The organism is Rhodococcus sp. Leaf225 (assembly GCF_001426145.1).
Classification (GTDB): Bacteria; Actinomycetota; Actinomycetes; order Mycobacteriales; family Mycobacteriaceae; genus Rhodococcoides.
Genome location: NZ_LMRN01000009.1, coordinates 273,538 through 330,950 on the forward strand (window position 1 = coordinate 273,538; position 57,413 = coordinate 330,950).

The window sequence follows — 57,413 nt, forward strand, 5'->3', positions numbered from 1 at the left end:
GGTGGGCCCGACAGCGAGCCGGCGAGGTAGCAGTACTGGCAGTGCGCCGGGCAGCCCTTCGCCAGGTCGATGCGCCAGTCGGCGCTGGGTGGGATGGGTTGCGGCTTCAGCGCACTGGGCGGAGCGACCACGACCGCGAGCGTCGACTTCGCCCGCGCGTAGGTCTCCCGCTCGGACTCGCCGCGCAGCCCCGTGAGGCGATCCGCCGGGAGGACGTCGATGTCCGACACACCCGCCGCCTCGCACCGCCGCACGATCTCGGCGGTGTGTGGCAGTTCGGCGGCCGACTTGGTGATCATCACCCGCCGGGGTGTCCACAGGCGGGTCGGAGTAAGCAGTGCATCCGTCATCACCTCAGGTCAACGCTCGGTGTCGCGCGATCCTTCCCGCTGGTGATCGCGATTGCGACGCAGCGCGTAGGTCCGTAGCTTGCTGAAACCGCGCACCCGCAGGGGGCGTAGCGACTTGAGGTAGAACTCGTCCTCGCCCGACAGCGCGTCGGCCGTCTCGCTGTCCACCAGCACCGTGCCGGGGTGCGCGTTGCTGGTCAGGCGGGCGGCCATGTTGACCACGGACCCGTACAGGTCGCCGAAGCGGGCGAGCACCGGACCCACGGCGATGCCGACGCGCAGCGCGGGAACGTCGTCCCGGTCGGCGAAGGCGTCGTGCAGCTCCAGGGCGATCCGTGCCGCGTCCCGGGGGTCGGTGGTCTGGAACATCACCTCGTCGCCGACGTTCTTCACCACCGATCCGTGGCCGCGGGCGATGATCGTCGTGGCCACCGACTCGAACTCCTCGAGCAGCGAGGTCAGCTCGGAGACATCGAGTCGACGGGTGAGCGAGGTGTAGCCGACCATGTCCGCGAAGCCGACCGCGAGCACCGTGTCGGTCTCCCCGCTCGACTCGACGGACAGTGCGCGCCCGGCCACCGCGGCGAGATGGCGCCGCCACACGTAGTTCTGCAGTTTCTCCATGGTGGGCACCGTGTCCGCGGCGGTGACCCGGGACTCCGATCGAATGGCGTCCGGATCGGCGGCGTCGGCAGCGATGCGCGAGCGGATGTAGGAGTTGACGACGCCCACCTGCCACTCGGCCAGCCGTGACATCGACTGCCCCAGCGTCCGCGCGACCGCCACCTCCATCGACTTCTCGACGACGTTCTCGTCGACGAGTGTCGTGAGCAGGCGCAGCGCCTCGATGTCGGCATCGGTGAACATGACGGCGTCCGGATCCGGGCTGACCGGGAAGCCCATGGCGATCCACAGTTGTTGCGCGCGTTCGAGATCCACGTTCGCCAGCTCGGCGACCTGATCGCGGGTGTACGTGGGTTCCTCTCCCAGCAGAGTCTGTTCGACCTCGTTCTGCCGGAAGGTGGGCCGGCCGGCGTCCGGTGGGCCCTGGTCAGGCATGGTCGAGAGTCCGCTCGTAGACCGCTCGGACCTCCGCGATGTGCTCGTCCAGTGTCTCCGCCGTCCAGTCCGTCGTCGGGATCGGTTCTCCCACAGTGACGGTGACGGTGCCGGAGTGCGCAGTGAACGAGGACTTCCACATCACGTCGCCCGCTCCCTGGAGGATCAGGGGAACCACCGGGACCCCGGCCGCCATGGCCAGATGGAACCCGCCCTTCTTGAAGCGCCCCAACCGCTCCGTCGGCATGCGGGTGCCCTCCGGGGCCACGGCCACCGACACGCCGCTGTGGAGCTTGTCGATGGCCGGTTTCATCGCTTCGCGCGCCGCGGCGTTGTTCGATCGGTCGACGTAGGCCACGTCGAAGAGAGCCCCGAGGGGGGCGAACCGGGGGTCGCGGCTCAGTTCCTTCTTCGCGACGGCCGTGATGTCCCGACGCAGGACGCGGGCGACGACGATCATGTCCATCGTGGACTGATGGTTGAACAGGAACACCGCCGGTCGGTGGCTCCAGGCGTTCTCCTCGTTCACCACGTTCACCGTGATGCCGGTGAGGGCCAGAGCGACCTCCGGTGCGACGGCGTTGGTGACGTTGGCGCCCACTCGGCGGCTGCCGCTGAGCACGCCCAGGGTCGCACCCAGTCCGGCACTCGCCAGGACCGAGCCGAGGGCGGCGACGCTGCGCACGGTGGACGTCAGATCGGCTCCGCGCGTGGGCCTGCGCAGCTGGACACGGGACCAGCCGCGGTCACGCGCGGTGCGGTCGAGTTCGGGGTCCGGGTTGAGCGCGACGGGACGACCGACGGTCTCGAGCATCGGGACGTCCTCGATGCCGTTGGAGTAGCCGAAACACACGGAGGTGTCGACGCCCTCGGCCGTCGCCCAGTCCTCGATTCCCTCGGCCTTGCGCGGACCCCACAGCGACCGGCCGTCGAGGAGGCCGGTGAGGACGCCGTCCGGCCCGATCTCGGGGTGGGTGCAGATCAGGTCGTCGAAGCGGAGGTCGTCGACCACGGGCTGAGCCTGGTACGGGGTCGCGGACGTCGACATCACGACGCGGTGACCGGCCCGGCGATGCGCGGCGACGAGGGTGCGGACCTGCGGGAAGATCTGCGAAGCGATCTCGGAGCGGAAGAGCCGCTGCGCCTGCTCCATCAACTCGTCGTGCGTCTTCCCGGCCAACGCGTGCACGGCCTTGTCCATCAGGTTGTCGACGGTGGTCCCGCGCACCCGCATCTCCACGACGGCGCTGCTGATCTCCCACAGCTCGAACAGGTCGACGTCGAAGCGGCGAAGACGTTCCTTGAACACGGCGGTCGCGGAGTAACCGTCGATCACGGTGCCGTCGAAATCGAAGAACGCCACCACGTCCGGACCCTTCGGAGCCTGTGCGACCTCGTCGAGTAGATCCTGGAACGTGTGTGCTGGGTGAGTGCTGGTCACCGGTGTCCTCCGGAAGCGTTGTCTGGTCGATCGGGTGCGTCCGCACCGTCGACGGAGTCGAGGGCCACGTGCACCATCGTGCGGATACGTCTGCTCACACGTCCCCACGCCGCGATGTCCGCAGCGAATTCCTGACGGCGGGAAGCGATGTCGTCGTCCTCGGTGGACAGGAGACCACGATTGTCGGCCAACTGCAGGGCGGTGTCGAAGAGCTCGTTCGAGATGGCCTCGCTGTGCTCGAGCTGCTGTCGGAGTCGCCGCGACTGCGCGACGCCCAGGCAGTCGTCGAGGAACGACACCTTGTCGAACTTCGCACCCGGTGTGAGGGTGAGCAGCTGGTCGGCCACCACCTGATACGCCTCGAAGATCGGCTGCAGTACCCGGTGCGCCAGATGAAAAGGCTGCGACTGCAACGACTTCAGCGCGTACCCGGGTCGATCGAGACCGGTGCGCCAGTGCGGATCGATGAGATCGACCTCAGCTTCGAGGCGCTCCCCGAACTCACGCTTCTCGCCGAAGAAGAACTCGAACTTCAGCATGTCCCGCAGTTCCAGCGCGGACTTCCACAGATCGTCGGCGGCCACCTCGCCCGTGGGGCAGTCCTCGGTGCGCAACACCACCAACTCGCCGATCGCCCGCATCACGAAGAAGTGAATGGCGTTGTTGCGGAAGAACGACGCGACGAGATGCTTGTCCTGCGCGAGCAGGAACAACGGCTCCGGGCCGTCGTCGAAGCGCCGCACCACACCGGCCGCGACCTGCGCGCGCACAGCGGCCGTCATGACGTCGATGTCGGTCAGATCCACCCCACCCGCCGTCGGGAGACCACGCTGCTGGATGTACGACGCCAACGGCTCGATGATCGACCACATCTCACGCTTGTTCAGCGCGCGGTCCTCGATACCGAGCATCGCCATCGCCACCAGCGCCGCCGGCGTCACCGGAGTGGACTCGTTGATGGCGTGCGACACCGCCAGCGCCGCACGCTGCACCGCGACCCGCTTGTCGTCGTACTCGTCGAGGAACTGCCGTGCCGACATCGGAGTCCCGAACCGCAGGTAGACGGTTCCGCGTAACTGGCCCTGGGCGCGGACGTACCCGATGGCCATCCGGATTCCCTCGGCCTGCTTCGTCGCACCGTGCGACTCCTTCGCCATCTCGCCGACCTCGTGCAACCGGTCGTAGGTGATGGACGTCGGGACGAGGTAGGCATCGGCCGCCGTGCTGTTCTCGAGCGCGTCGAAGAGGTAGGTGAGCAGGCCGAAGCGCGGAGGCCGGAGCTTGCCGGTGCGAGACCTGCCGCCCTCGATGTACCACTCGAGGTTGAACTTCTTGCTCAACAGGAAGCTCATGTACTGGCGCAGGGTCCACTTGTAGACCGCGTCGGAGAACTTGCGCTGGATCAACACCACACCGCTGCGCTTCGCGAGCGGGCCGATGGGCCAGAACCCGACGTTGATGCCGCCCATGACGTGATTGAGCGGGAAGCCCTGCTCGAGCAGGGCGGGGCGCAGAACCAGCGGGTCGAGGTAGGAGCGGTGGTTCGGCAGGAAGACCAGGGGGAACGACTTGTCCAGATCGCGCAGCTCGGCGAGCTTCTCGGTGTCCACCTCGACGCGGTAGGCCCGCGAGAAGAAGGCACCGAGCTGGCCCCAGAGTTCGACGGCACCCTTGTTCTCGGTGGCCACCATCTCGTCGAGGATCTCGTGAACCCGAGCATTGACCGCCGACACCGGGGTGTCCACCGAGGCCGCCAACTCCGCCAGATCGGCGCGGAACTGCGAGCGCTCCGTCATCTCCTCGACGACGAACCGCGGCACCTTGTACTCGCTGCCGATGACCTCACGCTCGGCCTTGTCCAGCGTGAGGCTGGCCTGCCGCGCGATGTAGGACGACAGGGAGCGGCCGGCCGTCGCCTCGAACCGCTCACGCAGCGCCGACAACGAGGCGGGCTCACCCTCGATGATGCGCGGCTCACCGCGGCGTGCCCGGCCCACCCGGAGACCGAATCCCTTACGCGGAGCCTTGGTCCAGCTCACCCGCAACGGAGTGATGAGTGGATCGGCGCCACCGGCCCGCTCGGTGAGTTCGTCGAGTGCCTTGCCCGTCATGACGACCGACTCCGGCCGGCCGTCACCGTGGTGACGGTCGATCCAGTCGTCGGCCGCGTGGACGTCGACGTCGGAGACCGCGTCGATGAGGAAGACCTGATCGTCGGAGGACGAGGATCTCCCCGTCAGCGGATGCTCGGTCGAATCCAGTTGAGACATGTCCGCTCGCCTTCCCCCTCCGATGCGCCACCGGTGGTGGGCCGTGCACGTGATGGTCCGCAACGCTACGCCCGGGACAGGTACCCCGGTGCCACTTTCACGAGCCGCCCCGGCCGCGGAACCGAAGTGGTGCATCCGTCACGACATGTCGACCTTCTCGTTGTCACCCACGTCCGGCTTGTCGCCCGTGATGCGCGACTTGGCGTACGCGATGAGCGTCGAGACCTTGGACCCCGGCGCCGACCAGAACTCGGCTCCCTCCGACTCCACCCGGATGAGGACGACCTCGTCGGACTCGGGACCGTTCTCGAACCACGCGGCGACGCCCTGGCTCCAGAGATCCTTCTTCTTCGCGTCGTCCAGCACCACGCTCGCGCGCCCCGACAGCGAGACCCACGACGTGCCCGACTGGAACGAGACGTTGACCGACGGATCGGAGCGGATGTCGGCCACCTTCCTCGAGTCGTTCGCCGCGAAGAACCACAGATCGCCGTCGAACTCGGTCTCCTGCAGGGCCATCGGCCTCGCCTTCAGGTGGCCGTCGGTGCCGTGGGTGGTGAACATGCAGAGCTTCGCGTCGGACAGCAGTTCGGCGACGCGGGCGGTGCCTTCGGTTCTCTCGTCAGTAGTCATGGGGCACGGCTACCCGCGGTGGTGGTGGCGCAACCGGAAGGCGGGTCAGGAGACGCCGTACTTGGCGACGAACCCGTCGAGATCCGCGCTCTGCAGGTCTGCGGCACGGGCGAGGACGTCGCTGTGCGGCCAGTCCCACCACGCGATCCCCTGCAGTGCGCGGGCCGTCTCCTCGCTCGCGCGTCGTCGGATCGGCTTCGCGGGGACACCGCCCACCACGGTGTAGGGCGGCACGTCCTTCACGACGACCGCCCGTGCGGCGATGACCGCCCCGTCCCCGATCGTCACTCCCGACATGATCATGGCGCCGAGGCCCACCCACACGTCGTGGCCGATGCTGACGTCCCCCTTGGTGCGCGGCTCCGCGCGCCGGGTGCGGTCCGCCGGTAAGAAGACCTCGGTGAACGGGTAGGTGCTCACCGCATCGGCATCGTGCTCTCCGCCGAGCAGTATCACGGACCCGTGTGCGAAGGAGCAGTATTTGCCGATGGTCAACCGGCCGCCGTCCGCCCAGCCGACCATGGGCTTGCCGTAGGTCCAGTCGCCGATCTGGTGCCTGCGGTAGCGCCGCAGCCGGTTGGTGAGCGGGATGCGCCGATTGCGTCGTACTCGATCTCGCGCCGGTGACGGAAAGGGCAGTCTCATCCGATCGAGGCTAGGTGGCAGGACTCGGTGCGTCGAACGGTGTCGGTGGGTCGTGCAAAACTTCTGTCGCGTCCGTTCTGCCCCACGCCCGGACTCGCCGATCCCCAGCCACGACCCGCTCCACTCACGACGAGAGGCACCCGATCATGAGCGCTCCCGCCCGGCGCCGCGCCCCCCGACCCGGCGAGGCGCTGTCCGCCGAGGACCTCGCGACTCTCGAGGCGGGGCTCGCGGCCGGTCGCCGCGTCACCGTCTACCTGCGGGAGGCGACGCCGTCCCTCGGCCTCGAGGCGGGCGCCTCGGCGCGGGTGATCTCGGTCGACGGCACCACGGTGACGGTGAGCCCCAAGGGCATCGACGACCAGCTGCCGTACGAGGCGGACGAGTTGCGTCTGAGCAAGGACGCGCCGGCGCCGGCGCGCAAAGCCACGAAGGTCGCTCCGCGCACGACGGCGGCGCGCCCGACAACCCGCCCCGCCGTGGTCACACCCCCCGTCGTCCCACATGCAGCGACGCCCCGATCGGAGACTCCCGTGCCTGTAAAAGCACCACCCGAGAAGTCGGTGGCCACGCCGGCTCTCGCGCCGGAGACGTCGGTGAAGCCCGCGGCTCGGCCGGCTCGGCGCACGAAGGCGCAGCCCGCGCCGGTGTCGGTGACCGTGACGTCGGGGCCCGACGATCAGTGGACCGTCACCGTGTCGCACGGTGCGAAGAAGCTGGCCAAGCCGTCGGACGTGACAGCAGACCGGGTCCTCCGCGCGATCCGCGAACTGGGCGACGATGTGGCTTCCGCTGCCGTCGAGGACAAGATCGAGGCGGCTCGGGCTGCCGCGCTCGAGCGGGTCGAGGCCCTGAGTCGGGAACTCGACGAGGCACGCCGCGCGCTCGATCGACTGAAGAACGAGTAGAAGCGTCGCGTTCCGGGTCCCGCGTATTGCTACGGTGTGCGTGACCTCGGAGGGGATACATGCTCAAGAAACTCGTGCTCGTTGCCACCACAGCGCTGGCGCTCGCCGGCGGGATCGGCGCCGGAACCGCGTCGGCCGCACCCGTCGCCGTGCTCGGTGGCGGATCCGGAGTGCTCGTCGCAGACAGCACCGGCAAGGGCAAGTTCGACTGCACACTGACCACCATCGGCAACGACGCCGCCGGTCGACTCGTCGGCATCACCGCAGGTCACTGCGGCGTTCCCGGTGATCTGATCGGCGCCGAGTACCTGCCCGACGCGGGCGCCGTCGGCCGCATCGTGAGCTCGGTCCCCGGCCTCGACTACGCCGTCATCGAGTTCGATCGGGGCCGCGTCGCACCGACCAACCGCGTCGGCAACGTGACCATCACGGGCGTGGGGGCGCCCGCGACCTTCCCCGGCATCATGTGCAAGGAGGGCCGCACCACCGGTAACACGTGCGGCATCACCTACGGGGAGCTCTTCCAGAACGACCGCACCTACACGCAGATCTGCGTCCAGCAGGGTGACTCGGGCGGCCCGGTCGTCGCCGGCACCACGTTGGTGGGCATGGTCAACGCGTACCTGGGCATCCCGTGCATCGGTCCCGAGGTGGGCACCAACATCCAGACGGTGCTCGACGACATCAACCGCGGCGGCGGCGTCGGTACCGGGTTCACCGTCACGGGCTGATCGCCGGACCCCAGCCACACGACGAAGGCCGTGACTCCCGAGAGGGGGTCACGGCCTTCGTCGTGTCGGCTGGGTGGAGCTGTGGATCAGTTGACGCGCAGGCACGCCTTCAGCGTGGTGAGGTCGCCGGCGAATCCGGGGCCGTCGCAGGTGACGCCGCCGAGGGAGTCGACCGTGACGGTCGAGCCCGGTGCCGCGATGGCGATGGACAGACCCGGGTTCAGGCCGAGTGCCTCGGCGACGGAACCCGGTCCGAACGCGATGGCGGCCGGTGCCGCGTAACCGACGGCCGAGCTGCTGGCGATGCCGCCGTTGAGGCCGAGCGCCAGGGCGAGGGCGTTGCGGCTGGCGTCGGCGGACGCGTCACCGTAGGCGGCAGCGGCGCTGGAGGCGTCACTGGTCGCCGAGCACAGGCCACCGGCGGGCACGGCGTCCGCACCGAACGGTGCCTGGCATGCCGTGACCGGTGCGGCCGAGGCGGTGGCGGGCAGGAATGCGGCGACACCGAGTGCGACGGTGAACGCTCCGGCGATGGTTCTCTTGACGACTGACATGACGTGGGTTGCCCTCTCCCGAAAACGATCGACGGCAACGATCGTTGCCGCGTCTTGTCCTCGAAGAATGCCCCCGCCGGGTATCAGCCAACTCTGCCAACGGTCACGGTCAGGTCACGGTCTTGTCACCGCGCGGTCTCAGCTGCAGACGGCGCCCTGCGACGCGGACCCCACGAGCTTGGAGTACTTGGCCAGCACGCCACGGGTGTAGCGAGGCGGAAGCGGTGCCCACTCCGCCTTGCGTGACTCGAGCTCGGCGTCCTCGACCAGCAGGTCGAGCGTGCCGTTCGCGACGTCCAGGCGGATGCGGTCGCCGTCGCGGACGAACGCGATCGGCCCGCCGTCGACGGCCTCGGGAGCGATGTGCCCGACACACAGGCCCGTCGTGCCACCCGAGAACCGACCGTCGGTCATCAGCAGGACGTCCTTGCCGAGGCCCGCGCCCTTGATGGCTCCGGTGATCGCCAGCATCTCGCGCATGCCCGGGCCGCCCTTGGGGCCCTCGTACCGGATGACGACGACGTCGCCGGACGTGATGGTGCCGTCCTCGAGAGCGTCCATCGCGGCGCGCTCACGCTCGAAGACGCGGGCGGTGCCCTCGAAGACGTCGGAGTCGAAGCCTGCCGACTTCACGACGGCGCCGCCGGGAGCCAGCGAGCCCTTCAGGATCGTGATGCCGCCGGTCGGGTGGATCGGCTCGCTCATCGCGCGCAGCACCAGACCGTCGGGATCCGGCGGGGCGATGTCGGCGAGGTTCTCCGCCACCGTCTTGCCGGTGACCGTGAGGCAGTCGCCGTGCAGCAGGCCGGCGTCGAGCAAGGCCTTCATGACGACGGGAACGCCGCCGATGCGATCGACGTCGGTCATGACGTGGCGGCCGAACGGCTTCACGTCGGCGAGGTGCGGCACCTTGGCGCCGACGCGGACGAAATCGTCGAGGGTGAGTTCGACACCTGCCTCGTACGCGATCGCGAGCAGATGCAGCACGGCGTTCGTGGAACCGCCGAAGGCCATGACGACGGCGATGGCGTTCTCGAACGCTTCCTTCGTCATGATGTCGCGCGTGGTGATGCCGCGACGCAGCAGTTCGACGACGGCCTCGCCGCTGGCACGAGCGAATCCGTCGCGACGCTTGTCGGGAGCGGGCGGGGCGGCGCTGCCGGGGAGCGACATGCCCATGGCCTCGGCCGCGCTGGCCATCGTGTTGGCGGTGTACATACCGCCACAGGCGCCCTCGCCGGGGCAGATCGCGCGCTCGATGGTGTCGACGTCCTCACGCGACATCAGGCCGCGCGAGCAGGCGCCGACGGCCTCGAACGCGTCGATGATGGTGACCTGGTGCTCGCTGCCGTCCGAGAGCGTCGCGAAACCGGGAAGAGTGGAGCCCGCGTAGAGGAAGACACTCGCGAGGTCGAGGCGCGCGGCCGCCATGAGCATTCCGGGCAGCGACTTGTCGCAGCCGGCCAGCAGCACGGAGCCGTCGAGGCGTTCGGCGCTGATCACGGTCTCGACCGAGTCGGCGATGACCTCACGGGAGACCAGCGAGAAGTGCATGCCCTCGTGGCCCATGGAGATGCCGTCGGACACGGAGATGGTGCCGAACTCGAGGGGATAGCCGCCGCCCGTGTGCACACCCTCCTTGACCGCCTTCGCCAGGCGATCGAGCGAGAGGTTGCACGGGGTGATCTCGTTCCACGACGACGCGACGCCGATCTGGGACTTGCCCCAGTCCGCGTCGCCCATGCCGACCGCGCGCAGCATGCCGCGCGCTGCGGTCTTCTCGAGACCGTCGGTGACGTCGCGGCTGCGGGGCTTGACGTCGGCCGTGTCGGCGCTGGTGGAGGTGGTGGCGTCTGCGGGGGTGCTGCTCATGGCAAAAACCCTAGACCGCACCGGAATCGCCGATCATCGGGCACCGGACTCGACATCAGCCACCGTGACCTTTCCGTTATCAACCAGTGACCCGATCGCGACACTCGCGATGCGCTACCGCGTGGTAGCGCTGGCATCGTCATGCCTATCGAGAGCACGTCCCGCGTTCGACGGATCGAGGTGAAGACCGTGAATACACTTGCTGCACAGCCGCTTACGGATGATTCGGCGGTGTCTCCCGCGCCTCGGCCCGCGGCTCGCTCGACGGCGGAACTGTCGGCTCTGCTCCAGGCCGTCGGCCGTGGTGACCGTGAGGCGTTCGCCCGGTTCTACGACGCGACGTCCTCCCGCGTCTACGGAGCCGTGCTCCGGGTGCTCCGCGATCGTGGATTCTCCGAGGAGTGCGTCCAGGACGTCTACCTCGAGGTGTGGCAGAAGGCCCCCACGTTCTCGCCCGAACAGGGGTCGCCGGCGGCGTGGTTGGTGACCATGGCGCACCGGCGAGCCATCGACCGCGTGCGGTCCGAGCAGTCGCGGACCGATCGCGAGTCGAAGTACGCGATGCTCGACGCCGCCATGGGGATCCACGACACGTCCGACCGCTTCCTCGACCGCCGTCCGGTGCTCGACGCGATGCAGGAACTGAGTGGCCGGCAGCGGGAATGCCTGTTCATGGCGTTCTTCGAAGGTCTCACGTACGCGGAGGCCGCCGATCGTATGGGCGTGCCGGTGTCGACGATGAAGTCGCGGATCCGCAGCGCACTCGCAAAGATGCGCGTCGATCCCCGCGTGGCCTGCCTGGCGGAGTGACCGTCAGCGGCCGTCCGTCACGGGCGGCCCGGACACGTCGCAGTGCGTCGGTGTGCGACCCGTCGGGCGAGGTGTGCGGATCGAGACGGCGGCGAGTGCACCGGCGAGAGCCAGCATGGCCGCACAGATGAGCATCGCGGCGCGGAATCCCGACGAGAACTGCGCGGGATCCAGCTGCCCGGAGATGCCGACGATGCCGGGAATCGCGGCGACCGAGAGCAGTTGAGCCGTGCGCGCGACCGCGTTGTTCACCGCGGACGCGGTACCCGCGTGCGATGCCGGTGCCGCACCGATGACGGCCGCGGTGAGTGGCGCCACGAGCAGGGAGAGCCCCACGCCGAACACGACGACGGCCGGCAGCACGGCACCGAGGTAGGTCGATCCCGGCTCGATGCGGATCATGAGTACCAGCCCGACCGCGGCCACCAGTGGTCCCACCGTCATGGGCAGACGAGGTCCGATGCGGCCGGCCAGCGCGCCGGCGCGCGCCGACAGCAGGAGGAGCGCCGCGGTGATCGGCAGTGTCGCCGTGCCGGCGGCGAGGGCCGAGTAGCCGAGCGCGACCTGCAGTTGCAGCAGCAGCAGGAAGAACACGCCGCCGAGCGCGGCGTAGGCCGCGAAGGTCACGGTGTTCGCCGCGACGAAGACCCTGGACGAGAAGAGCGACGGCGGCACCAGAGGGTGGGCCGTTCGGCGCTCGACGACCACGAACACGGCCATGCCGACCAAGCCGATCGCGATGATCGGCCACCGTCCGTCGATCGCCCCGTAGGTCAGTGCAGCGAGAGCGAGGGCGACGACGGCAGCCCCGGGGAGGTCGAGTCGGCCCGAGGTCTCGGGGTCTCGCGTCTCGGGCACGTGGCGCAACGCGACGACGACGACCGCGACGGCGAGCGGCACGTTGAGCAGAAAGATGGATCGCCACCCGGCGATCTCCACGAGCCAGCCGCCCAGCAGCGGGCCCACCGCGGACCCGATGCCACCGAAGCCCGACCACAGGCCGATGGCCGCACCCCGATCCTTCGGGTCGATCGAGGCCGACAGGATCGCCAGCGAACCCGGCGTCACCAACGCCGCGCCGATGCCCTGCACGACACGAGCGAGCACGAGGAACTCGACGTTCGGCGCCAGACCGCACGCGACCGACGCGACCGCGAACCAGATCGTGCCCAGGACGAAGATGCGCCGCCGTCCGACACGGTCGCCGAGTGAGCCGCCCAGCAGCACGAACGCGGCAAGCGTCAGGGTGTAGCCGGTGACCGTCCACTGCAGCCCGCTGACGTCGGCGCCCAGTTCGGTCCCGATGTCGGGGAGGGCGATGGTGACCACGGTTCCGTCGAGCAGCGACAGGGTCGATCCCAGCACCGTGGCCAGCACGATCCACCGGCCGCGCGCCGACGACAGGGGGACGGTCGGCGGGGGCGAGGTCACTGGTCGTCGAGACAGACGACGAAGGCGCGCTCGTCGTAGACGTAACTGCGTGACGACGGGCATTCCGACGCGTCGGTCGTGCCCTGCAGGACGTCGACGACCCGGACACCGCCGATCATCGGGGCGTCGCAGTCCGAGCGCTCCGGGTCGGGCGTGCCCAGATCCATGCATCCCCCGACCACGAAGTCGATGTCGAGGCACAGCGCGCCCTGCTCGATGCCGGCGAGCGTCTCGTAGTACGTCTGGTCGACGTCACCGGGACAGAAGTCGGTGGAGACCTCGCCAGACACCACGCGGTAGTTCGATTCGGGAGACCCGCACGCGGCCTCCTCGATGGTGGCCTCGTCGACCGTGCCGCCGAGACGCACGCAGTCACCCGCCTGCGCGTCGATGGAGACGTCGCCGCCGGTGCCGGACGGAGTGGTGGGGACCGGCGGGAGGATCGAATCGTTCGGCAACTCGGGCACCTCGGACGCGGGTACGGAGCCTTGCTGAGCGACGGGGGTACCGGTGATCGTCGACGAGCATCCTGCCAGCAGGGCGACCGCCGTCAGCACGAGGAGAACGGCCGGAGCGCGCCGCGTTCCCGGTCGCCGAGAAATCGTCATGGACGACACTGTAAGCCCGTTGCGCCGTTTGTCCGACGTGTAAGTATTGAGCGGTGGACCTCCCCGTTTCACCCCCGTTGCAGCCCATGCTCGCCAAGGCCTCCAAGGCGGTCCCCGACCAGCCCGGACCGGGGGATCCGGCGTGGTCCTACGAGCCGAAGTGGGACGGCTTCCGCACGATCGTCTTCCGTGACGGGGACGAGGTGGTGCTCGGGTCACGCGGTGGTAAGGACCTGGCCCGGTACTTCCCGGAGATGGTCGACGCCGTGCGCGAGGAACTGCCCGAACGATGTGTCGTCGACGGCGAGCTGGTGGTCGCTCTCGAGACCGACGGATCGTGGCGGCTCGACTGGGACTCGCTGTCCGAGCGGATCCACCCCGCCGACAGTCGCGTGCGGATGCTGGCCGAGAAGACCCCCGCGCAGTTCATCGGTTTCGATCTCCTGGCTCTCGGTGACGAGGACCTGACCGGTCTTCCCTTCGCCGAGAGGCGCGCCCGCCTGGAGACGATCCTCGACACGGGTCGGACCGAGCCGCGGTGCCACGTGACGCGCGTGACCGCGGACGCCGCTCTGGCCACCGACTGGTTCGACCGGTTCGAGGGAGCCGGACTGGACGGGGTCGTGGCCAAGCGGCTCGACGGCGTGTACGTGCCGAACAAGCGCGAGATGATCAAGGTCAAGCACGCCCGCACGGCCGACTGCGTTCTCATCGGGTACCGCATTCACAAGAGCGGCAACGGTATCGGGTCGATGCTGCTGGGTCTCTACAACGGTGACCAGCTCCAGATGATCGGCGGCGCGTCCGCGTTCACGGACGCGAAGCGGTTGTCCTACCTCGAGGAACTGGAACCGTTGCGGCTCGGTGACGACATCGTCTCCGACGGCGAGCAGACCCGCTGGCGCTCCGGCATGGACCGTACATGGATCCCGGTGCGGCCCGAGCGGGTTCTCGAGGTGGCCTACGACCAGATGGAGAAGTCCAGGCTGCGCCACGCCGCGCGCTTCGTCCGCTGGCGCCCGGACCGGGATCCGCTGAGCTGCACGTACGACCAGCTCGACGTGCCCGCGGACTACGACGTCTCCGACATCCTCGAGAGGTCCTGACCGTGGCCGCGAAGTCGACGCCCGTGATGCTGCAGGTCGGCGAGCGTGAGGTGAAGGTCTCGAGTCCGGACCGCATCATCTACGAGGCCACGGACCGCACACCGGACATCACCAAACTGCAGGTGTGCGAGTACTTCTCGACGGTGGGCGAGCCGTTGATGCGCGCCCTGGGGGACCGTCCCACCGCGATGGAGCGCTGGCCCGACGGGTATCGCGACGGGATGCGCCTGGCCACCGGCCCGCAGGACAAGGGTGGCGACGGCTTCTATCAGAAGCGATTGCCCAGAGGTGCACCCGATTTCGTCGAGACCGTCGAGATCACGTTCCCGAGCCGGAGGCGCGCAGAGGAACTGTGTCCCACCGAGCCGGCGTCGCTGGTGTGGGCCGCCCAGATGGGCACCCTGACCTTCCACCCGTGGCCGGTCCGTCGGCCCGAGGTCGACCGTCCCGACGAGTTGCGCATCGACATCGACCCCCAGCCGGGAACCTCGTTCACCGACGCCCGCCGCGTCGCTCTGGTGACGCGAGAACTGTTGGAGGAACTGGGTCTTCGTGGCTACCCGAAGACCAGTGGCAACCGCGGCATCCACGTGTACGTGCGGATCCGGCCGGAGTGGACGTTCGAGGACGTGCGTCACGCCGCGATCGGCCTGGGCCGTGAACTCGAACGCCGCGACGACGGCGTGACCACGGCCTGGTGGAAGGAGGAGCGCGGTGCGCGCCTCTTCATCGACTACAACCAGAACAACAGGGACCGCACCATCGCGAGTGCGTGGAGTCTGCGGGCGCGTCCCGGCGCCCCGGTGTCGACGCCGCTGACCTGGGAGCGCCTCGCCGAGACCAGCGACCCCCGTGGGTACTCCCTGGTCACCGTCCCCGACTACCTGCAGGACGGCGATCCCTGGGCGTCGATGGACGACGAGGCATACTCGTTGGCTCCGCTGCTCGATCTGTGGGAGACGCTGCCCGGCGGCGAACTCAACTTCCCCCCGGACTACCCCAAGATGCCCGGCGAGCCGCCCCGCGTCCAGCCGTCGAAGAAGGTGGCCGCCCATTGGGACGAGGACGGCAACCGGGCGCAGGAGTAGGCGACGTCAGTCGGCGACAGGCCGGCGGGCGGCTGCGCGCATCGCCTCGAGCTCGCGGATGATGGTCGCGGCGTCGTGGGGGCCGCTGTGGCGCTGCGGAACCCGGCCCTCGACGCCGAGATAGAACGTCGGTGTCCCCGGTAGCTCGCTGGTGAGCGCGTCGAGTTCGTCGTCCTCGACGCGGGTGACGAAGTCGCCGGTCCGGAGGTCGTCCTCGAAGCGATCCATGTCGAGCCCGAGGTCCGCGGCGTAGCGGTCGATGTCGTCGCGCTCGAGGGCGTCGCTGTGCAGGAACAGCGTGTCGTGCATCTCCCAGAACTTGCCCTGTGCCGCAGCGGCTTCCGACGCCTCGGACGCGTACCGGGCATGCGGGTGGTAGTCGTCGAGCGGGTAGTGGCGGAAGATGTAGCGCACCTGGTCTCCGAAGTGTTCCCGCACCTCGCGCGTGCTTCCGGTCGCCTTGCTGCAGAACGGGCACTCGAAATCGCCGTACTCCACGATGGTGAGCGGCGCGTCCACCGGTCCGCGGATGTGGTCCCGCTTCGGGCTCACGCGGCGGAGGAGGTCCAGTGACGGTTCCGCGGGCGGCGGCGCGAATCGGTTGCCGAGCGAGAACACCAGCCAGCCGAGCAGCGCGGCGATCACGGAGGCACTGAGCACGCCGACGCGGGCTTGATCTGCGAGAGCCGGGTCGTCCAGCGCGAGATCGACGATGAACAGCGAGATGGTGAATCCCACGCCGGAGAGCGCGGCGCCGCCGGCGATCTGCGGGAAGGTGAGCCCCGGCGTCATGGATCCCGGCCGGAGCTTCGCGAACACCGCGCTCGCCGTCGTGATGCCGACGAACTTGCCGAGCACCAGGCCGACGACGATGCCCCAGGTCAGCGACGACGTGGCGGCGGCACGCAGCGTCTCCGAGCTCAGGACCACACCCGCGTTCGCGAGGGCGAAGATCGGCACGATGATGAAGGCCGTGTACGGCTGGTAGAGCCGCATCAGCCGCTCGTTCACCGAGACGGCGCGCTCGAGTCCGAGCCGCGCGGCGCGGGCGTACTCCGGATTGGGGGACTGTCGGAACGCCCGGGTCAGCGCGGCGGCATGTTCCACCTCACGCCGCCGCGGCGGGTAGACGGGCAGGATCAGGGCGATCATGACGCCCGCGAGAGTGGGGTGGACGCCGGACTCGTACATGGCGACCCAGGTGACCACCGAGACGAGTCCGTAGCCCGCGCCGCGCCACACCCGCAGGCCGCGCAGCGACGCGATCAGAGCGAGGCCCACCACGGACACGAGCAGTGGCCCGATCCGCAGTTCGTCGGTGTAGAACACCGCGATGATGGCGAGTGCGCCGACGTCGTCGGCGACGGCGAGGGTCAGCAGAAAGATGCGCAGACGCACGGCTCGGGCGGGTCCGACGACCGCGAGGAGCCCGACCACGAACGCGGTGTCGGTCGAGATCACGACACCCCACGCCGCGGCCTCGGGCCCGGTGGGATTGAGGAGAAGGAACAACGCCGCGGGTAGTGCGAGCCCGGCGATCGCCGCCACGATGGGAACGGCGGCGCGGGACCGGTCGCGGAGCTCGCCCATGGCGAACTCCCGCTTCACCTCGAGCCCGACGACGAAGAAGAACAGAGCCATCAGACCGTCGTTGACCCAGTGCTGCAGGTCGAGCTCGATGCCCTGATCACCCAGCGTGATCGACAGCGGGGTGTGCCAGAACGACTGGTAGGTCTCACCCCACGGCGAGTTCGCCCAGATCAGCGCCACCACGGTGGCGACGAGGAGGAACGCGGCAGCGACGGTCTCGCTGCTGTCTCCCCGACGCGCGTCGGCGATCTTGTCGACCAGGCCTCTGAACCGCGTCCGATGCGCGGTGATCGACTCCGTCACCGCACGAAACTACAGCAGCGCCGCACCCCTCGCGGGGTGCGGCGCCGTGAGCTCGTACGGTGGAGACGGAGTGTCAGCTCGCGTCGCGTGCCGCTTCCTTCTCGGAACCGGCGCCGGCCGTCGAGAGCTGGCCACCTGCGTTCTCTAGGTGCGCACGCACGAACCAGTGGAACAGCTCCAGCTGGCCGCTGTGTCCGATGAGCAGGTCCTCGGTGACGGGGTCGACCTTGCCGACCTCCTCGATCGCCGCGCGGTAGTCCGAGATCACGCCGGTGTAGACGAGGTCGAGCGCGCCGAGGTGCTCGATGGCCGGCGCGCGGCCGATGCTGTAGTCGTCCCACTTACGCTGCGAGACGATGGTGCCGGGGGTGCCGAGTGCGGACGAGCCCAGCGTCGCGATGCGCTCCGCGACGTCGTCGGCGAAGCCGCGCACGGCCTCGACCTGGGGATCCAGCATCTCGTGGACGGAGATGAAGTTGGGTCCGACGACGTTCCAGTGCACGTGCTTGAGCGTCAGATGCAGGTCGTTCAGGGCGTTGAGGCGGTCCTGGAGGACCTCCGCCACATGGGCACCGTCGGCGACGTCCATGCCGGGAACGGTGTACGAGGCCGTCTTCTGCGTCGTGTCAGTCATGCACCGTGGATTCACCGTCGGCCCCTGGTTCAAACCCCCCGGCGTCGCAGGTCACACCGGCTCGGGGGCATGGTCTCGGTGTGGTCCGGAGCGACCCCGCATCTGCGTAGGCTGAGCGTCGTAGCGTTGTCGAGAAGGGTGTTCCACGAGTCATGCGAGTCTTCTTCTGCCGCAAGTGCGGTCAACAGCTGTCGTTCGAGAACTCCATCTGCCTGAGCTGTGACAGCAGGCTGGGATTCCACCTGCCGAGTCGCAGCATGCAGGTGCTCGACGACGATCTGTCCGTGGTCGTGGACGGCACCACCTGGCGACGCTGCGCCAACATCAAGTTGGCGCAGTGCAACTGGTTGGTCGACGCGACGGACGGGGACACGCTGTGCCTGTCCTGCGCCCTCACTCGCACGCGGCCCGCCGACTCCGACCAGGAGGCCATCGCCGAGTTCGCGTCCGCGGAGACGGCGAAGCGCCGGGTGGTGCTCGAGCTCGACGAGTTGCACCTGCCGATCATCGGGCGGGACGAGAACCCCGAGGGTGGTCTCGCGTTCGACCTTCTCTCGAGCGCCAACCGCAACGTCATCACCGGTCATGCCAACGGTCTGATCACACTGGACCTCGCCGAGAGCGACGACGTGCACCGCGAGCAGCTGCGGGTGTCGATGGACGAGCCCTATCGCACGCTCGTCGGCCACTTCCGGCACGAGATCGGCCACTTCTATCAGATGGTGCTGATCGGCAGCGGTGAGCATCGCGCGCGGTTCGAGGAACTCTTCGGCAACCCGGACGACGATTACCAGGCGGCACTGGATCGGCACTACAGCGAGGGTGCACCGGACGGCTGGAAGAAGAACTACGTGTCGTCCTACGCGACGATGCATCCGGCCGAGGACTGGGCGGAGACGTTCGCCCACTACCTGCACATCCGGGACACCCTGGACACCGCTGCGGCCTACGCCTTCGCGCCCGCCGGATCCACCTTCGAGGCGCCACTGGCCGGCGACGTCGGTTTCAGCCGGATCATCGACTGGTGGCTACCGCTCACGTGGGCACTCAACCAGCTGAACAGGTCCATGGGACACCAGGACCTCTACCCCTTCGTCCTGCCGGCGAAGGTGCTGGAGAAGATGCGCTTCGTCCACTCCGTCATCGTCCCCGACGAGGTCTGAGCAGGCGCCTTCTACCAGGAACCGCTTCGTTCGGGAGGCAGCCGGGCGATGAGGGACCGCGCGCACTCGATGGTGAGCGTCGTGTCGTGGGACAGCACGTAGTCGTACCGACGTTCCATGTCGGGTCCGGTGTCGCCGAGGTCGCGGGCAGCGAGCACCGCGGAGAAGTGGGGCGTCAGCACGACGACGTCCCATTCCTCGCGCAACGCGTCCGACGCGGCGAGGTTGGCGCCGCGGATCTTCGGGGCAGGCTCGGTCCCGATGTTCTCCGCGAGCGCGCCGACGAGCGTCGCGTTCATGGCCATCAGCTCCCACCGTCGTCCGGTGATGGGCGTGAAGTGCTTGACGTGCTGGAACGCTCCGAGCATCAGCGCGGTCTGCTGGCTGTCGGTCGCCATCGCCTCGAGGTTCTTGCTGATCTCGATGAGCAGACGCTTGCTCGCTCGGCGTACGTCGCGACCGCCGGCAGCCAGGTTGTACGGCGTCGACATCGGGGTGAAGCCGCGATCGCGCGCGATCTCGAACTCGAGGGGTGATCCCACGGGACTGTCGACGGAGAGGTCGGTGGTCGATCCGTAGAGGGAGCCCTCGCCGACACGCGCTCCCATGGCCTGCGCCGTGAGCGCTGCTCGTGGGGTGTCGATGCCCTCGGCCATGACCACGGCGCCGGTGCGCTCCACCTGGGCCGCCACGGCGTTGACCACGCGGGCCGTGAAGCGATTGGGGCGTGTGGCCAGGAGGGTCCGGTCCAGCTTGATCACGTCCGGCTCGAGCAGCGGGAGCAGAGCGAGGGACTCGGGCCGTACTCCCACGTGGTCGACGGCGATGGCCCAGCCGAGTCGTCGGACCTCGGCGACCACCTGCATCAGGTGCGCCGGTCGTCGGATGAGCGCGGTCTCGTCGAACTGCAGCACCGCGCCGCCCATGTCGTGGTCCCGCAGGTCGGGCAGTTCCGTGAGGGAGTCGGGGTCGACCGCGATGAACAGGGGCAGTTCACGAGGAAGCTCGGCGCGCGCGGCCTCGCTGAGCGCTCCGTTCCACCGCGCGGCGTCGAGGTCGGGTGTCATGCCCATCGACTTCGCGGCCGACGCGAGTGACACGGGGTCGGCGAACGACGAGTCGGCGGGACCTAGAACGACCGCCTCGTACCCGACGATGGCATCGGTCTGCAGATCGATGATGCGCTGGAACGACGTGCGGAGGCTCTCGGGACCGAGCAGATCGCTGAGTCCGCCCCCGTCCCGGTCGCCGGAGAACAGCACGGGACGGGCCGGCCTGCTTCCGGCTGTGTTGGTTCGGTCGTCGATCACCACGGCGTGTGCCCTTCCGTCATGTCGGCGCGTTCGCGAGGAACGTGCTCGACCCTCGACCGCCGCCGTGGTTTGACAGGAGTCCTACGTCATCCCGACACGGCGCAGTCAGCGCCCTCCCGGGTGTCTCACCACATTACCCGATTGGCGATGGGGACCACCCGTATGTGTTAATTGCGGTGCGATCAGGTACAGCGACTTCGCTAGGGATGGTTCACAAGCATGGGTGCTCGACGTTCGGCTCGTTTCCTCGCTCGTTCGGCTGCAGGCGTCCTCGCCGCGGCCGCCGTCACCGTCGGGGTGGCCGTGCCCGCCTCCGCGGCGCCGCTGTGGCCCGGTGGCCCGGACATCTCGCTCCCTCCGATCCCCGGCATCACCGCCCCCGCGCCCGGTGTCCCGACACCGCCGGTCGCCCCGCCCGCACCCGTCGAGGCGCCGCGTCGTCCCGCGAACTTCTCCGCTCCCGCACTGAACCCGTCCGCGGGCGAGGTCGTCGGTGTCGCGCAGCCGATCATCGTCCGGTTCGCCGCCCCGATCGACGACCGCGCGGTCGCCGAGCGGGCGATCGATGTGACCACGTCCGCCGGTGACGTCGCCGGCCGCTTCTTCTGGTTCTCCGACAGCCAGGTCCGCTGGCGACCCGACGTCTTCTGGCCGGCGAACACGACCGTGACGGTGACCGCGGGAGACGCGTCGTCCACCTTCACCGTCGGCGACGCGATCGTCACGACGGCCGACGACGACACCAAGACCATCACGGTGACGCGCAACGGCGAGGTGGTGCGCACGATGCCCACCTCGATGGGCAAGGTCGGCCACGAGACGCCCAACGGCACCTACATCGTCGGCGAGCGTTTCCGCGACATGTACATGGACTCGTCCACCTACGGCGTGCCGGTCGATGCGCCCGAGGGCTACCGGACCTACGTGGAGTACGCCACTCGCATGTCGAACAGCGGCATCTTCGTCCACGCCGCGCCGTGGTCGGTGGACAGTCAGGGTGTCGAGAACGTCAGCCACGGCTGCCTCAACGTCAGCACCGAGGACGCGAAATGGTTCTTCGAGACGGCCCAGAAGGGTGATCCCGTGGTGGTGCAGAACACCGACGGCGGCATTCTGAACGGCCGCGACGGCCTCGGCGACTGGCAACTCTGAACGATCACATCTCGGACCGATACTGATCGGTCCATGTTCACCATTCGTTCGCTTTACCTACGCTAATGTCCCACCGGTGAGAGCAAGCCCGCCGCGATCGCGGCCGGTGGTCCAGCGCACCTTGCCGGAACTGCCACCCGCACAACGATCTTTCCTCCGTCGACCGTGGCGCGACTACGCGCTGTTCCTGGTGTTGGTCGGGCCGAACCTGGTCCTGCTGGGCGTGTTCACCTACCGGCCGCTGCTGGACAACATCAGGCTCTCGTTCTTCGACTGGAACATCTCGTCGCCGACGTCGACCTTCATCGGTCTCTCGAACTATCGCGAATGGTGGGGGCGCAGCGACACGTGGCAGATCGTGTCGAACACCGTCATCTTCACCATCGCGGCGGTGGCGGGCAGCATGCTCCTCGGACTCGTCCTGGCGATGCTCCTCGATCGCAAGCTGCGCGGCCGCAACATCGTCCGCTCGGCCGTCTTCGCTCCGTTCGTCATCTCCGGCGCGGCCATCGGTGTGGCGTTCCAGTTCGTGTTCGATCCGAACTTCGGCCTGATCCAGGACGTCATGCGGCGGTTCGGCTTCGAGGGAGTGCCGGACTTCTACCAGAGCCCCGGGTGGGCGCTGTTCATGATCACCGTGACGTACCTGTGGAAGAACCTGGGCTACGCCTTCGTCATCTATCTCGCAGCGCTGCAGGGTCTTCGGCAGGATCTGACCGAAGCCGCGCAGATCGACGGCGCGAGTCGGTGGACGACGTTCCGCAAGGTGACGCTTCCTCAGCTGCGTCCCACGACGTTCTTCCTGTCCATCACGGTCATGCTCAACTCGTTGCAGGTCTTCGACATCATCAACGTGATGACGCGGGGCGGTCCGCTGGGTACCGGCACCACCACGATGGTCTATCAGGTGTACGAGGAGTCGTTCCGCAACTTCCGGGCCGGCTACGGCGCGACCGTCGCCACGATCATGTTCCTGGTGCTGCTGATCATCACCGTCCTGCAGGTGCGAGTCATGGATCGAGGTGATGCGCGATGAGCGTGATCGACAGGGCACCGGCCGCCGCCACTGCCGACGATGCCCGCCCGGCGCGGGACGCCGCCCGGCGTCGTCGACTCTCCACACTCTTCGGCTACGCAGCGATGCTCGTGGTCATCGTCATCATCGGGTTGCCGCTCTTCTGGATCGTCGTCACCTCGTTCAAGGAGCGCGGTGACATCTACGTGCAGCCGTCGGTCTGGTGGCCCGCGGTGTTCCGCCCGGAGAACTACGACGAGGCGACGACCACCGTTCCGTTCTGGACGTTCCTGAAGAACTCCCTGATCATCACCAGCATCCTGGCCGTCGTGAAGTTCGCGCTGGGCGTGCTGAGCGCCTACGGCCTCGTCTTCCTGCGCTTTCCGGGTAAGACGATCGTCTTCCTCGTGATCATCGCGGCACTGATGGTGCCGAACCAGATCACGGTGATCTCCAACTACGCGTTGGTGGCGCAGTTGGGGTGGCGCAACACCTTCCAGGGCATCATCGTGCCGCTGGCGGGCGTGGCATTCGGAACGTTCCTCATGCGCAACCACTTCCTGTCGATACCGCAGGAGATCATCGAGGCCGCCCGCATGGACGCCGCCGGCCCGGTCCGCCTGCTGTTCCGGGTGGTCCTGCCGTTGTCGGGCCCGACCATGGTCGCGTTCGCCACCATCACCGTGGTGAACGAGTGGAACGAGTACCTCTGGCCGTTCCTGATGTCGGACGACTCGTCCGTCGCGCCGCTGCCGGTGGGCCTGACCCAGTTGCAGAACAACGACGGCGTCACCAACTGGGGGCCCGTCATGGCCGGCACCGTCCTGACGATGCTCCCCATTCTGATCGTCTTCCTGGCTCTCCAGCGTCACATGATCAAGGGCCTCACTTCCGGCGCCGTCAAGGGCTGACCAACCTATGAACAAGGAGCACATGATGCAGCCATTCTCTCGCCGCGGATTCCTCGGACTGTCCGGTGCCGTCGCCGCGGGCGCCGCTCTCACCGCCTGTGCCGGAACGAGTTCGACGAGCAGCTCGTCGTCGTCCGGTGGTGGCGATGCCAGTACGATCACGTTCTGGTCGTCCCACCCGGGCAGCTCGAAGGACATCGAGAACGAGCTCATCTCGCGCTTCCAGACCGCCAATCCCGACCTGACGGTGCAGATGGTCGACGGCGGCAAGAACTACGAGGAGATCGCGCAGAAGTTCAACGCGGCGCTGTCGGGCGGGTCGCTGCCGGACGTCGTGCTGCTCTCGGACGTGTGGTGGTTCAACTTCGCGTTGCTCGGCGCGATCTCGCCGCTGGACGACCTGTTCTCGCAGGCGGGCGTGAACACGAGCGACTACGTCGACTCGCTCGTCGCCGATTACAACTGGAACGACAAGACGTGGGCGCTGCCCTACGCCCGCTCGACCCCGCTGTTCTACTACAACCGCGAGGTGTGGACTGCTGCCGGACTCCCGGATCGCGGGCCTGCCACGTGGCAGGAGTTCGACCAGTGGGGCCCGGAGATCCAGCGCGCCATCGGATCCGGCAAGCTCGCGCACGGCTGGGGCAACGCGGAGGACTACCTGGGGTGGACCTTCGAGGGCCCGATCTGGACGTTCGGCGGCAGCTACTCCGACGAGTTCGATCTGAAGTTCACCGACGAGCGCACCATCGAGGCCGGCAACTTCCTCAAGGACATGATCCACACGAAGAAGTACGCGGCCGTGTCCAACGACATCGCCAACGACTTCTCCGCGGGCCTGCTCGGCTCGACCATCGCGTCGACCGGCGACCTGTCGGGCATCACGAAGAACGCGAAGTTCGACTTCGGCACGGCGTTTCTACCCGCCGAGGCGGGCACTCCCGGGTGCCCGACGGGTGGCGCCGGACTGGCCATCCCGGCGAACATCCCGGACGAGCGGAAGATCAACGCGCTCAAGTTCATCGAGTTCGTGACCAACACCGAGAACACGGCGTACTTCTCGCAGAACGTCGGCTACATGCCGGTGCGCAAGTCGTCCGCCACCGACGCCTCCGAGGTCGCGTTCCTCGAGCAGAACCCCCGCTCGCGGACCGCGGTGGACCAGCTCGCGCGGACCCGGTCGCAGGACTACGCCCGCGTGTTCGTGCCCGGCGGCGATCAGATCATCGGTGCGGGTCTCGAGCAGATCGCCCTGCAGAACGCCGACGTCGCGTCGACGTTCTCGGGTGTGCAGGATCAGTTGCAGCAGATCATCGATCGCCAGATCACTCCCAAGCTGCCCAAGTAGAAGCGGACCACCTCTGTCATGGCCTCGGTACATTTCGTGGAGACGACCCACCGCTACGCGGGAGCACCGACTCCCTCGGTGGACGCGCTCAGTCTGGACATCGCGGACGGCGAGTTCCTCGTGCTCGTCGGACCGTCGGGATGCGGCAAGTCGACGAGCCTGCGCATGCTCGCCGGGCTCGAGGCGATCGAGAGCGGGCGCATCGAGATCGGCGGCAAGGACGTCAGCGGGTTCGCACCCAAGGAACGTGACGTCGCGATGGTGTTCCAGAACTACGCGCTGTATCCGAACATGACGGTGGCGGAGAACATGGGATTCGCGCTGCGCAACGCGGGAATGTCGAAGGCGGACACGGCCGTCCGCGTCGAGGAGGCGGCTCGGATGCTCGAGCTCGAGCCCCTCCTCGGCCGGCGTCCGGGCAAGCTGTCCGGCGGCCAACGTCAGCGCGTGGCGATGGGGCGCGCGATCGTGCGTCGCCCCGAGGTGTTCTGCATGGACGAGCCGCTCTCCAACCTGGACGCGAAGCTCCGGGTGAGCACGAGGTCGCAGATCGCGTCGTTGCAGCGCCGGCTCGGCACGACGACGGTGTACGTGACACACGATCAGGTCGAGGCCATGACGATGGGGGACCGGGTCGCGGTGTTGAAGAGCGGACTCCTGCAGCAGGTCGCGAGTCCGCGTGAGCTGTACGCGAATCCGGTCAACGACTTCGTCGCGTCGTTCATCGGCTCGCCCGCGATGAATCTGCTCGAGACGGACGTGGTGGACGGCCACGCCGTCCTGGGTGGCGCGCGCATCCCGGTGCCCGCCGCACACAAGGGGAGGATCGTCGTCGGGGTCCGCCCCGAGTCGTGGGAACTGGTGGGCGAGTCCGACACCGAGGCGGTCGAGCTGACCACCGAGCTGGTCGAGGAACTGGGGGCGGAGTCGTTCGCCTACTCGGTCGGACCGGCGGACGCCGGCTGGACGGCCCGCGGTGGCCGCGTGGTGGTGCGGGTGGATCGTCGTGTCGTGGTCGGTGCGGGCGAGCGCCTGCGCGTCCGGCCGGACGCGGGTGAGGTGTACTTCTTCGATCCCGAGTCCGGCCTGCGCCTGCGCTAGATCACCAGATGCGGACGCGCTGCTGCGGATCCAGGTAGAGCGCGTCCTGCTCCGTCACCTCGAAGGCCTCGTGGAAGCTGTCGAGGTTGCGGACCACGCCGTTGCACCGGAACTCGGGCGGCGAGTGGGGATCGATGGACAGGCGGCGCAGCGCCTCCGCGTCCCGCGCCTTGGTGCGCCACACCTGCGCCCAACCGAAGAAGACACGTTGGAGCCCTGTCAGGCCGTCGATCTCCGGGGCCGCGGAGCCGTTCAGTGAGATCTTGTACGCCTCGACGGCGATCGACAGACCACCGAGGTCGCCGATGTTCTCGCCGATCGTGAACTTCCCGTTGACGTGGTGTCCGGGAAGGGCTTTCGGCTCGAACGAGTCGTACTGCTCGATCAGCGCGGTGGTGCGCTTGCCGAACTCGCTGCGATCACTGTCGGTCCACCAGTCGACGAGGTTGCCGTCACCGTCGTACTTGGCTCCCTGGTCGTCGAATCCGTGGCCGATCTCGTGTCCGATGACCGCACCGATTCCGCCGTAGTTCGCGGCGTCGTCGGCGTCCGGGTCGAAGAACGGGGGCTGCAGGATCGCGGCGGGGAACACGATCTCGTTCATGCCCGGGTTGTAGTAGGCGTTGACGGTCTGCGGGGTCATGAACCACTCGCCGCGGTCCACCGGACCACCGAGCTTGTCCAGATCGCGCTGGTACTCGGCCTCGTAGCCGCGGCGGTAGTTGCCCACCACGTCCGCCGGATCGATCAGCAGCGAGGAGTAGTCCCGCCAGGTGTCCGGGTAGCCGATCTTCGGGGTGAACTTGTCGAGCTTCGCCAGCGCGGCCGTCCGCGTCTCCGGGCTCATCCACTCGAGGTCGGAGATGTTGCGCCGGTACGCCTCGACGAGGTTGGCCACCAGTTCCTGCATGCGCGTCCGCGAATCGGCCGGGAAGTGCTTCTGTACGTACAGCTTTCCCACCGCCTCGCCCATCAGATCCTGTACGAGGGAGACGCCGCGCTTCCAGCGCTCGCGGTTGGTCTCGGTTCCCGTCAGCGTGCGGCCGTAGAAGGCGAAGTTCTCGTCGACGATCGCGGACGTCAGGTACGGCGCGCGGGAGTGGAGGATGCGCCAGGTGGCCCAGGCCTTCCAGTCGTCGAGGCTGCGCGTCGACCACAGCTCCGCGAACGTGGTGAGGAACTCGGGCTGGCGGACGACGATCTCGGCGAAGTGACGGTCCGCGTCGGCGCCGAGGCCCTCGATCCAGGCGCCCCACTCGAAGCCGGGCGCGTCCGCTCGCAGCGACGCGAGCGTCGTCAGGTTGTAGGAGAGATCGGCGTCGCGGCGCTTCACCACGTCCCAGTGGCCCGCCGCCAGGGCGGTCTCGAGATCGAGGACGCTCGCTGCGGAACGGGTCACGCCCGCGAGGGCGAACATGGCGCCGATGTGCTCGGCGTACTGCTCGCGAACCTGTGCGTGCTCGTCCTCCCGGTAGTACGACTCGTCGGGGAGGCCGAGGCCGGACTGCGAGAAGTGGACGAGGTAGCGGTCCGAGTTCTTCGAGTCGGTGTCGACGTAGTGCGCGACCGCGCCGCCGACACCGGTGCGCTGCAAAGTGCCGAGTACGCGGGCGAGCGCCTCGCTGTCGGTGGCGTCGGCCACCGCCGCGAGCTCGTCGGCGATCGGCGCGGTGCCGGCCGCCTCGATGGCGTCGGCGTCCAGGAAGCTGCTGTAGAGGTCACCGATCTTCGCGGCGTCCGAGCCGGGCGCCGGGCTGGAGTCCGCCGCGACCTGGATGATGTCGCGGACGTGCTCCTCGGCCCGGTCGTACAGTGTCCGGAACGCGCCGTCGACGGCGCGGTCGGCCGGGATGTCGTACTCGGCCAGCCAGCGGCCGTTGACGTGCTCGAAGAGATCGTCCTGCGCTCTGGTGGCGGCGTCGACGAACTTCAGGTCCAGGCCCGAGGGCCGTGCGAGTGATGCGTCCGAGGTCATGCCTCCATCCTGACAGGCCGGACGAGATGCGCGGGGTCGACGGGGCATTACGCTGGTCCGCGCAGGGTCACGTTGTCGACGAGAGAATTCGGGGTAACCGAGGCTCATGTCCACGGAACAGCACAGCATCGACGAGCCCGTCGCGCCGCCACCCCTCGACGAGGGCGCCCTCCTCGGCGCACTCGCCGCCTGGCTGCCGGAACAGCGGTGGTTCTCCGCCAAGGGTCACACCGTCACCGGAGTGCATCTGCTCACGCGGGAGACGCTGGCCACCACGTCCGAGCTCGTGGTCGAGCACGTACTCGTGCGGGTGGACCTCGAGGGCACCGAGCCCCAGATCTTCCAGGTGCCCCTCGGTGTCCGAGCCTCGGTGGACGAGGACCTCGACCCGTGGGTCGTCACTCGGGACGGCGGCGCGGTGGTGTTCGACGCCCTGCGTGATCCCGATGCCATCTCGGTCTACTCCGACCTCCTGGCCACCGGCGGGACCGGCGAGGTGCGCTTCCTGGCGATGCCGGGCAGCGACCTGCAGACCGGCCTGCGCGGAAAGGTGCTGGGCGCCGAACAGTCGAACACGTCGGTCATCCTGGGCGACCACCATCTGCTGAAGATCTTCCGGCGCGTCACGATCGGCATCAATCCCGACGTGGAGCTGCACCGGGCGTTGGGCCAGGCGGGGTGCGAGAACGTCGCGCCGCTGCGCGGATGGATGGAAGCGGACATCGACCACACCGAGACGACCCTCGCCATGGCGCAGGACTTCGTGGCGGGATCCACCGAGGGGTGGACCACCGCGCAGGCCAGCGTGCGGGACGTCCTGGCCAGCGGTGACGTGACGACGTCCGACTTCACGAGCGAGGCCCGCGAGCTGGGCCGCGCCGTCGCCTCCGTGCACGCCGATCTCGCGTCGGTGCTGGGCACGTCCCTGGCGCCGGCGGCCGGTACGGCGGCCGACATCTCCGCTCGCGTGGAGACGGCACTGCCGGTGATCGCCGACCTGGAGCAGTACCTCCCGCGCATCCGGGCCCTGATCGACCAGGCAGCGGGCACGGGCGGCATCGACACCCAGCGCATCCACGGCGACCTGCATCTGGGGCAGGTGCTCCGCACGTCGGAGCGGTGGGTCCTCATCGACTTCGAGGGCGAACCGTCGAAGACGTTCGAGGAGCGGCGCACTCCGGACAGCACGCTGCGCGACGTGGCAGGAATGATCCGCTCTTTCGACTACGCCGCCATGAGCCACGTCGTCGAGATCGAGGATCCGCAGGAACGGGCGCGACTCGAGCCCGTGGCGCGGGAGTGGGTGGAGCGCAACGTGTCCGCATTCTGCGACGGCTACACCGAGGTGGCGGGACACGACCCGCGCATCTCGTGGGCGCTGCTGCGAGCGTACGAGCTGGACAAGGCCGTGTACGAGGCCGTCTACGAGGCGCGCAACCGCCCGACCTGGCTCTCGATCCCCCTGCACGCCATCGAGCGGCTCGTCGCGGAGTGACCTCGCGGACGGTCGCCGTGCTGAGGGCGGCCGGATGCGTGTTCGCCGAGGACGAGGCAGCTCTGCTGATCGGCGAGGCTCCGGACGAGAGCACGCTGGCCGACTGGATCGAGCGCCGTGTCGCCGGGGAGCCGCTCGAGTACATCGTGGGGTGGGCGCAGTTCCACGGAGGCCGCGTGCTCGTCGAGCCCGGCGTCTTCGTGCCGCGCCGACGGACCGAGGCCATGGTGGACGCGGCGCTCGGCCGACTCGGCGGCGGCGTGCTGCTCGATCTGTGCTGCGGCTCGGGTGCCGTGGCCGCCGCGGTGGTGCGCTCGGCGCCGGGGTCCACGGTGTACGCCTCCGACATCGACCCGGTGGCGGTGGCGTGCGCTCGTCGAAACCTGCCGGGCTGCACGGTCTTCGAGAGCGACACCTTCGCCGCGATACCGACGCACCTGCGCCACGGGATCGCCGTCGTCACCGCCAACACGCCGTACGTTCCCTCGTCGGCCATCGAGACCATGCCGCCCGAGGCGCGGGATCACGAACCCCGCGTCACCCTCGACGGTGGACCGGACGGACTGGACGTCCAGCGCCGCGTGGCCGCACAGGCACGCGACTGGCTGGCACCCGGCGGATCACTGATCGTGGAGGCGTCCGCGGCCCAGGCCGACACGGTGCGACAGATCTTCGCTGCCGCCGGTCTGGAGCCGACGGTGGTACACGACGAGGACCGGGACGCCACCATGGTGATCGGGCGAGGGACGCTCGATCAGGGCTGACCGAACCGCCCGGACTGGAAGTCCTCGAACGCCTGGAGCACCTCGGCCTTGGTGTTCATGACGAACGGCCCGGCCATCGCGACGGGCTCGCGGATCGGCTCGCCTCCGAGAACGAACATCTCCATCGACTCGGTGCCCTCGGCGGCGGCGAAGGTCAAGGTGTCGCCCGAGCCGTAGACCGTGGTCTGACCTGTGCGTACGGGCCGCCGCTCGGTGCCGACGGTGCCGGATCCGCCCAGCACGTAGGCGATGGCGTTGTAGCGCGCGTTCCAGGGCAGGGTCACCGAGGCACCCGGGGCGACGGTGACATGGGACAGCGTGATCGGCGTGTAGGTCGATCCCGGTCCCTCGTGGCCGTCCATCTCGCCGGCGATGACGCGCACCAGCGCGCCGCCGTCCTGGCTCGAGAGGAGAGCGACCTCGCGGCCGGTGATGTCCTGGTACCGCGGCGCCGCCATCTTGTTGTTGCGCGGGAGGTTGACCCACAGCTGCACGCCGTGGAACAGCCCGCCCGAGACGACGAGGTGCTCCGGCGGGGCCTCGATGTGCAGGATGCCGCTGCCCGCGGTCATCCACTGGGTGTCGCCGCCGGTGATGGAACCGCCACCGCCGTGCGAGTCCTGGTGGTCCATGATTCCGTCGATCATGTAGGTGACCGTCTCGAAGCCGCGGTGCGGGTGCCACGGTGTGCCCTTGGGCTCGCCCGGCGCGTAGTTCACCTCGCCCATCTGGTCCATGTGGATGAAGGGGTCGAGGTACTTCATGTCGACGCCCGCGAAGGCACGTCGGACCGGGAACCCCTCGCCCTCGTAGCCGGTGGGGGCGGTGGTGACGGCGCGGACCGGCCGGTTCACCGAGCCGGGCTGCGGCGTGGAGATGCGGGGGAGCGCGAGAACGTTGTCGACGGTCACTGCGGGCATGTCGGCCTCCTGGGATAAAGTTGACGAATCAACTACTTGCCCGGCTCAACCGCGAGGGGCCCGTCCTTGTTCCCCGGCCGGATCCACGTGCAGATCGAACCAGTCGAGGGTGCGCGACCACGCGTCGTACGCGGCCCGTTCGTTGTAGACGGCGGGTCGATCGTTGCAGTGGAAGCCGTGCTCGGCGTCGGGATAGCGGGCGATGCGAGTGTCCACCTGCGCGTCGGTGACGGCGGCGTTCAGCGAATCGACGTCGTCGACCGGGATCCCGGTGTCGAGGTCGCCGAAGAACCCGTGCCACGGCGTTCGCAGTGCCGTGGCGCCGTCGAGCAGCGGCGGGTAGCCGAAGCGACCCTCGCGGATGCCGCCGCCGTAGAACGTGGCCGCGGCACCGAGTGGGCGCCGCACCGCCGTCTCGAAGGCGACGGTGCCGCCCATGCAGAACCCGACGATCGCGCACCCGCTCGGTCCGTAGCCGTACCCGGCCAACTCGTCGAACGCGGCGTCGACGTCCTGGTCGATCTCCTCGGCCTTCAGTGCGCCGATGAGGTCCATCGCGGTGCTCATGTCGTCGTACGACACCACCGGATCACCGGCCCGGTGGAAGAGATGCGGGGCCACGGCGATCCATCCTGCCGAGGCGAAGCGGCCGCAGACCTCCGCGATGTGGTCGGTCACGCCGAACGCCTCCTGGACGACGACGACACCGCCTCGTATCGGACCTTCCGGGACGCGTGTGGTGAAAGTGATGGCCATCCCACCATCAGATCACGAGAATCTCGGTGTTCCATGTGTGAACTGTGTGAAACGGGGAAACCGCGCCGAGGAAACAGCAGGAGGCTGCCATGACATCGACCCTGAACAACCCCGGAGCAGCGACGCCGCAGGAGCCGACCGGGCCGCCGCCGACGTTCGAGGTCGGTGCGCGGGTACGCACCCGGCACTCGATCGACCGCGACTCGGATCCGACGACGTGGCCTCTCGAGACGGGATCGATCGTCGAGGACTTCGCCGACTTCGTGGACTCGTCGTCCGTGGGTCGGGACTGGGCCGTGGCACACCGGTGGGCGGTGGCCCTGGACAACGGGTGCCTGGTGTTCCGCGACACCGACGACCTCGAGGCCGCCGGCGACCCGACCTCGATCGCCGAGACGTCAGCGCGGAAGCAGTAGCACCAGCACGGTCACGCCGGCGATGACGATGGCCGCGCGGAACGGCGTCCGTCCGCTGCTCGTCGACGCGATCCATGCGGCGACGACCACGACGGCCAGAGCGGCTCCGCCCGCTGCGGTCGACACCCCGGTGCGCCCGAGAGCCCCACTCCCCACGACCCCCACGATCGATGCGGTGACGAGCACCCCCGCGGCGAGTGGAGCGACCACGCGAGCAGGGAGTCGGTGTGCCAGCCCGCGGACTCCCGTCGCCGTGTCGTCGGCGATGTCGGGCAGCACGTTGACCAGGTGGGCGCCGAAGCCGAGCAGCGCCCCTACCGTGATCATCCACCACGGCGGCATCGCGTCGGCCACGGTGAGCGAGACGACCACGGGCGCCGATCCGAACGCGACGGTGTACGGCAGCCACGACACGACGGTGGATTTCAGACCCACGTTGTAGGCGAGGGCCGACCCGACTCCCAGCACGAGGTGCACCGCACCCGGGACGACGCCGCACAGCATCGAGAACACCACGCAGACCACCGCCGCGACCGCGACGCTCACCCGCACGGTGGCGGGGTCGAGGCGGCCGACGGCGAGCGGTTTGTCCGTGCGGCCGACCGCGGTGTCCCGCGGGGCGTCGATCAGATCGTTGGTCCAACCGACGATCAGTTGCCCGCTCAGCACCGCCACGACCACGACGACGAGGAGCCCCGCCGAGGGTGGGCCGATGCTGACCGACAGCAGTGCGACGAACGTCGTGACCGCGGCGGCGGGGCCGGGGTGGGAGGCGACGAGGAGAGCGGAGAGTCGACTGCCCATGTACCGGAACAGTACTCAGCTGGCGCGAGCGTCCTCGCGTGCCGGGGCTCCCGCGTCCCGCTCCCGGCGGGCGTCCTCGAGCACGACGAGCCTGCCGAGTGCCGTGCGCGCGTGCATCTGCTGCTGCGTGACGGTCAGCTGGGTGCGCGCTCGGCCGAGGAACGTCCACGTCCAGTTGAAGACGGTGGTGAGTCGGCTCTTGAATCCGACGATGTAGACGAGGTGCACCGCGAGCCACATCAGCCATGCCAGGAAGCCGGTGATCTTGACGGGTCCCACCTGCGCCACGGCCGAGAACCGCGTCACGGTCGCCATGCTGCCCTTGTCCCGGTAGCGGAACGGGGTGCGCTCGGAGCGCGGTGTGTCGGTGGCAGCGGCGCGGACGTCGGCAGTGATGCACCGCGCGGCGTAGCGGCCGCCCTGGATCGCCACCTGGGCGACGCCGGGGAGCTTGTCGCGCGCCATCATGTCGCCGACCACGAAGACCTCGGGGTGGCCCGGCAGTGTCAGATCGGCCTCGACGAGCACGCGGCCCGCGCGGTCGACCTCGGCCCCGGACTTCGCCGCGAGCTGTGCCGCGAGCGGGCTCGCGGAGACACCGGCCGACCAGACCTTGCAGGAGGACTCGATGCGGCGCTCGGTGCCGTCGCTGTCGCGGACCGATAGTCCGTCGGCGTCGACGTCGGTGACCGCGGCGCCCAGCTCGACCTCGACGCCGACCTTCTCGAGCCGACGTCGAGCATTCTCGCCCAGCGAATCGGCAAAGGGCGGCAACACCTTCGGGGCCGCGTCGAGCAGAATCACGCGGGCGTCGCGGCTGTCGATCGTGCGGAACGTTCCGGCGAGGGTGCGGCGCGAGAGCTCGGCGATCTGGCCCGCCATCTCGACACCCGTGGGGCCGGCGCCGACGACGACGAACGTGAGCAGCCGTGCGCGCTCGACGGGGTCGGTGGTGAGTTCGGCGGCGTCGAACGCGTTCATGATGCGCCCGCGCAGCTCGAGGGCGTCGTCGAGCGTCTTCATGCCGGGGGCGAACTCGGCGAAGTGATCGTTGCCGAAGTAGGACTGGCCGGCGCCCGCGGCGACGACGAGGCTGTCGTACGGAGTGACGGTGACGCGGCCACGGCTGACCGAGACGACGGTGCGCGCCTCGAGGTCCACCTCCGTGACGTCGCCGAGCACGACGGCGGCATTCGCCTGGTTCTTGAGGATGAGACGGGTGGAGGGCGCGATCTCGCCCTCGGAGAGGATCCCGGTGGCCACCTGGTAGAGCAACGGCTGGAAGAGGTGGTGCGCGGTGCGCGCCACGATCGTCACGTCGACGTCGCTGCGGCGCAGGGCCTTGGTCGCGAACAGGCCGCCGAATCCGGAGCCGACGACGACGACGCGGTGCGGGGCTGTGGTGGTGGTCACGGTGCCCGTTCCTCTCACTTCACGTGGCCGACCTGCGGGTCCGCCTCCGACGGGGTTTCCGTCTGTGACCCAGACCATACACGGCGCGCTCGATTTGTCAGAACAAATAGGTGGAACAGGGCGAACGCCTACGATTCGAGCATGGATCGCCCCGTGGTCGCCCTCGAGAACGCCGACGCCGTGTACGAGTACTACCGGGAGCATCAGCAGAATCGACGCGTCACGCGGCTCGCCTACGGGGCTCTCGCCGGACGGTTCCGACCCCGCGTCCGGTACGGCGACGGTGCTCGCGAACGCCTCCGCGCCCTCATCTACGACGACACGCGGTTCATCCTGGCCGTGAACCACGTCAGCGAGACCGACCCGTACACGGTCGCCGCCGCCGCGTGGTCCAGCGCGCTGCGGCCCGTCATCGGCCGCACCCGCGTCCTGGCCAAGGACGAGCTGTTCGTCGAGACCGAACCGAACCGCCCGCGGACCCGCCGCATCGCCGAGCGGACGTCGCAACGACGTCGCATCGAGATGATGGGCGGCATCCCGGTGTTCCGCAGCCGCGACCACGGTCTGCGCGCCGTGTCTCGGGCCGGCAATCTCATGATGGACGTGTGTGCCGAAAGGCTCTCTCGTGGTGACGATCTCGCGATCTTCCCGGAGGGCACGTGCAACGACGGTGATCCGACGGTGCTCCAGCACGTCGGGAGCGGGATCGGGCACATCGTCGCGCGCGCACGGACTCGCGGCGTCGAACCGAAGCTCGTGGTGATGGGGCTGCACTACGGACCACCGCCCGGCAGGTACCGCTCGGCGAGCGTGCACATCGACGTGCCGGACATCGTGCTCCCCGACAAGCCGGTCTCCATCGCGCGCACCGTCGCCGAGTACCTTCAGGTGGCCGTGGAGTTGTCGGTCCGCCAGTACTGACTGGTGGTTTTGTCCGGTCGGACCGAAATGTCATGTGCTGCATCGTTGTTCACATTCGGTTCGGCTCCTGCTCGCCTGCCGTGCGCCTGACGTCGAGGTGACGGGAGCAGCGTCGTCTCCATGGTGGAGAACGCACTGAATCCGGCCGGGGAGATCGTCGACACAGGAGTCCCCGCCCACATCGCGGCGAACGCTTCCATCGCCGAGCAGCACGATTGGCACCTGAGCAATCTCCGTCGCCATCGGGTGTCCCGTCGCAACTTCCTCGTGGGTGCTGCCGCCGTCGCCGCGGCGGCCGGGGTGGGAAACCCCGGTTGGAATCGCGTCGCCTACGCGCAGGACGCGCCGCTGACCGTCGGAGGACGGCATCTCTCCTTCGGCTCCGACGCCGCGACGCAGCTCCGGTTCTCGGCGCAGCTCTCCCGCAATCCCGGACTCACCGGGGTGTTTCTCGACCACGGTCCGACCCCGGCACTGGGCGCCACGACGTCGGCCGAGGTGCGCAACCTGGTGAGCCAGGTACCGCGGTCCGACGGCGGCATCCTGGCGGCCGAGCAGTTCTACGTGCACGTTCCGGTGGACGGGCTCACTCCGCGTCTTCCGCACTACTACCGGTGGCGCACCGCCGACGGCTACGTCAGCGATGTCCGCAGTGCCGCACCGGCTCTGCCGCCGGGCCGGCTCGCGCCGTTCCGGTTCACGATGATGGGAGATCAAGGCGTCGACGAGACGCCGACCCAGCCTCCCGGCCTGAAGCCCGGTGACTACGACGATCTGTACTACAAGCCCGACAACGAGCCGTCGGCCAAGCACGCGGCCAACATCGTGCGCCAGATCGCCGACTCGCGGCCCGACTTCCACATCCTCGCGGGCGACATCGCGTACGCGGACCCGTCGGGACAGGGCCGCACTCCTCGCTTCGTACCCAGTGGCGGCACCGTCGACAAGGCCTTCGACAAGTTCAACCCGTACGTCTGGGACGGCTACCTCGCGGCGATCGAGCAGAGCGCGGCGTCGACGCCCTGGCTCTTCGCGACCGGAAATCACGACATGGAGGCGCTGTACGGGCCGAACGGATACGGCGGCCACGCAGCACGATTGGACCAGCCGGACAACGGCCCCGCCGGGTGCCCGTCGGTCTACTCGTTCGTCCACGGCAACGTCGCCGTGCTCTCGCTCGACGCCAACGACGTCTCGAACGAGATCCGCGCGAACACGGGCTACAGCGGCGGACGTCAGACGGGATGGGTGGAGTCGACCCTGGCGCGCTACCGGGCCGATCCGGCCGTCGACTTCATCGTCTGCTTCTTCCACCACTGCGCGTACTCGACGACGAAGGACCACGCGAGCGACGGCGGCGTCCGCAGTGCGTGGGCGGGGCTCTTCGACCGGTACCACGTCGATGTGGTGCTGCAGGCGCACAACCACGTGTTCGAGCGGTCCGATCCGATCCGCGGCGGCTCGCCGACCCGCGTCGCCGGTGACCGGTCGGAGGTCACCTCCGTCTCGGACGGCACCGTCTACTACACGGTGGGCGGCGGTGGGCGCCCGCGTTACGGGTTCCAGGACGGCGAACCCGAGAGCTACCGCGGCAACGAGGTGGCCGACACGTCGGTGCCGAACAGCTACGTCGTCGCCGCGGACGGTTCGAAGGTGCCCGAGTCGCTCACCTGGTCACGGGTGCGATTCCGCAACTACTCGTTCGTCCGCGCGGACGTGACGCCCGGGATCCCCGGCATCACACCGAGTCGGATGCGCATCTCCGCGGTCGACGAGTACGGGCGGGAGTTCGACGAGGTCACCTTCCGTCGCGAGCTGCCGCTCGCGTTCGGCAGCTAGCTGCCGGCCATGTGACCGTCGGCAGCTAGCTGCCGGCGATGTTCACCATCCAGCCGATCCCGAACCGGTCGGTGAGCATCCCGAAGGTGTCGCCCCACGGGGCCGTCTCGAGCGGGACGCCGAGGGTGCCGCCCGCGGCGAGCGCGTCCCAGTAGCCGCGCAGTTCTGGCTCGTCGTCGCCGCTCAGGGACACCGTGCCGTTGGTGCTCACCTCCATCGACGACGGAGTGTCGGCGCCCATCAGCGTGAAGCCGCTCAGGGTGTCGAGCTGACCGTGCATGACGTTGCCCGACTCGGACTCCTCGACAGGCATGCCCGAGTCACCGAACGTCGACAGCGTGAGTTCTCCGCCGAACACGGTGCGATAGAACTCCATCGCCTCCCGCGCCGTGTCCCGGAACGACAGGTACGGATTCAGTCGGGTCGTCATGGTGAGCCTCTTTCTCGAGCAGGGGTGGTCCGCCGACTCCTGTGACTTGATAGAAAGAGTGGGAGCCGCGGGGTTTCGGGGCCGAGATGAGAAAGAGGGTAGTCGTGAGCGAGCAGGTCAGGACAGCAATCGTCACGGGAAGTGCGCGAGGAATCGGTGCCGCCGTCGCCCGACGTCTCGCCGCGGACGGCTTCGGTGTCGCCGTCGTCGATCTCGACGAGGCGGCGTGTGCCGGCACGGTGGACGCGATCACCGCAGCCGGTGGTCAGGCCATCGCCGTCGGCGCGAACGTCGCGGACGAGCAGTCGGTCGTCTCTGCGGTCGAGCGCATCGCCACCGACTTCGGGGCGCCCACGGTGCTGGTGAACAACGCCGGCATCCTGCGCGACAATCTTCTCTTCAAGATGTCGGTCGACGACTGGGACGCCGTGCTCGGCGTGCATCTGCGCGGATCGTTCCTCATGTCCCGCGAGGTGCAGAAGCATCAGGTCGAGGCCAAGTGGGGACGCATCGTCAACCTGTCGTCCACCTCGGCGCTGGGCAACCGCGGTCAGGCCAACTACGCGGCCGCCAAGGCCGGCATGCAGGGCTTCACCAAGACCCTCGCCATCGAGCTGGGCCGCTACAACGTCACCGTCAACGCGATCGCACCCGGCTTCATCGAGACGGAGATGACGGCGGCGACGGCCGAGCGCGTCGGCGTGCCGTTCGAGGACTTCAAGAAGGGTGCCGCGTCGCAGATCCCGGTCAACCGCATCGGTCAGCCCGAGGACATCGCCCACACGGCATCCTTCTTCTGCAGTGAGGGTGCAGGATTCGTGTCCGGCCAGGTCGTGTACGTCGCGGGCGGGCCGAAAGACTGACGTGAAGTTGCTGCTGCTCGCCGACACCCACGTCCCCACCCGCGCGCGGGATCTGCCCGCCGCGGTGTGGGACGCGGTGGACGCGGCCGACCTGGTGGTGCACGCGGGTGACTGGATGGCGCCGTCGTTGCTGGACGCGCTCGAGGAACGGTCGACCGATCTGCTCGCCTGCTGGGGCAACAACGACGGTGACGATCTCCGTGCGCGGTTGCCGGAGGTCGCACGGCGGACGGTCGAGGGCGTACGCATGGTGGTGACGCACGAGACCGGGGCGAAGGGGGGACGGGAGAAGCGGATGGACGCGCAGTTCCCGGACACCGACCTGCTCGTGTTCGGGCACAGCCACATTCCGTGGGACACGCTGTCCGACAACGGGATGCGCCTGCTCAACCCGGGTTCGCCGACCGACCGTCGGCGGCAACCGCACTGCACCTACATGACGCTGACCCTGAGCGGCGGTGCCGTCTCGGACGTCGTGGTGCACGAGCTGTGACGCGCATCGACGCCTGGACGTGGTCGGTGCGGCTGTTCAAGACGCGCTCCGCCGCCGCGTCGGCGTGCCGCGGCGGACACGTGAAGATCAACGGCAGCGCCGCCAAGCCGGCGCAGCACGTGGTGCCCGGTGACGAGGTACGCATCCGCGCAGGGGGATTCGAGAAGATCGTCGAGGTCACTCAGCTCGTGAACAAGCGAGTGGGAGCCCCGGCCGCGGTGGCGTGCTACATCGACCGGAGCCCGCCCCCACCGCCACGGGAACTGTTCGCCGCGGTGCCCGTTCGCGATCGCGGAGCCGGGAGGCCGACGAAGCGGGACCGGCGCGAGATCGACCGGTTGCGGGCGGCACCGCCGAGCGAGTGACGCACGGCGGTCCCGCCACCGGCGTCAGCGCAGCAGTGCGCGCGACATGACGACGCGCTGAATCTGGTTGGTGCCCTCGTAGATCTGCGTGATCTTGGCGTCACGCATCATGCGCTCGACAGGGAAGTCGCGCGTGTAGCCGGCGCCACCGAAGAGCTGCACCGCGTCGGTGGTCACCTTCATGGCGACGTCCGAGGCGAAGCACTTGGAGGCGGCAGAGATGAAGCCGAGGTTCTTCTCCCCGCGCTCGGCGCGAGCGGCTGCCGAGTACACCATGAGGCGGGCCGCCTCGATCTCCATCGCCATGTCGGCGAGCATGAACTCGACGCCCTGGAACGTGCTGATGGCCTTGCCGAACTGCTTGCGGTCCTTGGTGTACGCGATGGCCGCGTCGAGAGCGCCCTGCGCGATGCCGACGGCCTGCGCGCCGATGGTGGGACGGGTGTGGTCGAGCGTCGCGAGTGCCGTCTTGAAGCCGGTGCCGGGCTCACCGATGATGCGGTCTCCGGGGATGCGGCAGTTCTCGAAGTACAGCTCGCGGGTGGGGCTGCCCTTGATGCCGAGCTTGCGCTCCTTCTCGCCGACCGAGAAGCCCTCGTCGTCCTTGTGCACCATGAACGCCGAGATGCCGTTGGCCTTCTTCTCAGGATCGGTGACGGCCATGACGGTGTACCAGGTCGACTTGCCGGCGTTGGTGATCCACGCCTTCGAGCCGTTCAGGATCCAGTCGTCGCCGTCCGCCTTGGCGCGGGTCTTCATGCCGGCGGCGTCGGAGCCCGCCTCACGCTCGGACAGTCCGTAGGAGGCCATCTCGCCCTCGGCGATGGAGGGCAGCACCTTCTGCTTGAGCTCCTCGTTGCCGCTGAGGATGAGGCCCATGGTGCCGAGCTTGTTCACGGCGGGGATCAGGGAGGAGGAACCGCACACGCGGGCGACCTCCTCGATCACCATGCAGGCGGCGACGGAGTCGGCGCCCTGGCCGCCGTACTCCTCGGGAATGTGCACCGCGTTGAAGCCGGACGCGTTGAGGGCCTTCAGTGCCTCCTCGGGGAAGCGCTCCTGCTCGTCGACCTCGGTGGCGTACGGCGCGATCTCCTTCTCGGAGAGTGCGCGGATGGCCTCTCGGAGCTCGTTGTGCTCGTCGGCGAGCTGGAAGAGGTCGAAGCTGGGGTTGCCGGCCATGGGATGTCCGTTCGTCGTGGTGAGAGGGTCGTGGCACTCGGTGTCACGGAATGAGGCCAGCGTACCGGACCGACCGGCCGGTGACCATGGCTGCGTGGCACTTGGTGTCACTGGTCACGTGTGGGTGCTCCGGACCCGTACCGTCCGTCCCTTATTCTGGTGGTCGTGCACCACCAGGCGACGACCCGTGCGCCGGGTGCCCGGGCAGTCGGCGCGTGCAGGCCGGGCCACCGCGTCGATCTGGACGGTCTCCGCGGGCTGGCGATCGCCCTCGTGGTCGTCTTCCACATCTGGTTCGGCAGGGTCTCGGGCGGTGTCGACGTCTTCCTCGTCCTGTCCGGCTTCTTCTTCACGTCGATGGTGCTGCGCCGCGTCGAGCGAGCCGACGGTCCGATCCTGCGGCCCCTCGTCGTCCGCACCGCCCGACGCCTGTACCCCGCGGCGGTGGTGGTGTTCGGCGCGGTGGCGCTCTGGACCGTGTGGGACCGACCCTTCACGATGTGGGACGCGACGACGCGGCAGCTCCTCGCGTCGCTGGCGTACGTCCAGAACTGGGAGCTCGCGCGGACCGCGTCCGACTACGCGGCGGCCGATCTGTCGGTCAGTCCGCTCCAGCACCTGTGGTCGATGTCCGTGCAGGTGCAGTTCTACGTCGGTGTCACGGCCGTGGTGTTCCTCGTCGCCGCGGCGTGCCGTCGGTGTGGTCGTCGGGACCTGACCACACCGGTGCTGGTGTCGGTGCTCGCGGTCGCCGCCGCGGTGTCGTTCGCCTATGCGGCCGACATCGGCCGCACCCACCAGGGGTGGGCCTACTACGACACCGGGGCGCGGACGTGGGAACTCGCGGTCGGCGCGATCGCCGGGCTGGTGATCGGTCGAGTGGTGCTGCCGGCCGCGCTACGTGCCGCGGCCGCCGTCGTCGGACTCGCCGCACTGGTGGGCTGTGGGTTCCTCGTCGACGGTGCGGCGCAGTTCCCCGGTCCTGCCGCGCTGGTGCCGGTCGGGGCCGCGATGCTGCTGGTGCTTGCCGGTGCGGGTGCTCCCGAGTCACGAGCACCGGCCGTGACCCGTGCTCTCGAGTCCCGCCCACTGCAGTTCCTCGGCTCCATCGCCTACCCGCTGTACCTGTGGCACTGGCCGATCCTCATCGCGGTGCTCGGTACCGGGCACTCGGTGACCGTGGTGACGGGATCCGCCGTGGTGGTCGTCTCGATCGCCCTGGCCGTCGCCACGCGCTCGTGGGTGGAGGAGCCGGTGCACCGTCGGGGCGCGGGCCGCGGCGTCCTCACCGCCCTGGTGACCGTCGGAGCGATCGGCCTGGCCGCGGCGAGCGCGACCTGGCAGGGCTACCTCGATCGGGCGACGGCCCGACCGACCGCCGACGTGAGCGCCGACGATCGCTACCCGGGGGCGCTCGCGCTCGTCGATGGTGTTCCCGTGCCGGACGCTCCGATGCGACCCACCGTGCTAGATGCGGACCTGGACCTGCCGCAGTCGACGCTGGACGGCTGCATCGCGGACATGACGCAGCGCGAGGTGATCTCGTGCGAGTACGGCGATCCCGACGCGACGCGCACCCTTGCCCTGGCCGGGGGATCGCACGCCGAGCACTGGCTCCCCGCCCTCGACCGGATCGGCCGGGATCGCGGGTTCGCCGTGGTGACCTACCTCAAGATGGGGTGCCCGCTCGACATCGGCGAGCCACTCCTGGTGGATCTGCCCTACCCGGACTGCCGGGACTGGTCCTCGGACGTGCTCGACATCCTCGCGTCGGACCGCCCCGACTGGGTGTTCACCACCTCGACGAGGCCGAGCCCCACGGAGTTCGGCGACGTCACACCCGACGCGTACCTCGACGTCTGGGCACGCTTCTCCGCGCTCGCTCTTCCCGTCGTGGCCGTGCGGGACACTCCGTGGCTCAGCCGGGAGGGCGTCCCGTATCGCGCCGCGGACTGCCTTGCCGACGGCGGCGACAGCGAGTCGTGCGGACTGCCTCGCAGCGAGGTCCTGTCCGAGATCGATCCGGCCCGCGCCGCGTCGCTGCCGTTCCCCTCGGTGGTTCCCGTCGACTTCTCCGATGCGGTCTGCGGTCCCGACGTGTGTCGCGTCGTCGAAGGAAACGTGCTGGTCTACCACGATTCCCACCACCTGTCGGCGACGTACGTCCGGTCGCTCGTGCCGGTGGTCGACAGCACGCTCGGCGAGGTCACGGGGTGGTGGTGAGACCGTCCCCGAAGTGCTGTGCGAGCAGGGTCGTGACGTCGGCGACCGACGTCCCCGGCGGCAACACGAGTGCGGTGGGCCGGTCTCTCGCGGTGTCGGTGACGAACCGCCGCTTCACCGCCCCGAGGGCGCGCCGGACGTCCTCGACCTCCACTCGGGCCCCGTCGCGAAGCCACGTGCGCAGCAGGTAGTTGTGCGTCGCTGTGACCGCGGCGGCGAACTGCACCAGGGAGAGCGGCTCCTGCGTCGGGGCGCCGCGGCGCAGGGTGTCGACGAAGACGCGCTCGTACCGCAGCACCATCACCAGTTCGCGCTCGCGCAGGGCGGGCACCGTCTGCAGGACGCGGTAGCGGCGACGGGTGGTGTCCGGCGTGCCGGAGAACCGGGCGAACACGCGTGCGGCGGCCTCGCACACGGCGTCGTACGGATCGAGGTCGGTCGTTTCCAGGAAGTCCTGCACATGGGTGAGGGTGGCGTCGTGGTCGAGGAAGACCACGTCCTCCTTGGACCGGAACTGCCGGAAGAACGTGCGGCGCGACAGCCCCGCGCTCTCTGCGATCTGGTCGACCGTGGTGGCCTCGTACCCCTTGCTCTCGAAGAGCTCCAGCGCCGCACCCATGACCTCGAGGCGAAACCGGGCGTCCTCGGTTTCTCGCGGTTCGTCGTGGGCGGCCATGGCTTCACGGTAGCGTGAACTGCTCGGACCGGTGAGCTGCCGGAACGCACGTGACGGTGAAGGGGCGAGGTCGTGGCGTTGGTGATGGGTGTCGATTCGTCCACCCAGTCGTGCAAAATCGTTGTTCGGGACGCGGATTCCGGTGAGCTGGTCCGCCACGGTCGGGCCGGCCATCCCGACGGCACCGAGATCGACCCGGCCCGGTGGCACGAGGCTCTCGAGACCGCTCTCGCGGACGCCGGTGGAATGGACGGCGTCGACGCGGTCTCCGTCGGAGCGCAGCAGCATGGCATGGTGTGTCTCGACGAGGCGGGCGAGACCGTCCGACCGGCGTTGCTGTGGAACGACACTCGCTCCGCCGAGTCGGCGCGCGACCTGGTGACCGAGCTGGGTGGAGGCCAGGAGTGGGCCGACGCCGTGGGCGTGGTGCCGGTCGCGTCCATCACCGCGGCAAAGCTGCGGTGGCTCGCGGATCACGAGCCGGAGAACGCCGATCGCACTGCGGCAGTCTGTCTTCCGCACGACTGGCTGTCCTGGCGCCTCGGCGGTGCTCGCGGACTCGACGCCCTGGCCACGGATCGGGGTGACGCCAGCGGCACGGGATACTTCTCGGCGGCCACGAACGAGTACCGCGTCGATCTGCTCGGTCTCGCGCTTCGCGGGCGCACCCCGCACGTGCCCACCGTGGCGGCGCCCTCGACACGGATCGGCACGACTTCCGGAGGCGCGGCCATCGGGCCCGGAACCGGTGACAATGCCGCTGCGGCACTGGCTCTGGGTGCCGGCGAGGGTGACCTGGTGGTCTCCATCGGCACGTCCGGCGTCGTCTCGGCCGTGTCCGCCGTGGCTCCTCGCGACCCGTCGGGACTGGTGGCCGGCTTCGCCGACGCCACCGGTCGTCAACTGCCTCTCGTCTGCACACTGAACGCCGCGCGCGTGCTCGATGCGACCGCGCGCCTGCTCGGCGTCGACCACGACGAGCTGTCGCGGCTCGCGCTGTCCACGGAGAGCCAGGGCCTGGTCATGGTGCCGTACCTCGAGGGGGAGCGCACACCGAACAGGCCCGGCGCGACCGGCGCGATTCATGGCCTGCGCCTGGGTAATTCGACCCCGGCGCACCTCGCGCGCGCCGCGATCGAGGGTCTGCTGTGCAGTCTCGCCGACGGGATCGACCACCTGGTGGCGCAGGGTGCGACCGTGTCGCGAGTGCTGCTCGTCGGCGGGGGCGCGAAGTCCGAGGCGGTGCGCGTCCTCGCGCCGGGAGTCTTCGGCATGCCCGTCGACGTCCCGCCGCCCGGTGAGTACGTGGCCGACGGGGCCGCGCGCCAGGCGGCCTGGGTGCTGTCCGGCGGGGCCGAACCGCCCACCTGGGCCGCGGCGGACATTCCCCGGTACGAGGCGGACCCGACCCCGGCGGTGCGCGAACGCTACGCCGAGGTGCGGGACCTGACGGAGGGTGCCGGGTAGGTCAGCGCCCCGTGGCGTTCGACTCGTCGTCGGCGTGGGTCATTGCAGCGAGGTGCATCTCGTCGACGGTGGCCGAGTCGGGTGTGTAGTCGACTCTGTCCGACTTCGCCAGCACGCCCTCCATGTGCGCGATGTAGGCCATCTGCATGATCTTCGTCGGCTCCTCCTCGAAGAGGCGGGCGTACGCATCCTGCCGGGCGTCACCCGTGAGCTGGCCGGCCGCGGCGATCTCCGCGTCGAACTCCGGTGTTCCGTAGGCACTCTGGAATCCGTCACTCGTGAAGTACTGGTCGACGGTGAAGGCCGAGTCACCCGCCTGATTGCCGTGCTGGATGACCAGGAGGTACGGGCCGGCGTCGGCGGGGAAGGGGCGCTCCTGGTACTGCGACGTACCGGCCGAGTCCATCATCTCGATCGAGATGTTCATGCCCAGTTCGGACAGTGCGTTCTGGACGACCTCGAGGGTCTCGTTGACCTTCGGGAACTGACCGGTACGGCCGATCAGTCGGATCTTCGCATCGACCGGCACGCCGTCCGCTCGTGCCTCGTCGAGCAGTGCTCGCGCCTTCTCCGTGTCGTACGGCCACGCCTCGAGATCGTCGTCGTACCCGACGACTCCCGGCGAGACCAACTGGGCCGCCGGGCGTCCCAGATCGCGAAAGAGGGCGTGCACGATGCCGTTCCGGTTGATGGAATAGTTGATCGCCTGCCGCACCCGGATGTCGTCCAGGGGTGGCTCCCCGACCTGGATCCGAACCGCGGTGGTCTCGTTGTTCGGGTAGGCCACACCCAGGTCCCCGGCACCGTCCTCCGGTCCGATACCGGTCGCGATGTCGGCCTCGTCTCCCGAGACCATCGACGCGCGGATGCTGCCTTCGCTGCGCCACTGGTAGACGGCACGGGCGAACTCCGGCCGAGGCCCCCAGTACCGATCGTTGCGCACCAGGGTCAGCCGCTGGCCGTAGTCCCAGGTGTCGAGAGCGAACGGTCCGGTGCCGACCGGTTCCCGCTCGCGTTCCGTGATGCTGGCGGTGCGTGGGATCATCTCCACGAACGAGATCCGCAGCGGGAGGATGGGATCCGGGTTCGGCGCTGCCACCGTCAGGGTCAGCGGATCGACGACGGCCACGGTCAGATCGGCGTCGCCGAACACGTATCCCTCGACGTTGCATCCGATGTCGGAGTTCACGGTGCGTTCGATGGAGTGCGCGGCGTCCGCGGCCTCGAACGGTCGACCGTCGCTGAAGGTGACTCCGGGGTGCAGACGGAACGTCCACTGGCGGTCGGAGTTCTGTTCCCAGGAGTCGGCAAGCTTGGGTTCGAGATCACCGGTGGTGGGGTTCCGCTCCATGAGAGGTTCGGTGATGTTCGACCGCGTGACGACGCCGATCGAGGTCTGCGAGACGTCGCACGCCTCAAGCGTCGGGGGTTCCTGACTCAGGACGATGCGCAGGGTGTCCGGATCGGTGACCGAGCTGCGGTCCGTGTTGGCCACGGAGCACGCCGAGGCGGTGAGCGCGAGGACGAGCACGCCGGCGAGCGTCCCGGATCGGTGTCGCGGTGCAGGGCTCATGTCGACCTCCGGGTATGACGTCCGAGTGGACGGGGGATTCGAGTGACACCGGACAGGTGGGCTGTGGTGATCGGATCCTGTGACGGTGGACACAACGTAGGAGCGGTTGTCGAGGTCGTCAACGGCGTCGAGCCGTCGTCGAGACCGTCCGCGTCACCATCGAGGTGACGACGCCGACGCCGCTCGAGTCACCCACCTGCGGCGATACGTGGTCAGAGATCGACCGGTCCGGATCGTGAACCGACACATGCGATTTCCGCATCGTTCGATGCCGATGTGGTGCGGCCGGAGCGCCACTCGTCGGGACATGCAGTGATGCTCGGTCGGCATCGACCGATGCGACATCAGTGTTGGACGCGCATCAGTGCGGCTTCTAGCGTGTGAGCTGGACCACGTACCCGATGGAGGAGCCGACTGTGACCGACACGCGAGAGACCCCCGAGCGCAGCACCACCCGGCCGACCAGCGGGCTCACCGCGCCCGACGCGGCCGTTCGTGCGCTCGCGCCCGGGGCCGCCACGATCGATCGCATCGCGGACGTCACCCTGCGCTCCGTCGTTCTCCCTCTGGCCACACCGATCAGCGACGCGAAAGTGCTCACCGGACGGCAGAAGCCGATGACGGAGGTGGTGTTCCTCTTCGTCGAGATACGCACCGAGCAGGGGCACGAGGGCATCGGGTTCAGCTACTCCAAACGTGCCGGCGGCCCTGCGCAGTTCGCCCACGCGCGAGAGATCGCGCCTGTGCTGATCGGTCAGGATCCCAGTGACATCGGTAAGATCTGGAGCTCTCTCGTCTGGGCCGGTGCCTCCGTCGGTCGCAGCGGCGTCGCCACCCAGGCGATCGCGGCAGTCGACATCGCACTGTGGGACCTGAAGGCGAAGCGCGCCGGGCTCCCGCTCGCGAAACTCATCGGCTCCACCCGTGATGCCGTGCAGACGTACAACACGTCCGGCGGCTTCCTGCATACCCCGATCGAGGAGGTGCTGGAGAACGCGACCGCGTCTCTCGCGGCCGGCATCGGCGGTATCAAACTGAAGGTGGGACAGCCGGACTGGCGCCAGGACATCGCTCGGGTGACCGCAGTGCGCGAGCACCTGGGTGACGACGTACCCCTGATGGTCGACGCGAACCAGCAGTGGGACCGACCGACGGCGACCCGGATGTGCCGCATTCTCGAACAGTTCGATCTGGTGTGGATCGAGGAACCACTCGACGCCTACGACGCCGAGGGCCACGCCATGCTCGCGCGGACCTTCGACACGTCCATCGCGACCGGTGAGATGCTGGCCAGTGTCGGCGAGCACGTGCGCCTGATCGAGGCCGGGTCCGTCGACATCATCCAGCCCGACGCGCCGCGCATCGGTGGGATCACGCAGTTCCTGAAGCTCGCAGGACTCGCCGAGCATCACGGCCTGCAGATGGCGCCGCACTTCGCGATGGAGATCCACCTGCATCTCGCGGCTGCCTATCCTCTGCAGACCTGGGTGGAGCACTTCGACTGGTTGGATCCGCTGTTCGAGGAGCACCTGGAGACGCGGGACGGGCGGATGCACCTGTCCGAACGTCCTGGCCTCGGCTTCAGCCTGAGCGAGCAGGCGCACGCGTGGACCGTGGCGGAGGTGCACGTGTGAGGGCCTCCGGGCGCGTCAGCGCACCGACGACTCCACGGTGGCGCGGGCTCCGCGAGTGTGCAGGGAGTCGAGAGCCGACGTGTAGGCGTCGACGAAGCGCGGATCGTCCACCAGATCCCCGAACAACTCCCGGTTCCGCACGAACGCGAGGGGGTCCTCGCGCTGCTGCCGAGCCAGCGGGGTGAGCGTGTCCTTCAGACGGTCGACGATCTCGATGGGCTCACCCTGCTCGTCGACACCCTCGGCGTAGCGCGCCCAGCTCGCGATCACCGTGGCGGACAGTGCGACCGGCCCTCCGGACCCGAGGTTCGTGCGCACCACCGGGACCAGCCACTTCGGGATCCGGTCCGACGACTCGGCGCAGAGCCGGGCCACGGTGTCCCGGATCTCCGGATTGGAGAAGCGCTCGATCAGCGTCTTCTTGTACTCGGCCAGGTCGATTCCGGGAACCGGTTGCAGCGTGGGAGTGGCTTCCTCGTCCATGTAGCGCAACAGGAACTCGGCGAACAGTGCGTCCTGCGTGACGTCGTGCACGAGCCGGTAGCCACTGAGGTATCCGACGTAGCAGAGGGCCTGATGGCTCGCGTTGAGCAGGCGCAGCTTCATCAGCTCGTACGGTGTGACGTCGTCGACGACCTGCACGCCCACGTCCTCGAACGGCGGCCGGCCGAGGGTGAAGTGATCCTCCAGCGCCCACTGGGTGAACGGCTCCGCGGCCACGGGCCACTGGTCCGCGAGGTCGTACCGTGAGGCGAGCTGGTCGACGACGTCGGGTGTGGTGACGGGCGTGATGCGGTCGACCATGGAGTTGGGGAACTGCGCGGTGTCCGTGATCCACTGTGCCAGTGCGGGATCCTTCAGGCGGGCGAACGCGGTGAAGGTCGATCGGGCGATGTGTCCGTTGCCCTCGATGTTGTCGCACGACATGATGGTGAACGGCGCGAGCCCGCGATCCTTCCGGCGGGACAACGCCTCGCACACCAGTCCGAAGGTCGTGCCCGGTACCGCATCGGGTGCCAGATCCGCTCGCACAGCCGGGTTCTCGGCGTCGAACTCGCCCGTGGTGGCCGAGAAGTTGTAGCCGCCCTCGGTGACGGTGAGAGAGACGATGCGGGTGTCGGCGTGGGCGAGCTTCTCGATCACCGCCTCGGGATCGTCCGGCGCGAAGAGGTACTCGGTGATGGATCCGATGACCGAGGTGTCCCACGAGCCGTCGGAGTGCCGCAGTGCCAGGGTGTAGAGACAGTCCTGGGCGTCCATGACGTCCTTCATACGGCGATCACCCGGCAGCACGCCCACGCCGCAGATGCCCCAGCTCGACGCGGACTCGAAGTCGGTGCGGAGCAGCCGGTCCACGTACATCGCCTGGTGCGCACGGTGGAAGCCGCCGACGCCGAAGTGGACGATCCCGGTGGTGATCGCCGAGCGGTCGTACCGTGGCACGTCCACGTCGTCGGGAAGCTGGGCGAGGGTGGCAGCGGACAGCTTCACGAGAGGGTCTCCTGACTGGGTGTCACGGTGACGACAGCCTTGATGCTGCCGTCGGTGCGGTCGTGATTCAGTGCGTCCTCGACATGATCCAGGTCGAACCGACCCGTCACCATGCTGTCGAGCTCGACTCGTCCGGTGCGGACGAGTTCCAGTGCGGTGGGCCAGGTGTCGGCATAGCGGAAGACGCCGGTGACCCACAGTTCCCGGTTCTGGATCACGGACACGGGAATCGGGTACTCGTTTCCGCCCATGCCCACGAGCACCACTCTGCCCGCAGGGCGCACGGCGCGCATCCCGTCCTGCACTGCGCGGGGTGCGCCCGACGCGTCGACGAACACGTCGACGTCGAGGTCGTGCACCGACTCGTCCGCCGGGTCGATCACGCGGGTCGCCCCGTACCGCGTGGCGTTGGCGCGGCGGTCGGCCGAGATGTCCGACACGACGATCTCCGTGGCGCCGAAGGCGCGTGCGACCTGCGCCGTGAGCACTCCGACCGGCCCGGCGCCCGCGATCAACACTCGCGAGCCGCCGGTGATCCCGGCCTTGCGTGCGGTCGCGATGGCCACCGACAGGGGCTCGAAGAGGGCCGCGGCGTCGTCGGACACGTCGTCGGGGACGTCGTGCGCGAACGTGGATCCGATGGTCACGTACTCACAGAGGGCACCGTCCACGGGAGGGGTCGCATAGAACTCCATGTGGGGGCACAGGTTGTAGTGGCCCGATCGGGTCTCGCGACTGTCGGGATCGGGTCGTTGCGGCTCGATGGACACTCGCGACCCGACTCGCCGAGGGGAGACGCCGTCACCGACGGCGACGATCACACCCGACGCCTCGTGGCCCAGAACGAGCGGCGACTCGACGACGAAGTCGCCGATGCGACCCTCGCGGTAGTAGTGCGCATCCGATCCGCAGACCCCGACGGATGCCACCCGGACGAGGACGTCACCTGCGTTCGGCGTCGGCACAGGTCGCGTCTGCGTCTCGATGTGTCCCGGTTCGGTGAGAACTGCGGCACGCATGGAATCGACTGTTGTGTGGATCACACCTGGATGTTAGCTTAAGTGAGCAGATGAACACCAGGTGAGCAGATGCTCACCTCGACGACCGGGAGCGACATCGTGACGACGCCGAGTTCGAGCGACGAGCTGAGGCTCGCGCTGCGTGCGGCGACGATGTACCACGTCGAGGGCGCGACCCAGGCGGAGATCGCCACCAAGCTCGGTGTCTCCCGTCCCACGGCAGGTCGACTCGTCGCTCGGGCTCGGGCGAACGGGCTCGTGCGCATCGAGATCCACGTGCCCGAGGAGATCAGCGGATCGGTGCACACCGATCTCGAACGTCGACTCGAGGAGCGGTACGGCCTGGACGAGGCGCTGGTGGTCACGTCGACCATCGACGACGCCGGCGGTCGGTACGACGCGGTGGGGCGCGCCGCGTCGGGCATCCTCACCCGGCGCGTGCAGCCTGCTCACACACTCGGTTTCACGTGGGGGCCGGAGACGGTTGCGGTGGCGCAGTCGCTCCAGGGAGGCGGCAGCCGCTGCGCCCGCGTGGTGCAGCTGGACGGATCCATGAGCACCGCGGACTACCAGACCGGTGTCGACTTCGTCCTCACCCGCTGCGCCGAGCAACTGCAGGCGACGCCGATGCGGCTCAACGCCCCTCTCTACGCCGACCCGGCGACAGTCGTCGCGCTGCAACAGGACTCGCTGATGTCCAAGGCGCTCGACGCCGGACGCACCGCGGACCTCATGTTCTTCGGACTGGGCCCGGTGTCGACGTCGACGACGCTGTTCGAGGGAAGCTTCCTCGACGCCGACCTCCTGTCCGAACTCGATCGACTCGGTGCGGTCGGTGAGATCGGCGGTCGGTTCTTCGACTCCGACGGCGCCGACGTCGACAGCTCACTGACCGACCGCACGGTCTCGGTGCCGCTGGACGACATCCGGAACTGCGCCACCACGCTCCTCATCTCCGGCGGTGCGCGCAAGCACGCCGCGATCCGGGCCGCTCTGCGCGGCCGTCTCGCCACCGTCCTGGTGACCGATATCGCCTGTGCTCTGGACCTTCTCGACGAGCACGGCAGCAACCCCATGAAGGAATCGAGGTAGTACCGACGTGACATCACGATTCGTCCCACTCGCCGCCCTCGCCGCAGCCACCGTGCTGACGGCGAGCGGCTGCGCGGGCGCGGGATCGTTCGGAGGTGACGGTGGCGGCACGACCATCACCGTGGCCATCGTCTCCAACTCGCAGATGTCCGACGCGATCTCGCTCGCACCGGAGTTCGAGGCCGAGAACCCGGGTGTGAACCTGAAGTTCGTCTCGCTGTCCGAGAACGAGGCGCGCGCGAAGATCACGGCGTCGGTGGCCACGGGCGGTGGTGAGTTCGACGTGGTGATGATCAGCAACTACGAGACGCCGCAATGGGCCGAGAACGGGTGGCTCACCAATCTGTCCGAGTACGCGCAGGCCACACCGGGATACGACGAGGACGATTTCATCCCGTCTCTCAAGGAGTCGCTGTCCTACGAGGGAAGCATGTACTCGGTGCCGTTCTACGGTGAGTCGTCCTTCCTCATGTACCGCAAGGACCTGATGGAGGAAGCAGGCATCACGATGCCGGCCGAGCCCACCTGGGACCAGGTGGCCGAGGCCGCCGCGACACTCGACCGTCCGGGCATGTCCGGCATCTGCCTGCGTGGCAAGCCCGGCTGGGGCGAGGTGCTCGCGCCCCTCGACACCGTCATCAACGCCTTCGGCGGCCGGTGGTACGACGAGAACTGGAACGCGCAACTCGACAGTCCGCAGGTCGAGGAAGCCGTGCAGTTCTACGTCGACCTGGTCCGGTCGCACGGACAGGCCGGCGCGGCGACGAGCGGTTTCAGCGAGTGCGGAACGCAACTCGCACAGGGCAACACGGCCATGTGGTACGACGCCACCTCGGCGGTGTCGGTGCTCGAGGACCCCACGTCGAGCAACGTCGTCGGCAAGATCGGGTACGCCAAGGCCCCGTCGGCGGCAAAGGGCGACAACGGGTGGCTGTACTCCTGGTCGCTCGGCATCCCGACGACGTCGGAGAGCCCGGACGACGCCTGGAAGTTCGTGTCGTGGATGACGAACAAGGAGTACCTGAAGAAGGTCGGCACCGAGCTCGGCTGGGAGCGGGTGCCACCGGGAAGCCGGTTGTCCACCTACGAGATCCCGGAGTACAAGGAGGCATCGGCCGCCTTCGGTCAGGTCACGCTCGACTCGATAAACAATGCCGATCCGCTGAACCCGACGGTCGATCCGGTGCCGTACACCGGCGTCCAGTTCCTCACCATCCCCGAGTTCCAGGATCTCGGCACTCGGGTCAGTCAGCAGATCAGCGCCGCCGTGGCAGGACAGATCAGCGTCCAGGACGCGCTCGCTCAAGCGCAGCAGTACGCCGAGGTGGTCGGCAAGACGTATCAGGAGGATCAGTGATGACCACGACCGAAATCGGCTCGGCGAGATCCGAGACGCCGTTCGTTCCTCGCGAACGGGTGATCTCGAAGGCGGAGGGGTGGCGGCGCCGCGGTCCCCTGCTGCCGGCCATGGTCTTCGCGATCGTCGTCACGCAGATCCCGTTCCTGTTCACGCTGTACTACTCGACGCAGTCGTGGAACCTGGTGCGCCCCGGATCGCGGGAGTTCAACGGTCTGAACAACTACGTGGACGTGTTCCGGGACAGCCAGTTCCGCTCGGTCGCGTTCAACACGGTGATCATGATCGTGGGCACGGTGATCATCTCGGTGGCGCTGGGCCTGGTGCTCGCACTGCTGCTGGACCGTAAGTTCATCGGCCGCAGTCTGATCCGCACCCTGCTGATCACTCCGTTCCTCATCACCCCGGTCGCCGGTGCACTGATCTGGAAGACCACCATGTTCGACCCGGTGTTCGGCCTCATCAACTTCGTGCTCAGCCCGTTCGGGGTCGACCAGATCGACTGGGTCTCGCGGTTCCCGCTCGCCGCGGTCATGACCAACCTCGTCTGGCAGTGGACCCCCTTCATGATGCTGCTCATCCTGGCGGGACTGCAGTCGATGCCGAAGGACATCGCGGAGGCGGCGCGGGTGGACGGCGCCGGGCCCGTCGCACTGTTCCGCGAGTTGACGTTGCCGCATCTGCGACGCTTCATCGAGCTCGGAGCGGTCCTCGGCGCCATCTACCTCATCAACACCTTCGACGCCGTCTACATGATGACGTCCGGCGGCCCGGGTGTGGCGTCGTCGAACCTGCCGTTCTACATCTATCAACGAGCGTTCCTCGGCTTCGACATCGGCCAGGCCGCGGCCATGGGCGTCGTCACCGTGGTGGCCACCATCGTCGTCAGCACACTGGCGCTGCGACTGATCTTCACGAGCTTCAGCGGGAAAGAGGAGGCTGCCTGATGAGTACCACCACCGAGCGGAGCGCCGGCAGCGGAACTCCGAGCGTCACCGCGCCGATCACACGCAAGAAGCGATGGGGGCCCGGATCGATCTGGTCCTTCGTCGCCTGGGTCGCCGGCATCGCCTTCTTCTTCCCGGTCCTGTGGATGGTCATCACCGGGTTCAAGCAGGAAGCCGATGCGTACACCGCGACGCCGAAGATCTTCTTCACCCCGACCCTCGACCAGTACCGCGGCGTTCTCGAGAGCGGCATCGGCACCACGCTGCTCAACTCGGCCTTCGCGACCGTCGTGTCCACGATTCTCGTTCTGCTGCTGGGTGTCCCGGCTGCATTCGCCCTGTCGCTGCGTCCCGTGAAGAAGACGCAGGACGTGCTCTTCTTCTTCATCTCGACGAAGATGCTGCCGGTCGTGGCGGCCATCGTGCCGCTGTACGTCATCGTCGGCGACATCGGTCTGCTCGACAACATCTGGGCGCTCATCATCCTGTACACGGCGATGAATCTGCCGATCGCGGTGTGGATGATGCGGTCGTTCTTCCTCGAGGTCCCGAGCGAGTTGCTCGAGGCCGCGAGCATGGACGGGGCCTCGCTGTGGACATCGGTGCGGGAGGTCATCCTGCCGCTGGTCTCGCCCGGCATCGCGGCCACGTCGCTGATCTGTGTGATTTTCTCGTGGAACGAGTTCTTCTTCGCCGTCAACCTCACCGCCGTTCAGGCACAGACGATTCCGGTCTACCTCGTCGGCTTCATCACCGGGCAGGGCCTGTACTGGGCCCAGCTCTCCGCCGCTGCGACGTTCGCAGCCCTCCCCGTCGTCCTCGCCGGATGGTTCGCGCAGAACAAGCTCGTGCGCGGCCTGTCCTTCGGCGCCATCAAGTAGGAGAAAGAACCATGGCTGCAATCTCGTACAAGCAAGCGTCCTGCATCTACGACGGCGCCGACAAGCTGGCGGTGGACTCGCTCGACCTCGACATCCAGGACGGCGAGTTCGTCGTCCTGGTCGGCCCGTCGGGCTCCGGGAAGTCCACCGCGCTGCGGATGCTCGCCGGTCTCGAGGAGATCGACGGCGGTGCCATCGAGATCGGCGGGAAGAACATGGTCGGTGTGCCGTCCAAGGACCGCGACATCGCGATGGTGTTCCAGAACTACGCGCTCTACCCCAACAAGACCGTCGGCGAGAACATGGGCTTCGCGCTCAAGATGCGCGGGGTCAGCCTCGAGAAGCGTCAGGCCCGCGTCGCCGAGGCGGCCCGACTCCTCGACCTCACCGAGTACCTGGATCGCAAGCCCGGCAAGCTCTCCGGCGGTCAGCGGCAGCGCGTCGCCATGGGCCGCGCGATCGTCCGTGAGCCCCAGGTGTTCTGCATGGACGAGCCGCTGTCGAACCTCGACGCCAAACTGCGGGTACAGACACGCACGCAGATCGCCGCGCTGCAGCGTCGGCTGGGGACGACCACCGTGTACGTCACCCACGACCAGGTCGAGGCCATGACGATGGGCGACCGCGTCGCGATCCTCAAGGACGGCAAGCTGCAGCAGTTCGCCGCGCCGACCGAGCTCTACGACCACCCGGTCAACGCCTTCGTGGCCGGATTCATCGGCTCGCCGGCGATGAACCTGTTCACGGTGCCCGTCGTGTCCGGCGGCCTGAAGGTCGGTGAGCGCACCGTCCCCCTCGAGCGCGACCAGCTCACCGCCATCGCCGCCGCGGGACTCGACGAGGTGACCCTCGGCCTGCGTCCAGAACAGCTCGCGATCGGCTCCGCGGACGACGACGGACTGCTGGTCACCGTCGACCTCGTGGAGGAACTGGGCAACGAGAGCTACCTCTACGCCAGCTTCGACGACACCCGGATCCGCGCCTCGGACGGCACACCGGCCACGATCGTGGCACGCTCTCCCAGGAGGGCACCCGCGCGGATCGGCGAGAAGGTCACGCTGACCAAGCAGGAGGGCACCGCGTACCTGTTCCACCCGACCTCGGGGGAGCGGATCGGGGCCTGAGCAGCAGGGGGCAAGACTCGGGTGTGGGAACGTGCCGGGAAGACCGTTCCCACACCCGTCCACCGTCGCGGGACCTCGCATGTGAGCGTGCGGCCACAGGATTGCCGGTGATTCTGCGGATCGGCAGAGTGTTCGTCGATCGCGTGTACTCACACTCGCCTGCGGGCTGTCGGTTCCTGTGGGCGTGGTCGAGCAGCACGTCCGCCGCGTCTCGCGGGTGACTCCAGGGCCACCAGTGCTTCGCGTCGACCTCCGGGACGGTCAGGTCCGGCACCCGGCGGTCGACGTCCTGGACCGGTCGACACGTTTCAGCGCACGGCACGAGGGTAGTTCGAGGCACTCGCTCTCGACACAGGAAATTCTCATGGCCCGTGCCACCCTTGCCCACCTGCTCCACGATGTCGGACTCGCGGCCTGGTTCGGCGGAACCCTCGCCAATGCCGTCGCACTGAACGAGGCGTCGTCGAACACCGACACCGCCGCCTCCACCGGGGCTGTCACCAACAAGGGATGGGATCGGTGGACGCCGGTCAACGCCGCGGCCATCGGTGTCCATCTCGCCGGTGCGACAGCACTGCTGAAGAACGACTACGGACGTCTGAAGGCGCAGGACGCGAGCGAGCAGTTCCGTCCCGAGGAGGTCACTCGCGGCGTAGTGTCGCGCATCGTCGGCTGATCGCCCGATCCGCGAGGTCTGTCCGGGTCGCAACCGCAGAGTGGTGATGACGTGGCAACGACACCGGACGACGACACCGACGCGGGAGCCGACCAGCGCACTCCGCTCGTGCGTCCGCCGAAATTGCGGACCGAGGCCGATCGCGGCGCGACCCGGTTGGAGCTGTTCTTCGACCTCGCCTACGTGCTGGTCGTGCACCAACTCGCACTCGCACTGAAGGACGACCTTCGCTGGCAGGGCATCGCCGAGTTCGCGGGAATCTTCGCCGTCACGTGGTGGTCCTGGGTGACCACCACGTTGTACGCCAACAGGTTCGACACGAACGACGTCCTGTACCGATTGCTGAAACTCGCCGCCACCTTCGCCGTGGCGGTGATGGCCGCCAGTGCCGCGACGGCGGTGGGCGGCGACGGGACCGTCGCCTTCGGAGCCGGGTACATCGCGACGCGGGTGATTCTCGCCGGTCTGTATCTTCGCGCACGGCGGCACATCCCCGACGTCCGCGTCACGATCGATCTGTACCTCGCGGCCACCGGCGTCAGTGTCGTGATCTGGACGGTCTCGCTGCTCACCCTGTCACC

At 68.5% G+C, this 57,413-nt stretch carries 53 protein-coding genes (2 of these 53 only partly in view); 29 read left to right on the forward strand and 24 right to left on the reverse strand.

Going from position 1 to position 57,413, the window contains the following annotated elements:
- The 6 genes from ASG69_RS05675 to ASG69_RS23305 all read right to left on the reverse strand — a co-directional run.
- Nucleotides 1-350, reverse strand: the 5' end (the start) of a protein-coding gene (locus ASG69_RS05675; protein ID WP_056441088.1) for a spore photoproduct lyase family protein. Its footprint begins 742 nt before the window's first position; 350 of the gene's 1,092 nt are visible here — the first part of the coding sequence; the start codon lies at nt 348-350; its stop codon lies off the left edge, out of view.
- Nucleotides 351-359: 9 nt separating this feature from the next.
- Entirely contained in the window at nt 360-1,409 is a 1,050-nt protein-coding gene (locus tag ASG69_RS05680) for an adenylate/guanylate cyclase domain-containing protein (RefSeq protein WP_051613418.1), read from the reverse strand.
- Complete coding sequence (locus ASG69_RS05685) at nt 1,402-2,850, reverse strand: HAD-IB family hydrolase (RefSeq protein WP_056441091.1); 1,449 nt, start codon at nt 2,848-2,850, stop codon at nt 1,402-1,404. Before ASG69_RS05685 ends, ASG69_RS05680 begins: the two co-directional genes overlap by 8 nt.
- The gene (locus ASG69_RS05690; protein WP_027506109.1) at nt 2,847-5,120 is read right to left on the reverse strand and encodes a glycerol-3-phosphate 1-O-acyltransferase; all 2,274 of its coding nucleotides are present in this window, start codon (nt 5,118-5,120) and stop codon (nt 2,847-2,849) included. The genes ASG69_RS05685 and ASG69_RS05690 overlap by 4 nt, the downstream gene beginning before the upstream one ends.
- Before the next feature lie 138 nt (nt 5,121-5,258).
- Entirely contained in the window at nt 5,259-5,753 is a 495-nt protein-coding gene (locus tag ASG69_RS05695; protein WP_027506110.1) for a pyridoxamine 5'-phosphate oxidase family protein, read from the reverse strand.
- A 45-nt stretch (nt 5,754-5,798) separates the two neighbouring features.
- Nucleotides 5,799-6,398 (reverse strand): CatB-related O-acetyltransferase, encoded by a 600-nt coding sequence (locus tag ASG69_RS23305; protein WP_082544277.1) that lies wholly within the window; start codon nt 6,396-6,398, stop codon nt 5,799-5,801.
- Nucleotides 6,399-6,544: 146 nt separating this feature from the next.
- Between ASG69_RS23305 and ASG69_RS05705 the strand changes: the two genes are divergently transcribed.
- Entirely contained in the window at nt 6,545-7,306 is a 762-nt protein-coding gene (locus ASG69_RS05705; protein ID WP_056441094.1) for a DUF6319 family protein, read from the forward strand.
- Nucleotides 7,307-7,365: 59 nt separating this feature from the next.
- Nucleotides 7,366-8,037 carry a S1 family peptidase gene (locus ASG69_RS05710; protein ID WP_027506112.1) on the forward strand — a complete coding sequence of 224 codons (672 nt, stop codon included), beginning with the start codon at nt 7,366-7,368 and terminating at the stop codon, nt 8,035-8,037.
- A gap of 86 nt (nt 8,038-8,123) precedes the next feature.
- Here the strand turns inward: ASG69_RS05710 and ASG69_RS05715 are convergent, their stop codons facing one another.
- Entirely contained in the window at nt 8,124-8,591 is a 468-nt protein-coding gene (locus tag ASG69_RS05715) for a DUF6764 family protein (RefSeq protein WP_037185983.1), read from the reverse strand.
- Nucleotides 8,592-8,729: 138 nt separating this feature from the next.
- Entirely contained in the window at nt 8,730-10,463 is a 1,734-nt protein-coding gene (gene ilvD, locus ASG69_RS05720) for a dihydroxy-acid dehydratase (protein WP_027506114.1), read from the reverse strand.
- Nucleotides 10,464-10,694: 231 nt separating this feature from the next.
- Between ilvD and ASG69_RS05725 the strand changes: the two genes are divergently transcribed.
- A complete protein-coding gene (locus tag ASG69_RS05725) occupies nt 10,695-11,273 on the forward strand; it encodes a sigma-70 family RNA polymerase sigma factor (RefSeq protein ID WP_056441096.1) in 579 nt (192 codons plus the stop codon).
- A 3-nt stretch (nt 11,274-11,276) separates the two neighbouring features.
- Here the strand turns inward: ASG69_RS05725 and ASG69_RS05730 are convergent, their stop codons facing one another.
- Together ASG69_RS05730 and lppU are read right to left on the reverse strand one after the other, a co-directional pair.
- Nucleotides 11,277-12,704: an MFS transporter gene (locus ASG69_RS05730; RefSeq protein ID WP_056441099.1), complete on the reverse strand. Its 1,428-nt coding sequence runs from the start codon at nt 12,702-12,704 to the stop codon at nt 11,277-11,279.
- Nucleotides 12,701-13,312, reverse strand: a complete 612-nt coding sequence (gene lppU / locus ASG69_RS05735; RefSeq protein ID WP_056441104.1) for an LppU family putative lipoprotein — start codon at nt 13,310-13,312, stop codon at nt 12,701-12,703. Before lppU ends, ASG69_RS05730 begins: the two co-directional genes overlap by 4 nt.
- A 53-nt stretch (nt 13,313-13,365) precedes the next feature.
- On the opposite strand from lppU, the gene ASG69_RS05740 reads away from it, so the two are divergent.
- Together ASG69_RS05740 and ASG69_RS05745 are read left to right on the forward strand one after the other, a co-directional pair.
- The gene (locus tag ASG69_RS05740; RefSeq protein WP_056441109.1) at nt 13,366-14,418 is read left to right on the forward strand and encodes an ATP-dependent DNA ligase; all 1,053 of its coding nucleotides are present in this window, start codon (nt 13,366-13,368) and stop codon (nt 14,416-14,418) included.
- Between the two features lie 2 nt (nt 14,419-14,420).
- Nucleotides 14,421-15,506 carry a DNA polymerase domain-containing protein gene (locus tag ASG69_RS05745; protein ID WP_056441113.1) on the forward strand — a complete coding sequence of 362 codons (1,086 nt, stop codon included), beginning with the start codon at nt 14,421-14,423 and terminating at the stop codon, nt 15,504-15,506.
- A gap of 6 nt (nt 15,507-15,512) precedes the next feature.
- Here the strand turns inward: ASG69_RS05745 and nhaA are convergent, their stop codons facing one another.
- Together nhaA and ASG69_RS05755 are read right to left on the reverse strand one after the other, a co-directional pair.
- Nucleotides 15,513-17,357 (reverse strand): Na+/H+ antiporter NhaA, encoded by a 1,845-nt coding sequence (gene nhaA / locus ASG69_RS05750; protein ID WP_235578900.1) that lies wholly within the window; start codon nt 17,355-17,357, stop codon nt 15,513-15,515.
- Between the two features lie 115 nt (nt 17,358-17,472).
- Entirely contained in the window at nt 17,473-18,033 is a 561-nt protein-coding gene (locus ASG69_RS05755; protein ID WP_056441116.1) for a Dps family protein, read from the reverse strand.
- Nucleotides 18,034-18,185: 152 nt separating this feature from the next.
- On the opposite strand from ASG69_RS05755, the gene ASG69_RS05760 reads away from it, so the two are divergent.
- Nucleotides 18,186-19,196: a zinc-binding metallopeptidase family protein gene (locus ASG69_RS05760; protein ID WP_027506122.1), complete on the forward strand. Its 1,011-nt coding sequence runs from the start codon at nt 18,186-18,188 to the stop codon at nt 19,194-19,196.
- Between the two features lie 11 nt (nt 19,197-19,207).
- Here the strand turns inward: ASG69_RS05760 and ASG69_RS05765 are convergent, their stop codons facing one another.
- On the reverse strand, nt 19,208-20,509 hold the full coding sequence (locus ASG69_RS05765) for an EAL domain-containing protein (protein ID WP_235578864.1): 1,302 nt from the start codon (nt 20,507-20,509) through the stop codon (nt 19,208-19,210).
- A gap of 219 nt (nt 20,510-20,728) precedes the next feature.
- Between ASG69_RS05765 and ASG69_RS05770 the strand changes: the two genes are divergently transcribed.
- The 5 genes from ASG69_RS05770 to ASG69_RS05790 all read left to right on the forward strand — a co-directional run bounded on the left by ASG69_RS05770 (nt 20,729) and on the right by ASG69_RS05790 (nt 26,036).
- A complete protein-coding gene (locus ASG69_RS05770; RefSeq protein WP_056441118.1) occupies nt 20,729-21,661 on the forward strand; it encodes a L,D-transpeptidase in 933 nt (310 codons plus the stop codon).
- A 76-nt stretch (nt 21,662-21,737) separates the two neighbouring features.
- The gene (locus tag ASG69_RS05775; RefSeq protein ID WP_051613419.1) at nt 21,738-22,697 is read left to right on the forward strand and encodes a carbohydrate ABC transporter permease; all 960 of its coding nucleotides are present in this window, start codon (nt 21,738-21,740) and stop codon (nt 22,695-22,697) included.
- Nucleotides 22,694-23,587 carry a carbohydrate ABC transporter permease gene (locus ASG69_RS05780; RefSeq protein WP_056441121.1) on the forward strand — a complete coding sequence of 298 codons (894 nt, stop codon included), beginning with the start codon at nt 22,694-22,696 and terminating at the stop codon, nt 23,585-23,587. Before ASG69_RS05775 ends, ASG69_RS05780 begins: the two co-directional genes overlap by 4 nt.
- A gap of 25 nt (nt 23,588-23,612) precedes the next feature.
- A complete protein-coding gene (locus tag ASG69_RS05785; protein ID WP_027506126.1) occupies nt 23,613-24,935 on the forward strand; it encodes an ABC transporter substrate-binding protein in 1,323 nt (440 codons plus the stop codon).
- 18 nt (nt 24,936-24,953) lie between these two features.
- Entirely contained in the window at nt 24,954-26,036 is a 1,083-nt protein-coding gene (locus ASG69_RS05790) for an ABC transporter ATP-binding protein (protein ID WP_056441124.1), read from the forward strand.
- A 1-nt stretch (nt 26,037) separates the two neighbouring features.
- On the opposite strand, the gene ASG69_RS05795 is transcribed toward ASG69_RS05790, so the two are convergent.
- A complete protein-coding gene (locus ASG69_RS05795) occupies nt 26,038-28,011 on the reverse strand; it encodes a M13 family metallopeptidase (protein WP_056441127.1) in 1,974 nt (657 codons plus the stop codon).
- Nucleotides 28,012-28,117: 106 nt separating this feature from the next.
- On the opposite strand from ASG69_RS05795, the gene ASG69_RS05800 reads away from it, so the two are divergent.
- Together ASG69_RS05800 and ASG69_RS05805 are read left to right on the forward strand one after the other, a co-directional pair.
- Nucleotides 28,118-29,506, forward strand: a complete 1,389-nt coding sequence (locus ASG69_RS05800) for a maltokinase N-terminal cap-like domain-containing protein (protein WP_156380440.1) — start codon at nt 28,118-28,120, stop codon at nt 29,504-29,506.
- Nucleotides 29,503-30,270: a putative protein N(5)-glutamine methyltransferase gene (locus ASG69_RS05805; protein ID WP_056441130.1), complete on the forward strand. Its 768-nt coding sequence runs from the start codon at nt 29,503-29,505 to the stop codon at nt 30,268-30,270. Before ASG69_RS05800 ends, ASG69_RS05805 begins: the two co-directional genes overlap by 4 nt.
- Here the strand turns inward: ASG69_RS05805 and ASG69_RS05810 are convergent.
- Both ASG69_RS05810 and ASG69_RS05815 read right to left on the reverse strand, forming a co-directional pair.
- The gene (locus ASG69_RS05810) at nt 30,261-31,190 is read right to left on the reverse strand and encodes a pirin family protein (RefSeq protein ID WP_056441134.1); all 930 of its coding nucleotides are present in this window, start codon (nt 31,188-31,190) and stop codon (nt 30,261-30,263) included. The genes ASG69_RS05805 and ASG69_RS05810 overlap by 10 nt on opposite strands.
- A gap of 45 nt (nt 31,191-31,235) precedes the next feature.
- On the reverse strand, nt 31,236-31,946 hold the full coding sequence (locus ASG69_RS05815; protein WP_056441137.1) for a dienelactone hydrolase family protein: 711 nt from the start codon (nt 31,944-31,946) through the stop codon (nt 31,236-31,238).
- An 89-nt stretch (nt 31,947-32,035) separates the two neighbouring features.
- On the opposite strand from ASG69_RS05815, the gene ASG69_RS05820 reads away from it, so the two are divergent.
- A complete protein-coding gene (locus ASG69_RS05820; protein WP_056441139.1) occupies nt 32,036-32,362 on the forward strand; it encodes a hypothetical protein in 327 nt (108 codons plus the stop codon).
- Here the strand turns inward: ASG69_RS05820 and ASG69_RS05825 are convergent.
- Nucleotides 32,345-33,166, reverse strand: coding sequence for a UbiA family prenyltransferase (locus ASG69_RS05825; protein WP_037186078.1), 822 nt, complete (start codon nt 33,164-33,166; stop codon nt 32,345-32,347). The two genes, ASG69_RS05820 and ASG69_RS05825, sit on opposite strands and share 18 nt — an antisense overlap.
- A 15-nt stretch (nt 33,167-33,181) precedes the next feature.
- Nucleotides 33,182-34,579 (reverse strand): NAD(P)/FAD-dependent oxidoreductase, encoded by a 1,398-nt coding sequence (locus tag ASG69_RS05830; protein ID WP_056441143.1) that lies wholly within the window; start codon nt 34,577-34,579, stop codon nt 33,182-33,184.
- Between the two features lie 141 nt (nt 34,580-34,720).
- Here ASG69_RS05830 and ASG69_RS05835 point away from each other — a divergent pair, with 141 nt between their 5' ends.
- Nucleotides 34,721-35,500 carry a lysophospholipid acyltransferase family protein gene (locus ASG69_RS05835; protein ID WP_056441145.1) on the forward strand — a complete coding sequence of 260 codons (780 nt, stop codon included), beginning with the start codon at nt 34,721-34,723 and terminating at the stop codon, nt 35,498-35,500.
- Nucleotides 35,501-35,620: 120 nt separating this feature from the next.
- Nucleotides 35,621-37,339, forward strand: a complete 1,719-nt coding sequence (locus ASG69_RS05840) for a metallophosphoesterase family protein (RefSeq protein WP_027506137.1) — start codon at nt 35,621-35,623, stop codon at nt 37,337-37,339.
- 25 nt (nt 37,340-37,364) lie between these two features.
- Here the strand turns inward: ASG69_RS05840 and ASG69_RS05845 are convergent, their stop codons facing one another.
- Nucleotides 37,365-37,769, reverse strand: coding sequence for a VOC family protein (locus tag ASG69_RS05845; protein ID WP_056441148.1), 405 nt, complete (start codon nt 37,767-37,769; stop codon nt 37,365-37,367).
- Between the two features lie 104 nt (nt 37,770-37,873).
- Between ASG69_RS05845 and ASG69_RS05850 the strand changes: the two genes are divergently transcribed.
- The 3 genes from ASG69_RS05850 to ASG69_RS05860 are packed head-to-tail and all read left to right on the forward strand — an operon-like array spanning nt 37,874 to nt 39,490.
- A complete protein-coding gene (locus ASG69_RS05850) occupies nt 37,874-38,632 on the forward strand; it encodes an SDR family oxidoreductase (protein WP_027506139.1) in 759 nt (252 codons plus the stop codon).
- Nucleotide 38,633: 1 nt separating this feature from the next.
- Nucleotides 38,634-39,125: a metallophosphoesterase family protein gene (locus ASG69_RS05855; protein ID WP_056441151.1), complete on the forward strand. Its 492-nt coding sequence runs from the start codon at nt 38,634-38,636 to the stop codon at nt 39,123-39,125.
- A complete protein-coding gene (locus tag ASG69_RS05860; protein WP_027506141.1) occupies nt 39,122-39,490 on the forward strand; it encodes an RNA-binding S4 domain-containing protein in 369 nt (122 codons plus the stop codon). The genes ASG69_RS05855 and ASG69_RS05860 overlap by 4 nt, the downstream gene beginning before the upstream one ends.
- Nucleotides 39,491-39,514: 24 nt before the next feature.
- On the opposite strand, the gene ASG69_RS05865 is transcribed toward ASG69_RS05860, so the two are convergent.
- A complete protein-coding gene (locus tag ASG69_RS05865) occupies nt 39,515-40,672 on the reverse strand; it encodes an acyl-CoA dehydrogenase (protein ID WP_056441154.1) in 1,158 nt (385 codons plus the stop codon).
- A 165-nt stretch (nt 40,673-40,837) separates the two neighbouring features.
- On the opposite strand from ASG69_RS05865, the gene ASG69_RS05870 reads away from it, so the two are divergent.
- The gene (locus tag ASG69_RS05870; RefSeq protein WP_056442197.1) at nt 40,838-42,895 is read left to right on the forward strand and encodes an acyltransferase family protein; all 2,058 of its coding nucleotides are present in this window, start codon (nt 40,838-40,840) and stop codon (nt 42,893-42,895) included.
- Here the strand turns inward: ASG69_RS05870 and ASG69_RS05875 are convergent.
- On the reverse strand, nt 42,879-43,571 hold the full coding sequence (locus tag ASG69_RS05875) for a TetR family transcriptional regulator (RefSeq protein WP_056441156.1): 693 nt from the start codon (nt 43,569-43,571) through the stop codon (nt 42,879-42,881). The two genes, ASG69_RS05870 and ASG69_RS05875, sit on opposite strands and share 17 nt — an antisense overlap.
- Before the next feature lie 72 nt (nt 43,572-43,643).
- Here ASG69_RS05875 and ASG69_RS05880 point away from each other — a divergent pair, with 72 nt between their 5' ends.
- Nucleotides 43,644-45,038 (forward strand): xylulokinase, encoded by a 1,395-nt coding sequence (locus tag ASG69_RS05880; protein WP_056441158.1) that lies wholly within the window; start codon nt 43,644-43,646, stop codon nt 45,036-45,038.
- Nucleotide 45,039: 1 nt separating this feature from the next.
- Here the strand turns inward: ASG69_RS05880 and ASG69_RS05885 are convergent, their stop codons facing one another.
- A complete protein-coding gene (locus ASG69_RS05885; protein WP_056441161.1) occupies nt 45,040-46,611 on the reverse strand; it encodes an ABC transporter substrate-binding protein in 1,572 nt (523 codons plus the stop codon).
- Between the two features lie 416 nt (nt 46,612-47,027).
- On the opposite strand from ASG69_RS05885, the gene ASG69_RS05890 reads away from it, so the two are divergent.
- Entirely contained in the window at nt 47,028-48,245 is a 1,218-nt protein-coding gene (locus tag ASG69_RS05890) for an L-talarate/galactarate dehydratase (protein ID WP_321163680.1), read from the forward strand.
- A gap of 15 nt (nt 48,246-48,260) precedes the next feature.
- On the opposite strand, the gene ASG69_RS05895 is transcribed toward ASG69_RS05890, so the two are convergent.
- Nucleotides 48,261-49,736: a mannitol dehydrogenase family protein gene (locus ASG69_RS05895; RefSeq protein ID WP_056441163.1), complete on the reverse strand. Its 1,476-nt coding sequence runs from the start codon at nt 49,734-49,736 to the stop codon at nt 48,261-48,263.
- Entirely contained in the window at nt 49,733-50,755 is a 1,023-nt protein-coding gene (locus ASG69_RS05900) for an NAD(P)-dependent alcohol dehydrogenase (RefSeq protein ID WP_056441166.1), read from the reverse strand. The genes ASG69_RS05895 and ASG69_RS05900 overlap by 4 nt, the downstream gene beginning before the upstream one ends.
- Nucleotides 50,756-50,824: 69 nt before the next feature.
- Between ASG69_RS05900 and ASG69_RS05905 the strand changes: the two genes are divergently transcribed.
- The 7 genes from ASG69_RS05905 to ASG69_RS05935 all read left to right on the forward strand — a co-directional run.
- Entirely contained in the window at nt 50,825-51,847 is a 1,023-nt protein-coding gene (locus tag ASG69_RS05905; RefSeq protein WP_056441169.1) for a sugar-binding transcriptional regulator, read from the forward strand.
- Nucleotides 51,848-51,854: 7 nt separating this feature from the next.
- Nucleotides 51,855-53,204 (forward strand): ABC transporter substrate-binding protein, encoded by a 1,350-nt coding sequence (locus ASG69_RS05910; protein WP_027506155.1) that lies wholly within the window; start codon nt 51,855-51,857, stop codon nt 53,202-53,204.
- Entirely contained in the window at nt 53,204-54,151 is a 948-nt protein-coding gene (locus tag ASG69_RS05915; protein WP_056441173.1) for a carbohydrate ABC transporter permease, read from the forward strand. Before ASG69_RS05910 ends, ASG69_RS05915 begins: the two co-directional genes overlap by 1 nt.
- Nucleotides 54,151-55,032 carry a carbohydrate ABC transporter permease gene (locus ASG69_RS05920; protein ID WP_027506157.1) on the forward strand — a complete coding sequence of 294 codons (882 nt, stop codon included), beginning with the start codon at nt 54,151-54,153 and terminating at the stop codon, nt 55,030-55,032. Before ASG69_RS05915 ends, ASG69_RS05920 begins: the two co-directional genes overlap by 1 nt.
- An 11-nt stretch (nt 55,033-55,043) precedes the next feature.
- Complete coding sequence (locus tag ASG69_RS05925) at nt 55,044-56,156, forward strand: ABC transporter ATP-binding protein (RefSeq protein WP_027506158.1); 1,113 nt, start codon at nt 55,044-55,046, stop codon at nt 56,154-56,156.
- 364 nt (nt 56,157-56,520) lie between these two features.
- The gene (locus ASG69_RS05930) at nt 56,521-56,832 is read left to right on the forward strand and encodes a hypothetical protein (protein WP_200933790.1); all 312 of its coding nucleotides are present in this window, start codon (nt 56,521-56,523) and stop codon (nt 56,830-56,832) included.
- A 51-nt stretch (nt 56,833-56,883) separates the two neighbouring features.
- Nucleotides 56,884-57,413: the 5' end (the start) of a low temperature requirement protein A gene (locus tag ASG69_RS05935; RefSeq protein ID WP_056441175.1), read on the forward strand. It continues 685 nt past the right edge of the window; the window shows 530 of its 1,215 coding nt (coding positions 1-530); its start codon is at nt 56,884-56,886; its stop codon lies off the right edge, out of view.

Bases quoted from the DNA above. Each gene is read 5' to 3' on its own strand.
- ASG69_RS05680 (WP_051613418.1), bottom strand. From the start codon at position 1,409: ATGCCTGACCAGGGCCCACCGGACGCCGGCCGGCCCACCTTCCGGCAG.
- ASG69_RS05690 (WP_027506109.1), bottom strand. From the start codon at position 5,120: ATGTCTCAACTGGATTCGACCGAGCATCCGCTGACGGGGAGATCCTCG.
- ASG69_RS05695 (WP_027506110.1), bottom strand. From the start codon at position 5,753: ATGACTACTGACGAGAGAACCGAAGGCACCGCCCGCGTCGCCGAACTG.
- ASG69_RS23305 (WP_082544277.1), bottom strand. From the start codon at position 6,398: ATGAGACTGCCCTTTCCGTCACCGGCGCGAGATCGAGTACGACGCAAT.
- ASG69_RS05705 (WP_056441094.1), top strand. From the start codon at position 6,545: ATGAGCGCTCCCGCCCGGCGCCGCGCCCCCCGACCCGGCGAGGCGCTG.
- ASG69_RS05710 (WP_027506112.1), top strand. From the start codon at position 7,366: ATGCTCAAGAAACTCGTGCTCGTTGCCACCACAGCGCTGGCGCTCGCC.
- ASG69_RS05715 (WP_037185983.1), bottom strand. From the start codon at position 8,591: ATGTCAGTCGTCAAGAGAACCATCGCCGGAGCGTTCACCGTCGCACTC.
- ilvD (WP_027506114.1), bottom strand. From the start codon at position 10,463: ATGAGCAGCACCCCCGCAGACGCCACCACCTCCACCAGCGCCGACACG.
- lppU (WP_056441104.1), bottom strand. From the start codon at position 13,312: ATGACGATTTCTCGGCGACCGGGAACGCGGCGCGCTCCGGCCGTTCTC.
- ASG69_RS05755 (WP_056441116.1), bottom strand. From the start codon at position 18,033: ATGACTGACACGACGCAGAAGACGGCCTCGTACACCGTTCCCGGCATG.
- ASG69_RS05760 (WP_027506122.1), top strand. From the start codon at position 18,186: ATGCGAGTCTTCTTCTGCCGCAAGTGCGGTCAACAGCTGTCGTTCGAG.
- ASG69_RS05770 (WP_056441118.1), top strand. From the start codon at position 20,729: ATGGGTGCTCGACGTTCGGCTCGTTTCCTCGCTCGTTCGGCTGCAGGC.
- ASG69_RS05780 (WP_056441121.1), top strand. From the start codon at position 22,694: ATGAGCGTGATCGACAGGGCACCGGCCGCCGCCACTGCCGACGATGCC.
- ASG69_RS05785 (WP_027506126.1), top strand. From the start codon at position 23,613: ATGCAGCCATTCTCTCGCCGCGGATTCCTCGGACTGTCCGGTGCCGTC.
- ASG69_RS05790 (WP_056441124.1), top strand. From the start codon at position 24,954: ATGGCCTCGGTACATTTCGTGGAGACGACCCACCGCTACGCGGGAGCA.
- ASG69_RS05795 (WP_056441127.1), bottom strand. From the start codon at position 28,011: ATGACCTCGGACGCATCACTCGCACGGCCCTCGGGCCTGGACCTGAAG.
- ASG69_RS05800 (WP_156380440.1), top strand. From the start codon at position 28,118: ATGTCCACGGAACAGCACAGCATCGACGAGCCCGTCGCGCCGCCACCC.
- ASG69_RS05810 (WP_056441134.1), bottom strand. From the start codon at position 31,190: ATGCCCGCAGTGACCGTCGACAACGTTCTCGCGCTCCCCCGCATCTCC.
- ASG69_RS05815 (WP_056441137.1), bottom strand. From the start codon at position 31,946: ATGGCCATCACTTTCACCACACGCGTCCCGGAAGGTCCGATACGAGGC.
- ASG69_RS05820 (WP_056441139.1), top strand. From the start codon at position 32,036: ATGACATCGACCCTGAACAACCCCGGAGCAGCGACGCCGCAGGAGCCG.
- ASG69_RS05825 (WP_037186078.1), bottom strand. From the start codon at position 33,166: ATGGGCAGTCGACTCTCCGCTCTCCTCGTCGCCTCCCACCCCGGCCCC.
- ASG69_RS05835 (WP_056441145.1), top strand. From the start codon at position 34,721: ATGGATCGCCCCGTGGTCGCCCTCGAGAACGCCGACGCCGTGTACGAG.
- ASG69_RS05840 (WP_027506137.1), top strand. From the start codon at position 35,621: ATGGTGGAGAACGCACTGAATCCGGCCGGGGAGATCGTCGACACAGGA.
- ASG69_RS05845 (WP_056441148.1), bottom strand. From the start codon at position 37,769: ATGACGACCCGACTGAATCCGTACCTGTCGTTCCGGGACACGGCGCGG.
- ASG69_RS05865 (WP_056441154.1), bottom strand. From the start codon at position 40,672: ATGGCCGGCAACCCCAGCTTCGACCTCTTCCAGCTCGCCGACGAGCAC.
- ASG69_RS05875 (WP_056441156.1), bottom strand. From the start codon at position 43,571: ATGGCCGCCCACGACGAACCGCGAGAAACCGAGGACGCCCGGTTTCGC.
- ASG69_RS05885 (WP_056441161.1), bottom strand. From the start codon at position 46,611: ATGAGCCCTGCACCGCGACACCGATCCGGGACGCTCGCCGGCGTGCTC.
- ASG69_RS05900 (WP_056441166.1), bottom strand. From the start codon at position 50,755: ATGCGTGCCGCAGTTCTCACCGAACCGGGACACATCGAGACGCAGACG.
- ASG69_RS05905 (WP_056441169.1), top strand. From the start codon at position 50,825: ATGCTCACCTCGACGACCGGGAGCGACATCGTGACGACGCCGAGTTCG.
- ASG69_RS05915 (WP_056441173.1), top strand. From the start codon at position 53,204: ATGACCACGACCGAAATCGGCTCGGCGAGATCCGAGACGCCGTTCGTT.
- ASG69_RS05920 (WP_027506157.1), top strand. From the start codon at position 54,151: ATGAGTACCACCACCGAGCGGAGCGCCGGCAGCGGAACTCCGAGCGTC.
- ASG69_RS05925 (WP_027506158.1), top strand. From the start codon at position 55,044: ATGGCTGCAATCTCGTACAAGCAAGCGTCCTGCATCTACGACGGCGCC.
- ASG69_RS05930 (WP_200933790.1), top strand. From the start codon at position 56,521: ATGGCCCGTGCCACCCTTGCCCACCTGCTCCACGATGTCGGACTCGCG.